57 protein-coding genes and 2 tRNA genes (1 of these 59 only partly in view) are annotated in these 55,683 nt (G+C 65.6%); 31 read left to right on the top strand and 28 right to left on the bottom strand.

Annotation, left to right across the window (positions count from 1 at the left end):
* The 3 genes from QRN25_RS10210 to QRN25_RS10200 all read left to right on the top strand — a co-directional run.
* Window positions 1–222: the final stretch of a lipopolysaccharide biosynthesis protein gene (locus QRN25_RS10210; RefSeq protein WP_285019371.1), read on the top strand. 1,332 nt of this gene lie to the left of the window's left edge; 222 of the gene's 1,554 nt are visible here — the last part of the coding sequence; its start codon lies beyond the left edge, outside the window; it ends in the stop codon at window positions 220–222.
* Window positions 223–253: 31 nt separating this feature from the next.
* A complete protein-coding gene (locus QRN25_RS10205; protein ID WP_285019369.1) occupies window positions 254–976 on the top strand; it encodes an OmpA family protein in 723 nt (240 codons plus the stop codon).
* 140 nt (window positions 977–1,116) lie between these two features.
* Window positions 1,117–1,740, top strand: a complete 624-nt coding sequence (locus tag QRN25_RS10200; protein ID WP_051586858.1) for a helix-hairpin-helix domain-containing protein — start codon at window positions 1,117–1,119, stop codon at window positions 1,738–1,740.
* Between the two features lie 92 nt (window positions 1,741–1,832).
* Here the strand turns inward: QRN25_RS10200 and QRN25_RS10195 are convergent, their stop codons facing one another.
* The 6 genes from QRN25_RS10195 to QRN25_RS10170 all read right to left on the bottom strand — a co-directional run bounded on the left by QRN25_RS10195 (window position 1,833) and on the right by QRN25_RS10170 (window position 7,115).
* Window positions 1,833–2,666, bottom strand: coding sequence for a helix-turn-helix transcriptional regulator (locus tag QRN25_RS10195; protein WP_285019367.1), 834 nt, complete (start codon window positions 2,664–2,666; stop codon window positions 1,833–1,835).
* A gap of 573 nt (window positions 2,667–3,239) precedes the next feature.
* Complete coding sequence (gene rutA / locus QRN25_RS10190; protein ID WP_285019364.1) at window positions 3,240–4,310, bottom strand: pyrimidine utilization protein A; 1,071 nt, start codon at window positions 4,308–4,310, stop codon at window positions 3,240–3,242.
* 3 nt (window positions 4,311–4,313) lie between these two features.
* Entirely contained in the window at window positions 4,314–5,096 is a 783-nt protein-coding gene (gene rutD / locus QRN25_RS10185; protein WP_285019363.1) for a pyrimidine utilization protein D, read from the bottom strand.
* Window positions 5,097–5,327: 231 nt separating this feature from the next.
* A complete protein-coding gene (gene rutC, locus QRN25_RS10180) occupies window positions 5,328–5,711 on the bottom strand; it encodes a pyrimidine utilization protein C (protein WP_008827797.1) in 384 nt (127 codons plus the stop codon).
* Window positions 5,712–5,713: 2 nt separating this feature from the next.
* Window positions 5,714–6,442, bottom strand: a complete 729-nt coding sequence (gene rutB, locus QRN25_RS10175; protein WP_285019359.1) for a pyrimidine utilization protein B — start codon at window positions 6,440–6,442, stop codon at window positions 5,714–5,716.
* 208 nt (window positions 6,443–6,650) lie between these two features.
* Window positions 6,651–7,115, bottom strand: a complete 465-nt coding sequence (locus tag QRN25_RS10170; RefSeq protein ID WP_197524400.1) for a PilZ domain-containing protein — start codon at window positions 7,113–7,115, stop codon at window positions 6,651–6,653.
* Between the two features lie 334 nt (window positions 7,116–7,449).
* Here QRN25_RS10170 and QRN25_RS10165 point away from each other — a divergent pair, with 334 nt between their 5' ends.
* A complete protein-coding gene (locus tag QRN25_RS10165; RefSeq protein ID WP_036526026.1) occupies window positions 7,450–9,543 on the top strand; it encodes a RelA/SpoT family protein in 2,094 nt (697 codons plus the stop codon).
* A gap of 71 nt (window positions 9,544–9,614) precedes the next feature.
* On the opposite strand, the gene QRN25_RS10160 is transcribed toward QRN25_RS10165, so the two are convergent.
* The gene (locus tag QRN25_RS10160) at window positions 9,615–9,941 is read right to left on the bottom strand and encodes a DUF1905 domain-containing protein (protein WP_285019355.1); all 327 of its coding nucleotides are present in this window, start codon (window positions 9,939–9,941) and stop codon (window positions 9,615–9,617) included.
* Window positions 9,938–10,918 (bottom strand): peptidylprolyl isomerase, encoded by a 981-nt coding sequence (locus tag QRN25_RS10155; protein ID WP_271184492.1) that lies wholly within the window; start codon window positions 10,916–10,918, stop codon window positions 9,938–9,940. The genes QRN25_RS10160 and QRN25_RS10155 overlap by 4 nt, the downstream gene beginning before the upstream one ends.
* Before the next feature lie 78 nt (window positions 10,919–10,996).
* Here QRN25_RS10155 and QRN25_RS10150 point away from each other — a divergent pair.
* Window positions 10,997–11,087, top strand: a tRNA-Ser gene (locus QRN25_RS10150).
* 410 nt (window positions 11,088–11,497) lie between these two features.
* Here QRN25_RS10150 and QRN25_RS10145 read toward each other — a convergent pair.
* Window positions 11,498–11,571 (bottom strand) — tRNA-Cys (locus QRN25_RS10145).
* Between the two features lie 180 nt (window positions 11,572–11,751).
* Here QRN25_RS10145 and mobA point away from each other — a divergent pair.
* On the top strand, window positions 11,752–12,282 hold the full coding sequence (mobA, locus tag QRN25_RS10140; RefSeq protein ID WP_285019351.1) for a molybdenum cofactor guanylyltransferase: 531 nt from the start codon (window positions 11,752–11,754) through the stop codon (window positions 12,280–12,282).
* 7 nt (window positions 12,283–12,289) lie between these two features.
* On the opposite strand, the gene QRN25_RS10135 is transcribed toward mobA, so the two are convergent.
* Both QRN25_RS10135 and QRN25_RS10130 read right to left on the bottom strand, forming a co-directional pair.
* Window positions 12,290–12,844, bottom strand: coding sequence for a winged helix-turn-helix domain-containing protein (locus QRN25_RS10135; RefSeq protein WP_271184494.1), 555 nt, complete (start codon window positions 12,842–12,844; stop codon window positions 12,290–12,292).
* A gap of 336 nt (window positions 12,845–13,180) precedes the next feature.
* Window positions 13,181–14,380 carry an LL-diaminopimelate aminotransferase gene (locus QRN25_RS10130; RefSeq protein ID WP_271184495.1) on the bottom strand — a complete coding sequence of 400 codons (1,200 nt, stop codon included), beginning with the start codon at window positions 14,378–14,380 and terminating at the stop codon, window positions 13,181–13,183.
* A gap of 191 nt (window positions 14,381–14,571) precedes the next feature.
* Between QRN25_RS10130 and QRN25_RS10125 the strand changes: the two genes are divergently transcribed.
* From QRN25_RS10125 to lptG, 5 genes are all read left to right on the top strand, one after another.
* The gene (locus QRN25_RS10125) at window positions 14,572–16,431 is read left to right on the top strand and encodes a PHA/PHB synthase family protein (RefSeq protein ID WP_285019348.1); all 1,860 of its coding nucleotides are present in this window, start codon (window positions 14,572–14,574) and stop codon (window positions 16,429–16,431) included.
* Between the two features lie 350 nt (window positions 16,432–16,781).
* Window positions 16,782–17,717 (top strand): phasin family protein, encoded by a 936-nt coding sequence (locus QRN25_RS10120; RefSeq protein WP_285019344.1) that lies wholly within the window; start codon window positions 16,782–16,784, stop codon window positions 17,715–17,717.
* A 181-nt stretch (window positions 17,718–17,898) separates the two neighbouring features.
* Window positions 17,899–18,234: an ATP-dependent Clp protease adapter ClpS gene (clpS, locus tag QRN25_RS10115; protein ID WP_285019520.1), complete on the top strand. Its 336-nt coding sequence runs from the start codon at window positions 17,899–17,901 to the stop codon at window positions 18,232–18,234.
* Window positions 18,235–18,406: 172 nt separating this feature from the next.
* Complete coding sequence (gene lptF, locus QRN25_RS10110) at window positions 18,407–19,633, top strand: LPS export ABC transporter permease LptF (protein WP_271184499.1); 1,227 nt, start codon at window positions 18,407–18,409, stop codon at window positions 19,631–19,633.
* A 3-nt stretch (window positions 19,634–19,636) separates the two neighbouring features.
* On the top strand, window positions 19,637–20,734 hold the full coding sequence (gene lptG / locus QRN25_RS10105; RefSeq protein ID WP_271184500.1) for an LPS export ABC transporter permease LptG: 1,098 nt from the start codon (window positions 19,637–19,639) through the stop codon (window positions 20,732–20,734).
* 16 nt (window positions 20,735–20,750) lie between these two features.
* Here lptG and QRN25_RS10100 read toward each other — a convergent pair whose 3' ends face one another.
* The gene (locus QRN25_RS10100; protein WP_285019341.1) at window positions 20,751–21,845 is read right to left on the bottom strand and encodes a fatty acid desaturase family protein; all 1,095 of its coding nucleotides are present in this window, start codon (window positions 21,843–21,845) and stop codon (window positions 20,751–20,753) included.
* A 146-nt stretch (window positions 21,846–21,991) separates the two neighbouring features.
* On the opposite strand from QRN25_RS10100, the gene QRN25_RS10095 reads away from it, so the two are divergent.
* Window positions 21,992–23,152 carry a GNAT family protein gene (locus QRN25_RS10095; RefSeq protein ID WP_271184502.1) on the top strand — a complete coding sequence of 387 codons (1,161 nt, stop codon included), beginning with the start codon at window positions 21,992–21,994 and terminating at the stop codon, window positions 23,150–23,152.
* Between the two features lie 467 nt (window positions 23,153–23,619).
* Here the strand turns inward: QRN25_RS10095 and QRN25_RS10090 are convergent, their stop codons facing one another.
* The 3 genes from QRN25_RS10090 to lipB form a co-directional block, all read right to left on the bottom strand.
* Window positions 23,620–24,267: a glutathione S-transferase family protein gene (locus QRN25_RS10090; protein ID WP_285019338.1), complete on the bottom strand. Its 648-nt coding sequence runs from the start codon at window positions 24,265–24,267 to the stop codon at window positions 23,620–23,622.
* Window positions 24,268–24,457: 190 nt separating this feature from the next.
* Window positions 24,458–24,784: a hypothetical protein gene (locus tag QRN25_RS10085; protein WP_285019336.1), complete on the bottom strand. Its 327-nt coding sequence runs from the start codon at window positions 24,782–24,784 to the stop codon at window positions 24,458–24,460.
* Window positions 24,781–25,464, bottom strand: a complete 684-nt coding sequence (gene lipB, locus QRN25_RS10080; RefSeq protein ID WP_285019298.1) for a lipoyl(octanoyl) transferase LipB — start codon at window positions 25,462–25,464, stop codon at window positions 24,781–24,783. The genes QRN25_RS10085 and lipB overlap by 4 nt, the downstream gene beginning before the upstream one ends.
* An 83-nt stretch (window positions 25,465–25,547) precedes the next feature.
* On the opposite strand from lipB, the gene QRN25_RS10075 reads away from it, so the two are divergent.
* On the top strand, window positions 25,548–26,360 hold the full coding sequence (locus tag QRN25_RS10075) for a DUF7847 domain-containing protein (protein ID WP_036526378.1): 813 nt from the start codon (window positions 25,548–25,550) through the stop codon (window positions 26,358–26,360).
* Window positions 26,361–26,497: 137 nt separating this feature from the next.
* Here QRN25_RS10075 and QRN25_RS10070 read toward each other — a convergent pair whose 3' ends face one another.
* The 6 genes from QRN25_RS10070 to QRN25_RS10045 all read right to left on the bottom strand — a co-directional run bounded on the left by QRN25_RS10070 (window position 26,498) and on the right by QRN25_RS10045 (window position 31,890).
* Window positions 26,498–27,130: a class I SAM-dependent methyltransferase gene (locus QRN25_RS10070; RefSeq protein WP_008832590.1), complete on the bottom strand. Its 633-nt coding sequence runs from the start codon at window positions 27,128–27,130 to the stop codon at window positions 26,498–26,500.
* Between the two features lie 117 nt (window positions 27,131–27,247).
* The gene (gene arsC / locus QRN25_RS10065; RefSeq protein WP_285019295.1) at window positions 27,248–27,592 is read right to left on the bottom strand and encodes an arsenate reductase (glutaredoxin); all 345 of its coding nucleotides are present in this window, start codon (window positions 27,590–27,592) and stop codon (window positions 27,248–27,250) included.
* Entirely contained in the window at window positions 27,589–28,128 is a 540-nt protein-coding gene (locus tag QRN25_RS10060) for a (2Fe-2S)-binding protein (RefSeq protein ID WP_008832592.1), read from the bottom strand. Before QRN25_RS10060 ends, arsC begins: the two co-directional genes overlap by 4 nt.
* Before the next feature lies 1 nt (window position 28,129).
* Window positions 28,130–28,864 (bottom strand): metallophosphoesterase family protein, encoded by a 735-nt coding sequence (locus QRN25_RS10055; RefSeq protein WP_285019292.1) that lies wholly within the window; start codon window positions 28,862–28,864, stop codon window positions 28,130–28,132.
* A gap of 56 nt (window positions 28,865–28,920) precedes the next feature.
* Window positions 28,921–30,954: a TonB-dependent receptor gene (locus QRN25_RS10050; RefSeq protein ID WP_285019289.1), complete on the bottom strand. Its 2,034-nt coding sequence runs from the start codon at window positions 30,952–30,954 to the stop codon at window positions 28,921–28,923.
* Between the two features lie 243 nt (window positions 30,955–31,197).
* On the bottom strand, window positions 31,198–31,890 hold the full coding sequence (locus QRN25_RS10045; protein ID WP_285019286.1) for a fumarylacetoacetate hydrolase family protein: 693 nt from the start codon (window positions 31,888–31,890) through the stop codon (window positions 31,198–31,200).
* Between the two features lie 151 nt (window positions 31,891–32,041).
* On the opposite strand from QRN25_RS10045, the gene QRN25_RS10040 reads away from it, so the two are divergent.
* Entirely contained in the window at window positions 32,042–32,560 is a 519-nt protein-coding gene (locus QRN25_RS10040) for a YqgE/AlgH family protein (RefSeq protein ID WP_197524460.1), read from the top strand.
* A 94-nt stretch (window positions 32,561–32,654) separates the two neighbouring features.
* Here the strand turns inward: QRN25_RS10040 and QRN25_RS10035 are convergent, their stop codons facing one another.
* The 5 genes from QRN25_RS10035 to QRN25_RS10015 all read right to left on the bottom strand — a co-directional run bounded on the left by QRN25_RS10035 (window position 32,655) and on the right by QRN25_RS10015 (window position 37,007).
* Window positions 32,655–33,212 (bottom strand): nucleotidyltransferase family protein, encoded by a 558-nt coding sequence (locus QRN25_RS10035; RefSeq protein WP_285019284.1) that lies wholly within the window; start codon window positions 33,210–33,212, stop codon window positions 32,655–32,657.
* A complete protein-coding gene (locus QRN25_RS10030) occupies window positions 33,209–34,222 on the bottom strand; it encodes an XdhC family protein (protein WP_271184511.1) in 1,014 nt (337 codons plus the stop codon). Before QRN25_RS10030 ends, QRN25_RS10035 begins: the two co-directional genes overlap by 4 nt.
* Entirely contained in the window at window positions 34,222–34,839 is a 618-nt protein-coding gene (locus QRN25_RS10025) for a TetR/AcrR family transcriptional regulator (RefSeq protein WP_271184512.1), read from the bottom strand. Before QRN25_RS10025 ends, QRN25_RS10030 begins: the two co-directional genes overlap by 1 nt.
* Before the next feature lie 77 nt (window positions 34,840–34,916).
* Window positions 34,917–35,633 carry a murein L,D-transpeptidase catalytic domain-containing protein gene (locus tag QRN25_RS10020; RefSeq protein ID WP_036526369.1) on the bottom strand — a complete coding sequence of 239 codons (717 nt, stop codon included), beginning with the start codon at window positions 35,631–35,633 and terminating at the stop codon, window positions 34,917–34,919.
* A 129-nt stretch (window positions 35,634–35,762) separates the two neighbouring features.
* On the bottom strand, window positions 35,763–37,007 hold the full coding sequence (locus QRN25_RS10015; protein WP_285019279.1) for a polyhydroxyalkanoate depolymerase: 1,245 nt from the start codon (window positions 37,005–37,007) through the stop codon (window positions 35,763–35,765).
* A 256-nt stretch (window positions 37,008–37,263) separates the two neighbouring features.
* Between QRN25_RS10015 and QRN25_RS10010 the strand changes: the two genes are divergently transcribed.
* The 14 genes from QRN25_RS10010 to QRN25_RS09945 all read left to right on the top strand — a co-directional run bounded on the left by QRN25_RS10010 (window position 37,264) and on the right by QRN25_RS09945 (window position 52,425).
* The gene (locus QRN25_RS10010; protein WP_285019277.1) at window positions 37,264–39,063 is read left to right on the top strand and encodes an ABC transporter transmembrane domain-containing protein; all 1,800 of its coding nucleotides are present in this window, start codon (window positions 37,264–37,266) and stop codon (window positions 39,061–39,063) included.
* A 256-nt stretch (window positions 39,064–39,319) separates the two neighbouring features.
* Entirely contained in the window at window positions 39,320–41,470 is a 2,151-nt protein-coding gene (locus tag QRN25_RS10005; RefSeq protein WP_285019275.1) for a M13 family metallopeptidase, read from the top strand.
* A 225-nt stretch (window positions 41,471–41,695) separates the two neighbouring features.
* A complete protein-coding gene (locus QRN25_RS10000; protein WP_008831597.1) occupies window positions 41,696–42,508 on the top strand; it encodes an undecaprenyl-diphosphate phosphatase in 813 nt (270 codons plus the stop codon).
* 4 nt (window positions 42,509–42,512) lie between these two features.
* Entirely contained in the window at window positions 42,513–43,301 is a 789-nt protein-coding gene (gene ppk2 / locus QRN25_RS09995; RefSeq protein ID WP_036526362.1) for a polyphosphate kinase 2, read from the top strand.
* 156 nt (window positions 43,302–43,457) lie between these two features.
* A complete protein-coding gene (gene rpmG, locus QRN25_RS09990) occupies window positions 43,458–43,625 on the top strand; it encodes a 50S ribosomal protein L33 (RefSeq protein WP_008831595.1) in 168 nt (55 codons plus the stop codon).
* Window positions 43,626–43,667: 42 nt separating this feature from the next.
* Window positions 43,668–44,324, top strand: a complete 657-nt coding sequence (locus tag QRN25_RS09985) for a LolA family protein (protein ID WP_051586866.1) — start codon at window positions 43,668–43,670, stop codon at window positions 44,322–44,324.
* 459 nt (window positions 44,325–44,783) lie between these two features.
* Window positions 44,784–45,572, top strand: a complete 789-nt coding sequence (gene xth, locus QRN25_RS09980) for an exodeoxyribonuclease III (RefSeq protein WP_036526359.1) — start codon at window positions 44,784–44,786, stop codon at window positions 45,570–45,572.
* A gap of 26 nt (window positions 45,573–45,598) precedes the next feature.
* Window positions 45,599–46,630 carry a GTP cyclohydrolase II gene (gene ribA / locus QRN25_RS09975; protein WP_285019267.1) on the top strand — a complete coding sequence of 344 codons (1,032 nt, stop codon included), beginning with the start codon at window positions 45,599–45,601 and terminating at the stop codon, window positions 46,628–46,630.
* A gap of 142 nt (window positions 46,631–46,772) precedes the next feature.
* Window positions 46,773–47,585, top strand: a complete 813-nt coding sequence (gene mutM, locus QRN25_RS09970) for a bifunctional DNA-formamidopyrimidine glycosylase/DNA-(apurinic or apyrimidinic site) lyase (RefSeq protein WP_285019265.1) — start codon at window positions 46,773–46,775, stop codon at window positions 47,583–47,585.
* Between the two features lie 202 nt (window positions 47,586–47,787).
* Entirely contained in the window at window positions 47,788–48,048 is a 261-nt protein-coding gene (gene rpsT / locus QRN25_RS09965) for a 30S ribosomal protein S20 (RefSeq protein ID WP_008829123.1), read from the top strand.
* Window positions 48,049–48,640: 592 nt separating this feature from the next.
* Window positions 48,641–50,077 carry a chromosomal replication initiator protein DnaA gene (gene dnaA, locus QRN25_RS09960; RefSeq protein ID WP_008829124.1) on the top strand — a complete coding sequence of 479 codons (1,437 nt, stop codon included), beginning with the start codon at window positions 48,641–48,643 and terminating at the stop codon, window positions 50,075–50,077.
* A gap of 230 nt (window positions 50,078–50,307) precedes the next feature.
* Entirely contained in the window at window positions 50,308–51,159 is an 852-nt protein-coding gene (locus tag QRN25_RS09955; protein WP_285019263.1) for a GGDEF domain-containing protein, read from the top strand.
* A gap of 61 nt (window positions 51,160–51,220) precedes the next feature.
* Window positions 51,221–51,637, top strand: coding sequence for a DUF983 domain-containing protein (locus tag QRN25_RS09950; RefSeq protein WP_285019261.1), 417 nt, complete (start codon window positions 51,221–51,223; stop codon window positions 51,635–51,637).
* A complete protein-coding gene (locus QRN25_RS09945) occupies window positions 51,634–52,425 on the top strand; it encodes a HesA/MoeB/ThiF family protein (protein ID WP_285019259.1) in 792 nt (263 codons plus the stop codon). The genes QRN25_RS09950 and QRN25_RS09945 overlap by 4 nt, the downstream gene beginning before the upstream one ends.
* A 91-nt stretch (window positions 52,426–52,516) precedes the next feature.
* Here the strand turns inward: QRN25_RS09945 and QRN25_RS09940 are convergent, their stop codons facing one another.
* Window positions 52,517–53,218 carry an NAD-dependent deacylase gene (locus QRN25_RS09940; RefSeq protein ID WP_285019257.1) on the bottom strand — a complete coding sequence of 234 codons (702 nt, stop codon included), beginning with the start codon at window positions 53,216–53,218 and terminating at the stop codon, window positions 52,517–52,519.
* A 93-nt stretch (window positions 53,219–53,311) separates the two neighbouring features.
* Here QRN25_RS09940 and dapB point away from each other — a divergent pair, with 93 nt between their 5' ends.
* From dapB to QRN25_RS09925, 3 genes are all read left to right on the top strand, one after another.
* Entirely contained in the window at window positions 53,312–54,040 is a 729-nt protein-coding gene (gene dapB, locus QRN25_RS09935; RefSeq protein ID WP_285019256.1) for a 4-hydroxy-tetrahydrodipicolinate reductase, read from the top strand.
* Window positions 54,037–54,696 (top strand): endonuclease III, encoded by a 660-nt coding sequence (nth, locus tag QRN25_RS09930; protein WP_036526349.1) that lies wholly within the window; start codon window positions 54,037–54,039, stop codon window positions 54,694–54,696. The genes dapB and nth overlap by 4 nt, the downstream gene beginning before the upstream one ends.
* A gap of 81 nt (window positions 54,697–54,777) precedes the next feature.
* On the top strand, window positions 54,778–55,167 hold the full coding sequence (locus tag QRN25_RS09925) for a hypothetical protein (RefSeq protein WP_271184524.1): 390 nt from the start codon (window positions 54,778–54,780) through the stop codon (window positions 55,165–55,167).
* Between the two features lie 90 nt (window positions 55,168–55,257).
* Here the strand turns inward: QRN25_RS09925 and QRN25_RS09920 are convergent.
* The coding region (locus QRN25_RS09920) for a dicarboxylate/amino acid:cation symporter (RefSeq protein WP_285019255.1) at window positions 55,258–55,683 on the bottom strand (426 nt) is incomplete at its 5' end.

Raw genomic sequence — 55,683 nt, 5'->3', positions numbered from 1 at the left:
TGGCGCTGGGCGCTGGTCTGGGCCGCCGCTCCGGCCGTGGTCATCGGTTTCCTCGCGGTCCGCTTCCTGCCCGAATGGGCGGCGCTGGCCTTCGGCATCCCGGCGATCCTCGGTTCCTACTTCCTCGTGATCTGGAAGAAGGCGTTCGGTCCGGAGGATCGCCGCCTGTTCCAGAAGGCGAAGAAGGTCGAAACTCCGCTTGGCGAGCAACTGCCCGGCTGACAGCCCGGCTTCGGTTCTCTAGGTTGCCTCCATGAATCCCCGCCGCGCATCGCTGATCGTCGCCGGAGCCGCGCTGTGCCTGGTCATGTCCTTCGCCGTCACCCGGGCGCGGGGGCTTGCGTTCATCGGCGACCTCGACCGGCAGGCTTCGGCCGCGCGCGATGCTGTGGGCGGGAAGGGCGTGACGCTGAATTTCCGCGACCGCTACGGCTGGCTGACCCGCCATCCGGTGCTCTCCGGCGGCCGGGATCTTTCGCCCGAGACCCGCAAGAGCGTCGCCGCCGCCATCGCCGCGGTGCCGGGGATCGCCGGGGTGAGTTGGGCGCGGGGCGGCGACGAGCGCGCGGTACTGGCCCACTGTCAGGACGACGTCGAGCGCATCCTCGAAACCCGCACCATCCGTTTCGGCGAGGCCAGCACGCGCCTCGAACCGTCGAGCGAGCGGCTGCTGGGCGAAGTGGCGCGCTCGCTGCGGCCTTGCGTGGGCAGCATCATCGCGGTGACCGGGCATACCGACGCCTCGGGCAACCAGAAGGTCAATGTCGCGCTCTCGCAGGCGCGGGCGGAGGCGGTGCGTTCGGCGCTGATCGCGCGCGGCATCCCGGCGACGAACCTGCGTGCGGCAGGCCTCGGCTCGGCGCGGCCGGTGGAAGGGCTGGACCCGCTCGACCCGGCCAATCGGCGCATCGAGTTCTCGGTGCTCTACACCGCGCCGGTCAAGCCGACGCCGATCGATACGCCGGGGCCTGAATGATGGACTTGAGGGACTAGGAAAGGACGCTGCCTTGCCGCTATGGCTGGAAATGGCCGTCTCGGTGCTGCTGTCCTACGGGATCGGTTTCGGCATCGGCGCCGCAATATGGAATCGCAGGAAGGTGAACTGACGTGCTGGAAATGGTTCAGGCGAACTGGCTGGTCTTCATCGTCGCGCTGCTCGTGGGCATCGTGGTGGCCTACTGGGTCTTCATCCACGGCTCGAAGCCGGCGCGGCGCGAGCATCGCCCCGACGTGCTCGACGAGGGCGCGGCGCCCGCGCAGCGCAACCAGGCGCTGATAGACGACGCGCCGCCCGCCTCGCAGTACCACATCGACCCGCCGGCGATGGCCGGGACGATGGCGGGCATCGGCGAAGTCATCGCCGTCGCCGCGCAGGAAGAGGCCGACGAGGCGCGCCACAACGATGCGGCGCACGAGCCCCCCCAGACCATCGCCGCCGAGCCCGATCCGACGCCCGCTCCTCCGGCCCCGCCGGTCGTGGAGACGGCTGAGGGTGAAGTCGCGGCGGACGACCTGCGCAAGATCAAGGGGCTCGGCCCCAAGATGCTGACATTGCTCCATGCGCTGGGCGTAACGAGCTACGCCCAGATCGCGGCATGGAGCGATGCCGACCTCGACGACCTCGACACCAAGCTCGGGGCCTTCGCGGGCCGCCCGCGCCGCGACAGCTGGGTGGAGCAGGCGCGGTTGTTGTCGAGCGGCGATACCGGCGCTTACGAGGCACAGTTCGGGAAGCTGTAAAACCTCGTCATTGCGAGCGCAGCGAAGCAATCCAGGACGGCTCAAGACTGCCCTGGATTGCTTCGCCGTGCTCGCAATGACGGAACGGGGGACTAACGGCTCCCCATCTCGATCACGGCGCGGGCGATCGAGACGAGTTCGGCCTCGCGGTTGACGCCGGCCTTCTGGAAGATCGTGCGCAGCTGGCTCGACACCGTCTGCGCGCTGACGCCGCGCATCCGGGCGATCTCCTGCCGCGAATGACCCTGTGCCAGCAGGGCGACGATCTCACCCTCGGCCCGCGTCAACTCGAGCGCGGCGGAGAGGCGGCCGCCCTGATCGCTGGTGAAGCCGAGCGGCGCCTTGAGCGTGACGATCACGCTGGGCGCGAAGCCGAAATTCCAGTGCTGCCGGGGCAGGGCGCAGATCTCGATCAGCAGCGGGCCGTGCACCGACTGCATCCACAATTCGGACGGCATCGCCTGACGGCTGGCGAGGGCGACGCCGATCCGTATCTGCAGCACGCGGTCGAGGTCCGGCCGCACGGCCCTGAGCCCTCCCGCACGCACCTGCAGGGTGTCGGGTGACAGCAGCCGCTCGGCCGCCTGCGTCACCGAGCGAACCCGCCCCGTCGCATCCAGCAGGACCGCCGCCGTGCGCATTGCGTCGAGCGAGCCGCGCAGCATGTCCGCGCCCTGATGCTCGATGGCGGCCTGCAGGCGGATCGCGGCCATGACATGGGGGGCGGCGTCCTGGAGGGCCTGCCGCTGCACTTCGGTCGTGCGTCCGTCGCTGGCGGAATGGAGCGCGGCGAGCCCGAAGAAGGCGCCGGGGTCATCCGCCAGCACCAGCTGCGCGCCATGTTCGGCATCCCAGCGCTGGACGTGTTGGTTGTAGGCTTCGTTGGGCGCGGCGGCGCGAATTGCATCGTAGTGATGCTCCCACACGACTTCACCCGGTCCGCGGCCCGCAGCGACACGGTAGTTGACGTCGGGCCGATGCCCGCCGATCGCGAGGAAATCCTCGGTATAGCCTTCGGAAATGTCGGTGACCCAGTTGAAGAGCGTGTGGCTTTCACCGATGGCGATAAGCTGCGCGCGCGCCGAACCCGTCGCGCTGGCCAGAGCCTTCAGTGCGCCGTCCCAGCCGGCTTCTTCAAACGGAGCGCGCGAAAAGAGCGCCCCCAGTTCCTCGATTCGTATGGTCCTGCCCCCCGACTGCGACCAGAGGACAATGTGAACTGCGCGTCAACTTTACGCAAGCCCATGTAAAACGGGGCAGACCGAGGAGGGCATACCACGATCATGGTATGTGGCGAATCGCCAATTCGGGCATCTGCGTAGATGCGACCCGAAGGATCGGAATTTCCAATGCGATCCTTTACCAAACTACCCGGGACCTGCTTGCAGGTCCCGGGCTTTCTTTGTGGGGGTGGCCACACTTTGACGTGATTCCCGGGAGCCCGGAAACCCACCTTGCGACATATCGTGTTGCACGGCCGTCAGATGGATTTCCACGCTTCAGCCGGATATGTGCGCGCGGCTCTTCATGAGCGGCTGGATACGGTTGCCGAAGTTCTCCACCCCTTCCACGAAGTCGTCGAAGGTCAGCAGGACGCCGCCGGTTCCGGGCACTTCGGCCATCTCGTCCAGCATCCGCGCCACGGTCTCGTAGCTGCCGACGAGGGTGCCCATGTTGATGTTCACCGCCCCCTCGGGCGCTGCCAGCTGGCGCACATTGGTATCGGTGTTGACGGTGTCCTTGGCGCCCTGGTCTGCCAGCCACGAAATCGCGTCGATGTCGACGCCTTCGTTGTAGAGCTTCCACTTCGCCTGCGCTTCCTCGTCGGTCTCGGCGGCGATCACCATGACGAGGACGAAGACCTGCACGTCGCGCCCGGTTTCGGCGGTGAACTTCGCCAGCCGCTCGTTGTTGAAGGCGAAGGCGGTCGGCGTGTTCACGCCCTTGCCGAGACAGAAGGCATAGTCCGCCCACTTGGCCGAGAAGGCCAGCCCCGCGTCCGACGAGCCCGCGCAGATGATCTTCATGTCACCCTGCGGGGTCGGCCGCACGAGGCAGTCGTCCATCGTGTAATGCTCCCCCTTGAAGTCGGAGCGGCCGGTCTCCCACAACTCGCGCAGGATATGGGCGTATTCGTCGAGCACCTGATAGCGGTTGCGGAAATGCTCCTCGCCCGGCCAAAGGCCCATCTGGGTGTACTCGGGCGGCTGCCAGCCGGTGATCAGGTTGAGGCCGAAGCGGCCGTGGCTGATCGAATCGATGGTGTTGCACATCCGCGCCGCGAAGGCGGGCGGGATGATCAGCGTCGGGCAGGTGGCGAAGATCTTGATCTTCTCGGTCACGGCGGCGAGGCCGGACATGAGGGTGAAGCTCTCCAGCCCGTATTCCCAGAACTCCGACTTGCCGCCGAAGCCGCGCAGCTTGATCATCGAGAGCAGGAAGTCGAGCCCGTGCTTCTCGGCCCGGATCGCGATCTCCTTGTTGAGATCGAAGCTGGGCATGTACTGGGGCGAAGTCGTGCTGATCAGCCAGCCGTTGTTGTTGATGGGCACGAAGACGCCGACTTGCATGGACTAGCTCTCCAGAAACTTGACGACGAGGCGGTTGAAACCCGCGGGATCGGTGACGTTGCAGGCATGGCCGCCCCATCCGAACGTGGCGACGTCGGCCGCGGGGATCGGTCCAGCAAGGTTCAGTGAGGCCGCGCAAGGTACGAGGAAATCGTCGCGCGTGGCGATGACGAGGGTTTCGCCCAGCCTGGCCAGCCGCTCGGCCGAAGGGGCATAGGCGCTGACGGCGGCGATGCGCTTTTCCATCGTCTCCGCACCGGGGAAGCCCGCGATGTGGTGCGCAAGGTCAGCCTCGAGCAGCGCGTCGTTGGCGGCGATCCAGTCGGGCGGGTAGAGGAACAGCGGCTGCGCGCGCAGGAACGGCTCGGTCCCCGCATGACGCAGCAGGGCGAGGCGGGCCTCGAAGCAGCGGCGGGTGTGCGGGGAGAGGGTGCGCCAGCCGTTGATCACCACCAGCTTGTCGATCCGGCCGGAGGCGAGGGCGGTCTCGATCCCGATCATCCCGCCCAGCGCGTGGCCGATGAAGTGCGCCCGCGCGATGCAAAGCGTATCCATCAGCGCGATGACGTCTGCGGCCATGTCCTCGATCGAGGTCGTTTCCGGCAGCGCGCGATCGCTGCGGCCGGTGCCGCGCTGGTCGTAGGTCAGGACGCGGTGGTTCGCGGAAAGTGCGGCAAGGTTCGGCTGCCAGTAGGCGCCGCTGCCGCCGAGCCCGCTCGACAGGATCAGCGTGGGCGCGCCTTCGGGACCGTGGAACTCGTAGTGGAGGCCGGCGGCGGTGCTCATTCGCGATGGAGCTTCGATGCTTCGACAGGCTCAGCACTCAGCCTGAGCGGGGTTGGGGGCGATGCCATTGACCCGAACCGCTCCCTCGTCATTGCGAGCGCAGCGAAGCAATCCAGGGCAGTCTTGCGCCGCTCTGGATTGCTTCGCTACGCTCGCAATGACGATTCAAGGTACAGTCGTCAGGCTGTGGTAGCCTGCGCTGTTCCCGCTCACCCTGAGCCTGTCGAAGGGTCATGCCAGATGCGCCACCGACGCGATCTCGACGAGGCAGTCGGGCTTCACGAGGTCGGTCTTGATGCAGTAGCGCGCAGGCTTGTCGCCGGGAAAGTACTCGGCATAGACGGCGTTGAACGCGGCGTAGTCGGCCATGTCCTTGAGGAAGATGTGGTTCATGGCGACGTCGGCCATGGTGCCGCCCGCGGCCTCCACGGTGATCCGGATCGCCTCCAGCACGTGGCGGGTCTGCGCCGCCGCATCGCCGACATGCAGGACAGTGCCGCCTTCGCCCAGCGCCAGCATGCCCGAGACGTAGAGCACGTTACCCGCTTTCGCCCCGGCCGAATAGGGCGCGATCGGGGTGGGGAACTCGGACGGGTTCACGGCTTCGAAGGGCATCGTCACTCCTTTGGTGGAAGCTGGCTCACGGCAGTGCGGAAATCGGCGACCGTGCTGACCCAGCCGAAGAACTTCTCGACGTTGTAGACGGTGGCCTCCTTGATGAAGTCGGGGCCGAGGTGATGCGTCGCATCCTCCAGCAGCACGCCGAAGTATTCGAGGTGGAAGCCGTCGCGCAGGGTCGATTCGACGCAGACGTTGGTGGCGATGCCGGTGAACACCAGCGTGCGGATGCCGCGCGCGCGCAGGACGGAATCGAGCTGCGAGTTGAAGAAGGCCGAATAGCGCGGCTTGTGGACGCGAAGGTCGCCTTCCTTCGGTGTCAGCGCATCGACCAGTTCGTAGTCCCAGCCGCCGCGCGCGAGGAACTTGCCCGAGAGTTCGGGGCGCCTGCGCATGGTCTTGAGCGCGTTGGACTTGTGGAAGTTGGGCGAGAGCGGCGTGCCTGCCTCGACATAGTCGGCGTCCCAGCCGTTCTGCAGGAACACCACCGTCATCCCGGCCGCGCGGGCGGTGTCGAGCACTTCGGCGATATGGCCGATAGTGGCGGCGGCGGGCCCGACTTCGAAGCCCGCCTCGTCCACGTAGCCGCCTTTGGAGGCATAAGCGTTCTGCATGTCGACGACGATGACGGCGGTTGTCGCCGGATCGAGCCGGATGGCCTCGGGCCGCGCAGGAAGCACTGCGGAGGAGGGGGAACCGGGGGACGGGTCGACGATGATCTCGCTCACCCCGATACTATTGAGCACAGGTCCGGGGTGGTCAAGGTGGCTGTTTGGGATCGTGATTTCGGATCGCTCGCCCTGTTCGATCGAAACAATTTCGTCATTCCCGCGAAGGCGGGAACCCATCTGATGACGGTTCCGGCTGCACGGGCATCAGATGGGTCCCCGCCTGCGCGGGGATGACTGGGGTGAGCGGGCAATGTTCAGGCGGCCCTCACACCGCCGAGGGACGCGGCTCCTGCGGCCTGACGCCCAGCAAGCGCTCCAGCGCCGCTGCGAAACCGGCGTTGCGCTGGCGGTTGGAGGACTGGATGCGATCGAGGTCGAGCCCGCTGCCGCCGGTCAGCAGCACGCCGAACTCGCCCTTGCCGACCCAGCGCACTTGCGCCTGCAGGTCAGCCTGTCCGGGCAGCGAGACGCGCAGCATCTCGCCGGTGCTCGGCTGCAAGGTGCGCGAAGCAATGCACATGCCGCCGGGCGAGACGTTGCGCACGATGACGTCCTCGCCCGTTCGCCCCTCGCCGCCGATGACGGCCTTGATCAGCGTCCGCACACGCGGCGCGCGCTGCTGTTGCGCGCCCTGGCCGGCGGCAGCTTCTGACGAGACGGAAGCACGCCGCGCCAGCGCTTTCAGCCACTCGGGTCGCTCGCTGCTCGCGAAATCATCGATGTCCGCCATGGGATCGGCTACCTCTTCGCATTTGTGTCCCCGGTGCATGGTCCGGCCCGTTGCAAAATCAGGCGCGGTCGAACCGGCGGCGCTGCGGTGGGGGGTGAGAACGATGCGCCAGCCGGTTCGCGTTTATTGTGCAGCCGCACAGTTCCCGGATGGTTAACAAATCCCTTACGTAACTTGCCCTGTGAAAACGATTGAATTGCCCTTTGTGGACGCTTTGGGTGTCGTTATGGTATCTTTAGGTGCCGGTCTGTTCCGGGTTCTCCCGTTGCAAAATCTGCATTTTGGTCGCCGCCCTCTTGTCGCGGTGCAATAAAACCTGACATGACAGGCCAGCATGCTCCGCCAGTACGAACTCGTCGAACGCGTCAAGGAATACGCCCCGGAGGCCGATGAGGCCCTCCTGAACCGTGCCTACGTCTATACCGTGCAGAAGCACGGCACCCAGAAACGCGCCAGTGGCGACCCCTATTTCAGCCATCCGGTCGAAGTGGCGGGGCTGATGACCGAGCTGAAGCTCGATCAGCAGACCATCATCACCGCGTTGCTCCACGACACCGTCGAAGACACCCTCGCCACGATCGAGGAGATCGACAAGCTGTTCGGCCCCGACGTCGCGCGGCTGGTCGACGGCGTCACCAAGCTCTCCAAGATCGAGGTGATGACCGAGAGCGAACGCGCGGCGGAAAACCTGCGCAAGTTCCTGCTGGCGATGAGCGAGGACTTGCGCGTTCTTCTCGTCAAGCTGGCCGATCGCCTGCACAACATGCGCACCCTCCATTACATCAAGAAGGAGGACAAGCGCCGCCGCATCGCCCGCGAGACCATGGATATCTACGCCCCGCTCGCCGAGCGCGTGGGCATGTACGAATACATGCGCGAGATGCAATTGCTCGCCTTCGAGCAGCTGGAGCCGGAAGGTTACGCGACGATCACCGGCCGCCTTGCGCAGATCCGCAGCGAAGAGGGCGGGCAGGTCGACGAACTGGCGCTGTCGATCAAGCAGGTGCTGGCCGAGGCGGGCCTCAACGTCGAGGTTTCCGGCCGCGAGAAGCACCCCTATTCGATCTGGCGCAAGATGGCCGAGCGCCATGTCAACTTCGAGCAGATCACCGACATCATGGCCTTCCGCGTTCTGACGGACAGCGTGGACGACTGTTACCGCGCGCTCGGCGTGCTGCATCAGGCCTGGCAGATGATCCCCGGCCGTTTCAAGGACTACATCTCGACACCCAAGTCGAACGGCTACCAGTCGCTGCACACGGCGCTGATATTCCAGCGTTCCATGCGCATCGAGGTGCAGATCCGCACGCGCGAGATGCACCGCCTCAACGAATTTGGCCTCGCCGCGCACTGGGCCTACAAGCAGGGCGGCGCGCGGCCCGATGGGCAGGTCGGGTGGCTGCGCGACCTGATCGAGATCGTCGACGCCAGCCACGACGCCGAGGAACTGCTCGAGAACACCAAGATGGCGATCTACCAGGATCGCATCTTTGCCTTCACCCCCAAGGGCGCGCTGTTCCAGCTGCCCAAGGGTTCGACGGCGGTGGACTTCGCGTATGCGGTGCACACCAATCTCGGCAACGCAGCGGTCGGCGTGAAGATCAACAACCGGCACGTGCCGATGCGCACGCAGCTGGCGAACGGCGACGTGGTGGAGATCATCAAGAGCACCACCTCGGAGCCGCAGCTCTCGTGGCTGGGCTTCGTCGTTACCGGCAAGGCCCGCGCCGCCATCCGCCGCGCCGTCCGCGCCAAGGAACGTGCCGAAGTCGCCGAGATCGGCGGCAAGCTCTACGACGAGATCGCCGGCCGCCTGCCGCAGCGCCTCGGCAAGAAGGCGCTTGCCCACGCGGTCGAACGCCTCGACTTGCGCGACGAGGAAGACCTGATGTTCGCGATCGGCTCGGGCCGCCTGTCGGACCGTCAGGTCATGGAGGCATTGGTCCCCGGCAGCACCGCCGAACTGCCCGAGGACCCCGAATGGACCCGCACCGAACGCGCGATCTCGATCCGTGGTCTCACGGCGGGGGTCGGCTTCGAGCTGGCGGAATGCTGCCACCCGGTCCCCGGCGACCGCATCGTCGGCCTGCGTCGCCCGGATCACAAGGTGGAAGTCCACGCGATCGACTGCATGACGCTGGCGAGCGGCGTCGATGCCGACTGGCTCGACCTGTCATGGGGCGAGCGGACCACCGGCGCCGTCGGGCGCCTGCAGCTGATCCTCTACAACCGCCCGGGTACGCTCGCCGAAGTCACGCAGATCCTCGCCAGCAACCGCGCCAATGTCACCAACCTGCAGATGACCCAGCGCGACGAGCCCTTCGGCACTTACGAGGTGGACCTCGAGGTTTCCGACCTCGCGCACCTCACCCGCATCGTCGGCGCCCTGCGCGCCAGCGAAGCGGTGGCCGACGCTGAACGCATCTGACCAAATTCCTCCCCGAGCTTGCTCGGGTAGGGGGACCGCCCGCGTAGCGGTTGGTGGAGGGGGCTACTCCCTCAGAACGTCAGCGAAACCTCGACGTCGTCGCCTTCGCCGATCCCCTCGGCCTTGCGCACGGCGGCCTTGACCGGCAGCAGCCAGCCGCCGTCGGACTTGCTCGGGAACACCGATGTCGCGAAGTCGGTCCCGCCGATCCGCGCCTTGACCTTGAGCGAGCCGAACCCGCGCGCGGTGCCTTCCAGCTTGCGCATGATCGCGGTGCCGGACAGCGCCTCGCCCGCCGCGCCGTCGATGGTGAGGAAGTGCCAGGTGCCGTTGTTCGCCCCTCCGGTCCAGCGCCACAGACGGCCGGTGTGCTGCAGGTGCTCGCCGTGTGCGCTCATGGCTTCGCCGCGTCCTGCTTCACGGGCCGGATCGGCACGGGTGCATTGCAGATGTCCACTCCGCCCGCGGGCTGGATGTAGAAGCTGTCCTTCCGGTTCGCGCGCTTGTCGATGTAGGCGGCGAAGCTGGCGCTTTCGGTGGAGAGGTATTCGTAGGCAGGCAGGTCCGCCACGTCGCTGCCCATCCGCACGGAGACGATCGGCGTGCGCTCTTCAGGCGTTTCATAGAAGCCCAGCGCACCCGTCCCGCGCGGTAGCGACGACAGGTGCTCCATCCCCGCGATAATCCGCCCGACGAGCGCGATGTTGCGGTCCAGCTGGCGCGGCGCTTGTCCGATCACGGTGTAGAGTTCGGCGCCGGTGCCGGTATCGGGTGAGAGATTGCGGCCAACGCCGACCATGCCGTAGCAGTGGACGGGCCAGCCTGTGCGGCCATCTGCCGCGATGGGCCAGCCATGATCGAACAGCGTCAGGCCGTTGCGCAGATAGGAATCCGGATTGGTTGGGATCGTCGCAGTTTGTCCGGCCTCTTGCGCGCTGCGCTGCATGAAGCTCGATCGCAACCTTTCGTCGAGCGGCGTTACGTAGCCCTTCTCGGTTGGCTTCGCCAATCCCGCAGGCAAAGCCTTTGCGTTGCCCGGCGTCTCGCCATCGGGATCGCCCCACTGCACGACATAGTTGTCCTGCACTCGCACGACTGCGATCCCGTCGAACCAGTGCGCGGCCACCAGCTTGCGGATGTTCCCGACCCACCCTTGCGAGAACGGCGCGGGCATCAGTTGAATCACCACGCGGCGCGGCTTGCCCTTGGCGCCGGGCGTCAGGTCCATGACCAGCAGGTCGCCGGGGGCGATGCGCTGCCAGTCGGAAGCGGGAGCGGCATCGACGACGTCATTGGGCGTGATCGGCTTGTCCCCGGCCGCCAGCGAAGGCGTGGCGAGGGCGGCAAGTGCGATGACGGAAAAGAAAGTGCGCATGAAGGCTTCATGCCATCACCACACCGCTTGCGAAACCCCGCGCGACTCGCTAGTGGCCGCCTCCTTACCAGTGCATGCGGAGCGGTGGCCGAGTGGTCGAAGGCGCTCGCCTGGAAAGTGAGTATACGCCAAAAGCGTATCGAGGGTTCGAATCCCTCCCGCTCCGCCAAGCCTATCCAGATCAGTCCGGAAATGTCCTCAAGGGGCTGATTTCGTGCGCTCTGTCCGCTACAGGTTGCCTGATAAAGTCCCATTTTTGTTCCTTTCCAGCTGGGGCTGGCATGAGATACCATGTGAGCTGTCACGGGTATGGGGAGAACGGATACGCGGAGCGGTAAGCTTACAGGCAAGGGAGCTCCCATGGTGCTCAAGGCGCTCCAGCGGATTAAGAAGCCTGGCAGGCAGCCGCCATGGACCGGCACTGACAACGCGCGCGCGGTACGTCGCCGCGACTAACAGTGCGCGTCTCGCAAAGGGCGCGATCCACAAGGTTACACAGGGGAAATGTCTAATCTTGATTTGAGGCTGGACGCCAAAATCGCCTAAACGACGAAAAACACACGATTATCCATATGGTAATGGAGGCCCGAGCCGGAATCGAACCGGCGTGCAAGGATTTGCAGTCCTCTGCGTCACCACTCCGCCATCGGGCCATCCGTGTGGAGGAGTGCGCGCCTACCAATCGATTGGAGGTAGTGCAACGGGATTCGCGCAAGTTTCCGCATTTTCTTTGCGTTTGCCGGCGAGAAGGAGTCGAGGCAGGGAGTTTCTCTGCTTGCCGTATGGATTGATGGCGCGCTTTAGTAGCCTTTCGTCACAGGAAAGGGCTCGGTATGATTCTAGGAGCGGTCCTGGCGGGAGGTCTCTCCAGCCGCTTCGGCAGCGACAAGGCGCTGGCGCAGATCGGAGGCCGCACGCTGATTTCGCTGACGGTCGACGCATTGTCGGGCTGGTGCGAGCATGTCGTTGTCACGGGAAGGAAAGTCGCTCCGGCACCCACGCTCCCCGATTGGCCGAGGGCAGGCATGGGGCCGCTCGGCGGTCTGGCGGCCGCCTTGCATTATGCCCACGACGAGGGCTACGAGGTCGTACTGAGTTGCGGTGTCGATGCCGGGCTGTTGCCCGAGGACTTACATCAGGCGTTGGAGCCGGCGCCGTCCTATCTTGCTTCTCAGCCGGTCATTGGTTTGTGGCCGGCCGCCGCCGCTGCGCAACTCGACGCCCTGCTGGAGAGCGACGAGCGCCATTCGATGCGCCGCTTTGCGGAACTTCTCGGCGCGAGACCGGTCAAGATCGCCGTGCCGATACCCAACATCAACACGCCAGCCGACCTCGCTGAAGCTGCCGGTCAATCGTCGCCCTAAAACAAGTCTAAACCTGGCACGCGACGGCTTGGTTCGGATTGGCGTGCGTCGTGCTTGTCGGCAGAAAAGCTGGTTTTAGTTGCTCCTCGCTTTGTGGCATGAGGCAGTACCCACCGGCGGAAGCTGTGGCGATGATGCCGGACATGCCGACAAACCCCAGCTTACGACGCAGCCGGGACATGTGGACGGCGATGCTGTTGGTTTCTGGTACGAAACCCATGCGCCAAACGTCCTGGATAAGATCCTGCTTGCTCACGGGCTCGCCAGGCGTGTCCGCAAGGCGCCAGATCAGCGCGAATTCGCGCGGATTGAGGTTGAGCGATTTTCCTTGACCAAACGCTTCTCGGGCCAAGAGATCCAACTCAAGGTCACCGAGACGGCGATGCCGTGGAAGCCAGTAGGTAAGTTCTGCCAGCCGGGATGCCCTAGCTTCGAATTCCCCAGGTTCGATCGTGTCGGACACGGCTTCGCCGAAACCGACCTGCAGAAGTTCAGCACGTTCTGCGGCGCTGGCGGCACCGATCACCAGGACGAAGCGGCGAACCTCGTTGCGGACCGCCAACAATCTATCCCAATCTGCGCTGTTCAGGTTCCCTGCATGCACTACCCCTATGCAGTCGCACGAAGGCTCTCCACCGAAATCCAGCGCCCAGCCGCAAACTCTGAGATCGAACCCAATAGGAATCCTGTCGGAGCTCAGCCATCGAAAATGATACGGCGACTCCCGCCGTGAAAGAAAAACCGCCATCTGCCCCCCAAATAGCCTACTGTTCCAATCAGATGGGTGGCGAGATGGCGCATTTTTGCCATACGGGACAACACGTATTTTATTACAGTATGGAGCAATCATTAACTTTAAAACCCCGCAGAATTCCTAGGATTCTGCGGGGTTTTTGTGTCACGATGAAGGAGTATTAACGCCCATCGAAGTCAGGTAGCGCTTTACGTTGCGAGCGGCTTGGCGAAGGCGTTGTTCGTTTTCGACCATGGCGATTCTGACGAAGCCTTCGCCATCCTCGCCGTAACCAACGCCGGGGGCGACTGCGACTTCGGCATGAGTCAGAAGCTGTTTGGAGAACTCCAGGCTTCCCATCTCTTTGAGGGCCGGCGGTAGGGGTGCCCAAGCGAACATGGAGGCCTTGGGGGCAGGGATTTCCCACCCGGCTCGGCCGAATGCTTCGACCATCACGTCTCGGCGCTTCTGGTAAAGATCGCGGTTGCGCTGGACGATGTCCTGCGGGCCGTTGAGCGCGGCGCAGGCAGCAGCCTGAATCGGCGTGAAGGCGCCGTAGTCAAGGTAGGACTTCACGCGAGTAAGCGCGGAGATCAGCTTCTGGTTGCCCACCGCGAAGCCGATGCGCCAGCCAGCCATCGAGTAGGTCTTGCTCATTGAGGTGAACTCGACCGCGACGTCCTTGGCTCCCGGTACCTCGAGGATCGAGCGGGTTGGATTGCCGTCGTAATAGAGCTCGGAATAGGCGAGGTCGGACAGAATCCAGACCTTGTTCTCTTTTGCCCAAGCGACGAGGCGCTCGTAGAATGCAAGGTCCACCGTTTCGGCGGTCGGGTTCGACGGGTAGTTGACGATCAGGATCGACGGGCGCGGCACCGTGAAGGCCATCGCGCGGTCGAGCGAGCGCCAGTAGTTCTCGTCAGGCGTCGTCGGCACCGAGCGGATCGTCGCGCCGGCGATGATAAAGCCGAAGGTGTGGATCGGGTAGCTGGGGTTGGGGGCCAGCACCACGTCGCCGGGCGTCGTGATTGCGGTGGCGAGGCTGGCGAGGCCCTCCTTCGAGCCCATCGTGACGACGACCTCGCGCTCGGGGTCCAGTTCCACGTCGAAGCGGTTGGCGTAATAGTTCGCCTGAGCGCGGCGCAGGCCGGGGATACCCTTCGATTGCGAATAACCGTGGGCGTCGGGCTTTTGCGCCACTTCGCACAGCTTATCGAGCACGTGCTGCGGCGGAGGCAGGTCGGGGTTACCCATGCCGAGGTCGATGATGTCCTTACCGGCCTGGCGGGCTGCGTGCCTCATCGCGTTCACTTCGGCGATGACATAGGGCGGCAGTCGCTTGATGCGGTAGAACTCGTCTTCCATGACCTCTGGTATCCAGTAGCGTTGGCGGCAGGATCGCCGCTCGGCCCCTGTAGGGGATTCGCAAGCCTGCGCAAATGGGGACTCGTGAAAGATAATTGCAGGAAATGTCACGCCGAAGCGTGAGAAGGGGGCTCGACAGGAGTCCGCGACGCGGCCAACCTGCATGCGAATCCCAAGGAGAGCGATTGCCGATGGCTACCGACGCCGACCTCATCAGCGACGTCATGAAGTACCAGGTCCAGAGCCTTACGACACTGTTCGGCCAGATAATCCCTGCCGAGGGGACGCCCGAGGCTGAGGCCACGGTGCAATGGGCCGAGGTGGCAGGGCGGCTGCATTCGATCTGGACCGAATTCCAAGTCGAGCAACTGAACAAGGCATCGGCCGAAAAGCCGCCTCACTATGCCGATCCCATGAAGTGGATTGCCACGGCTGAGGGCGTGTTCCGGCAACTTCCGTTCGCCAACCCCGAAGTCCAGCAGAAGTTCTGGAACGAGGGATTGGCGCTGGTGAACGCGGTATTCGGGCAGTACGGCCTCGGCCCACGCGGCGAGCAGGCTCAACCGGAGGCCGAGTTGCCGCGTCGTGACCATCGTTTCTCCGATCCGGAATGGCGCCGCCAACCGTTCTTCGCGGTGCTGCATCAGCTCTATCTGCTGATGAGCGAGCAGGTCACCGGTCTTGCGGAGGCAGTCGAAGGCATGGAGCCTGCGCGAAAGGCGCAGCTGCTTTTCGCGACGCGCACCATAGTGGATGCCCTGAGCCCGGCGAATTTCCCGCTGACCAACCCTGTCGCCTTGGCGAAAGCTACCGAAACCCGTGGTGAGAGCCTCGTGCGCGGTTTCGAGAATTTGCTTGATGACATGCGCAAGGGCCAGCTCACGCATACGCGACCTGGCGCCTTCGTGCTAGGCGAGAACATCGCCGTGACGCCAGGAAAAGTCGTCTTCGAGACGCCGCTTTACCAGCTCATCCAGTATACCCCGACGACCGACAGGGTCCTGAAAACTCCCTTGGTGATCTTCCCGCCATGGATCAACCGTTTCTACATCCTCGACCTCAATGCCCGGAAAAGCTTCGTGCGTTGGGCGGTCGAGCAAGGCGTGACGGTGTTCATGGTTTCGTGGAAGTCGGCCGACGCCTCGATGGCGGACCTTCTTTGGGACGACTACATCGCCGCGCAGATCGAGGCGGTGGACTTCGCCCGCAATCGTCTCGGCGTGCCTTCGGTGCACACGATCGGCTATTGCGTGGCCGGCACGACGCTGGCCGCCACGCTGGCTGTGCTCGCGCGGAAAGGTGAAGCGGACAAAGTCGCCAGCGCCACCTTCTTCACCGCGCAGGTGGATTTCGAGGATGCGGGCGATCTCAAGAACTTCATCGACGACCAGCAGATCGAGACGGTAGGCCGCTTGTCGCCCGAGGGTTATCTCGATGGACGCTATCTTGCCGCGACCTTCAACATTCTGCGTGGCAATGATCTTATCTGGAACTACGTCGAACGCAATTATCTCAAGGGCGAGGATTACCCTGCGTTCGACTTGTTGCACTGGAACGGTGACGTCACCAACCTCCCGGCGCGCTGGCACCGCAATTACTTGCGCGACCTCTATCGCGACAACCGGCTGGCCGTAGCCGATTCGCTGTCCGCCTGCGGAGCGCCGATAGACCTGCACCGCATCGCGACGCCCTGTTATATCCAGGCTGGGCGCGAAGATCACATTGCTCCCGCCACCAGCGTCTGGAAGCTGACCCGCTATCTTGCCGGGGACTGGACGTTCCTGCTCGCCGGCTCCGGCCACATCGCGGGGGTCGTCAATCCGCCGTCCGCCGGCAAGTATCAGTACTGGACGAACGGCGGCTCACCCGAGACTCTGGCGGAATTTGTCGAGGGGGCGGCCGAGCATCCCGGGTCCTGGTGGCCGCATTGGGCCGAATGGCTACGCGATCTCGACCCTGCCGAAATTCCCTCGCGAGGAAAGCGCAAGCCAGGTGTACGCGGTGACAAGGTCATCGAAGACGCGCCAGGACGCTACGTCTCCGCGCGCTGAACAAGGTCCATTTCGGCATCTTAATCGCGTGACCCGAGCCTGCGGGCGTGCTGACACACGCCTGTAATCTACGCCGGACACTTTGCGCAGACCTGAAAAGCAAGGTAAATTTGTGCGATGCAGCATAAATTGTGCATCGCAGCATAGATGTGTTGACTTCGCGCCTGCAAAAACCTATTTTGCAACGCAGCAACGGTTTGTGCGACTCGTTGATCGCACGGATTTCACCGGGGTGACGCCCGGCTCTTAATCGAAGTTTTCAAAAAAGGCTGGATGCTCAGATGGCCGATAGTGAAGACCCGAAGACCAATGTCGCTCCGGTAGCGCCTCCCAAGCCCGTAGAGGCCGAAGTGGCTGCGCCGGTCAAATCCGTTTCAAGCGTACCGGAAACGCCTAAGGTGGGAGAGCCCAAGCTCGTTTCGGCTGCGCTGAAGGTGCCTGAGCCAGTGCGGTCTACCGCACCAGTCTCTGCTAAGCCGGAAACCTCGGCGAAGGTTGATGCTTCCGTCAAGAAGCCGGTCGTAAAGGCGGCGCCAATCAAGGCGCCTGTAGCAAAGGCACCTCTTGCCGAGAAGGCGGAGGTCAAGGCTGTAAGGCCCAAGCCGAAGATCAAAACTGCGCCGGCCGCTACCGCGAAGCTGAAGCCGGTCGTACCAGTTGTTCCGGCCAAGGTCGTCGAGACCAAGCCGGCCACTACGGTTGCCAAGGACGTGAAGGAAACGGTCGCTGCCGTTCCGGTTCCGAAGGCGGCCACAAAAACGGCGGCGCCAAAGACCGCACCGAAGCCCATTTCGGGCAAGCCCGTCTTCGCAGGACTGTTCTCCAATTTCATGCTCGAGGAAACAACTATGGACATGAGCGCTAACTTCACCGGCTTCCAGGATGCCATCACCGAGGCGCAGGCCAAGGCCAAGGCCGCTTTCGAAAAGAGCACCAGCGTGCTCGGCGAAGTCAGCGACTTCGCAAAGGGCAACGTCGAAGCTGCCGTCGAATCTGGCAAGATCTACGCCGAGGGCGTGCAGACCCTTGGTTCGGAATTCGTGTCGGAGAGCCGCGCTGCGTTCGAGAAGATGTCGGGTGACATCAAGGAACTCGCCGCTGCTAAGTCGCCGACCGACTTCTTCAAGCTGCAGAGCGACCTTGTCCGCAAGAACTTCGACACAGCCGTGGCCTACAGCTCGAAGAACAGCGAAGCCATGCTCAAGCTGTTCAGCGACACTTTCGCGCCAATTTCCGGCCGCGTGAGCATCGCCGTCGAAAAGGCGCGCTCGGCCGCTCCGTTCTGATTTCAGGCAGGTTCGACCGGCCGGGTGACGCTGTTATCCGGCCGATTGAGCCTCCTGACCGAGAATATGGGCCGGGGCATCTTGTTATCGGACGCCTCGGTACGATATTCTGGGCACCATGATTCCCCTGATCGCTGATTCTGACCTGTCGCTTTTTCCGCTCGTGCCTTTTCGGGGCACGATGGCGGACGGTGACGATTCCGATCATGGTACTGGCGATGATCATCAGGTCGGCATCGCCACTAAGACCCGTGCCAAGCCGAAGAAGCCTAGCCAGTTCAAGGTGCTGATGCTCAATGACGACTACACCCCGATGGAATTCGTGGTGCTGGTCCTCAAGCGCTTCTTCCACATGGACCTCGAACAGGCCACGCGTGTGATGCTTCATGTTCACCAGAAGGGCGTGGGCGTCTGTGGCATCTTCCCTTACGAGATCGCCGAGACCAAGGTGAACCAGGTGATGGACTTCGCCAGGCAGAACCAGCACCCTCTCCAGTGCACGCTGGAAAAGGCCTGATCACATTCTCTTCCGGACGGGAAACCTTAAGGCTTCGGTGACGTTGATCGGCTGGGCCGGCGCGTTGATGACGTTGCCGGAGCGAGAAGGTTTCCGGCCTGCTACAAATCGCTTTGCCCTTCCGGCGCGAGCGGTTAAGGGCGGGGGAGAACGGTTGAGTGACGACGCCTAAGTGAAGTTCATCAGCGCCCTGGACCGCTACATCTTTCGCCTCGTGCTGATGCCGATGCTGGGCATATTTCTGCTCGCTGCCTCGTTGCTCGTGCTCGACAAGATGCTCCGGCTTTTTGATTTCGTCGCGACGGAAGGCGGGCCGATTGGCGTCGTCTTCAAGATGCTGGCGAACATGATGCCGGAATATGCAAGCCTCGCCATTCCGCTTGGCCTGATGCTCGGCATCCTGCTGGCATTCCGCAAGCTGGCGACGAGCAGCGAACTCGACGTCATGCGTGCCGTGGGCCTTAGCTACACCCGCATGCTTCGCGTCCCTTACATGATCACGATCGTGCTGGTCATCGCCAACTTCGCGATCGTCGGCTACCTTCAGCCTTTGTCGCGCTATTATTACGAAGAGCTCAATTACGAACTCAAGTCGGGTGCGCTGGGCGCCTCGATCAAGGTCGGTGAGTTCACGGCGCTCAAGGATCGCATCGCCCTGCGCATCGATGAGAGCCGGGACGACGGGCGCAAGCTGATCGGCATCTTCGCGCGACTGTCGAACGACAAGGGGCAGGTGCTTTCGATTTCTGCGCGCGAGGGGCGTTTCCTCGCGCTCAAGGATAATCCCGACACGATCATCTTCCGGCTCGAACAGGGCCAGATCATCCAGGATGAACCTGGCCAGCCTTCGCGAGTGCTGACCTTTACCCGTCATGACCTGCCGATCGAACTCCCCGCGATCGAGAAGTTCCGTCAGCGCGGCGGGCAGGAGCGCGAATACTTGCTACCCGAACTGCTTAAGCTGGGTTGGGACAAGGATGCGCCGAGCGAGGAGCGCGTCTCCAGCCAGGCGAACTTCAACTATCGCATGGTCGAAGTCGTGATGATGCTGCTGCTGCCGCTTCTCGGCGTGGCGCTGGCGATCCCGCCCAAGCGCTCGACTTCGGCCCTCGGCCTGTTCGTTTCGATCGTGATGGTGGTGGCCTATCACAAGGTCAACCAGTATGCGAATGACGTGGCCTCGCTTGGCAAGATCAGCCCGATCCTCGGGCTATGGGGGCCGTTCTTCGTCTTCGCCGCAATCATCCTGTGGATGTACTGGCGCGTGGCTTACGTGCCTGGCGGGCAGGCGATCGGCTGGCTCGAGACAGCGTCCGACAAGGTGGTCAAGCGCCTCAAGTCGCTGCTGCGCCGTAACCGGCGCGGGCCTATCCTGCCGATGCCAGCGGATCAGAGCTGACCCATGAACCTCGAATTTTTCCCGTCGCGTACTCTGACGCTCTATCTCTCGCGGCTGTTCCTGACGCGCATCGTTGCCGTGCTGATCATGCTGGTGCTGGTGCTGCAGGTGCTCGACCTGCTGGGTGAGAGCGGTGACATTCTTGCCTATAAAGGCAACGGGCAGGTGCAACTGCTCTACTACGTTTCACTGCGTGTCCCTCAGTTGGTCGCACGGTTTCTGCCTTATTCGGTGCTCCTTGCCACGATCATCACGCTCGCCACGCTGAACCAGAACAGCGAGGTCATCTCTATGAAGGCGGCGGGCCTGTCGGCGCATCAGGTGCTTGCACCGCTGATTCTGACTGCGCTGGTGATTTCCGGGTTCAGTTTTGCCTTCAACGAGCGCGTCGTCACCCGCGCGGCTCGTACGCTGGATGCATGGCAGGCGGTCGATTACGGGCCTGTCCCGAAGGATGCGAGCCCCAAAGCCAACCTTTATCTCGCTGATGGCAGCGACCTGCTGTTGGCGCAGTCGCTCTCGGGCGAGGGTAATGCGATGACCTTGCATGGGGTCACGTACTATCGCCGCGATACCAACGACATGATCGTCGAGATGATGCGTGCCGGGACCGCGACTTACGCAAATCCAGGCTGGAAGCTCGACAAGCCGACCCGATTCCATGTCGCTAACACCACCACAACGAAGCTGGTTACCGCCACCGTCGCGCCGGGGATCACCCCGGCCAAGATTTTCGTGTCAAAGGTCGATGCGGATGCGGAGGATATCTTCACGCTTACCGATTCGATCCAGGCAGTGCGCGAGGCGGGGCGGCGTACCAGCGAGCTCGACGCCGCATGGTGGCACAAGCTGTCGGGGCCTTTGTCCTCGGCGCTGATGCCGCTGCTGGGCGCCGTGGCGGCGTTCGGACTTGCCCGCTCCGGCGCGCTGCTGATCCGCGCGGTTACTGGTATGGCGCTGGGCTTCGCCTACTTCGTGTTCGACAATGCAGCGCTGGCGATGGGCAATTTCGGTGGCTACCCGCCGCTGATTGCGGCTTGGGCGCCTTTCCTGCTCTTCGCGCTCATCGGCGAGACCGTGCTGATCCGCACCGAGGAATAAGGGCGAGAAGCCTTCTTTACCTGACCTTCATCGTGCTGCGCGCGAGCCTTCCGAGCAGCGGGGCAAGGCCGGAATAGTTGGCCTTGCCGTAAGTCGAACCGTCTTCCAGATGAGTGGTCAGGCGGCGGTGCGCCTCTGCCAGCGAGTGGTAGGGCATCGAAGGCAGCAGGTGGTGCAGCGCATGATAGCGCAGGCCCACCGGTGCCCACATCGCCGCGACGAAGCCGGGCGGTGGCACGTTCACCGAATCGAGATACTGCGCGGTGACGGTCATCGCTTCGCCGTCGTTCTCCCACAGGTGTGCGACGAGGGTGCGGACCTGGTTGAGCAGCGCGGTGAACGAGACGATGCACAGCGCGATCAGAAGCGGCCTCCAGCCCCAGACGAAGCTCGCGGCGACGAGGCCGATGGCCCAGGCCGAACAGGCGAGTTCCTGCCAGAACACCATGCGGGCGAAGTCGCCCTCCGGCTTGCGGCGCTTGTACTGCGGGTTGATGGCGAGCGCCGAGACGCGCTCCCACACCAGCGTGCGCAGCGGCGGCACGATTGCGCCCAGCGGCACGAGCACCGCCGAGCGGATCAGCAGAGCGGGCGGCAACAGTATCGCGGTGAGCGCGAAGACCGGCAGACTCCACGGCTTCATCAGCGCCAGCGGCAGGTATTCCGGGTCCTCGACCGTGCCGTAGCGGGTGCGGGCGTGGTGCTGGGTGTGCACGCCCTCGTACATGAAAGAGGGGATCAGCATCGGCACGCCGACCAGCAGGTTCCAGCCGAAGCGGAAGCCCGGGAGGGCATCCTTGTGGATGTGCGTCAGTTCATGGATGAACAGCAGCGCGCGGTAGAGCGCCAGCGATGCGGCCACGCCCAGCAGCACCGCGACCACCGGATTGCCTGCCAGAATCGCGCCTGCAAGCGCGGCATAGCCGAGCGCGGCGCTCCCCAGCATGTCGGGCCAGTAGATGCCGGGGCGGGCCGCCGCGATGTCGCGCGTCAGTTCGACGGCGGCGCGCAGCATCGCCTTGTCGTCGGGCATCTGCGAGTGCCACGTCGATCCCTGCGCGGAATTACGCGCATCGGCGGGGGGCAGGTCGATCGCATTCTGGGCATTCATCGTGCAAGATTTCCAAAGTGTTTCCGGGCATAAGGCCGCCCGGTCCGCGCTCCACCGCAATTCGCCGTGCGGTCCGACTTGACAACCTGCCGCCATCGGCAGCACGTCGCCCTCATATTCCGTTACGCCAGAACAAAGGCAGCATCGTGGCCGAACTAGTCATCACTCCGATCTCCAGCAAGGCCGACATCGCCGCTTTTGTCGATCTCGCTTATCGACTCAATGCGTCAGATCAAAACTGGGTGCCGAATCTGCGCTCGGAGGAAATCTCCAAGTTCACCCCCGGCAAGAACCCGTTCTTCGAGCATGCCCGCTGCCAGCTGTTCCTGGCGAAGCGCGACGGCAGGATCGTCGGGCGCATATCGGCGCACATCGATGAACTGGCGCTGAAACAGCCGGTCAAGCAAGGGATGGGGCCGGGCACCGGTAACTGGGGCGCGATCGAGGCGGAGGACGCCGAGGTCGCTCACGCCCTCATCGCCCGCGCCGAGCAGTGGCTGCGCGAGCAAGGCATGACCCGCGTGCTGGCGCCGATGAACTTGTCGGTATGGGAAGAGCCGGGCATCCAGACGGTAGGCCACGATCATCCGCCGATGGTGATGATGGCGCATCACAATGCGGCTTATCAGGGCTGGATCGAGAGCCAGGGCTACGCAGTCGTCAAGACCGTCAAGACCTACGAACTCGACGTCACGAAGCAGTTTCCGCCACTGATCCAGCGCATCGTCTCGTCGGGCGAGAAGAACGCCAAGATCGTCGTGCGCAAGGCCAGCCTCAAGCATTTTGACCGCGAAGCCGCGATCATCTGCGAAATCCTGAACGATGCCTGGTCGGACAACTGGGGCTTCGTTCCCTTCACCGACAAGGAAATCGAGTACGCGGGCAAGGCGTTCAAGCCGCTGGTGCATCCCGAACTGATCATGATCGCCGAGTACGAGGGCGAGCCGGTGGCGTTCATGATGACGCTGCCGGACCTCAACGGCATCCAGATGAAGGTCAACAAGCGTACCGGCAAGCCGTCCATCCTCGGCCTGCTCAAGCTGCTGCTGTGGCTGAGGAAACCCAAGCCCGCCGACATGCGCGTTCCGCTGATGGGCGTGCGCAAGAAGCTGCAGTCCTCGCGGCTCGCCAGCCAGCTGGCCTTCATGATGATCGAGTACATCCGCCGCGCTGCCGTTGCCAAATTCGGGGCCAAGCGCGGTGAGATCGGCTGGGTGCTCGAGGACAATCAGGGGATGGTCGCCATCGCCGATGCCATCGAGAGCACCGTCAACCGCGAGTACGCGATTTACGACAAGGCGCTCTGAGTGCCGGAGGTTTACACGGTTTACACGGTCCAGGGGGAACTGCCAGGCCGCTGCTTGCGAGGGTGAGTGGCGGATTTCTGCGGATTCGATCGGGATCGGAATTTCGCAAGGTGACACATCGGCCCTGTAAGGTGACACCTTTCCGTTGGAGAGTGTCACTTTGCGCGCTGAAAGTGTCACCTTGCAGGCGTGATGTGTCACCTTGTGCGTGAAAAGTGTAACCTTGCGCGATGGACCGGCTGCACATTGTGCGGGGAGAAGGCCGGGCAGGGGGCGCATCGGGCGAGAATACCGCCGTGCTGACGCTGTAGGAAAACGGTTTCGAGCTTCACCTTGAATCGTCATTGCGAGCGCAGCGAAGCAATCCAGAGCCGCGCAAACCGCCCTGGATTGCTTCGCTGCGCTCGCAATGACGAAGGGAGGGGCGATCCATTGTCTTTACTGCTCAGAGCTGCGGATTCGATCGCTTACCGCCCGGCCTGCTCGAACACCGCCAGCTGCGCCGCGAAAGCGCGCTGGAAGGCGGGGCGGGCCTCGCCGCGTGCGACGTAGGCGCGGATCGCAGGGAAGTTCTCCAGCAGCCCCGAGCTTGCGAGGCGGCGCAGTACCGAGATCGTCATCAGGTCGCCCGCGCTGAAGGCGCCGTCCAGCCATTCCGTATCGCCCAGCCGCGCGGCGAGGTCTCCGAGGCGCGTGTGCACCCGGGCGTCGAGCATGGTCAGGCGCTCCTCGTGCCAGGGCTTGTCGCTCTCGAACAGGGCGGCCATCGAGCGTTCGACGATCGGCGGCTCCAGCGTGGAGAGCGCGGCGAACATCCATGTGACCGCGCGGGTGCGAGCTTCCGGGTGCTCCGGCAGCAGCCCGGTATGGCTCTGCGCGAGGTGCAGCACGATGGCGCCCGATTCGAACAGCACGAGGCCGCCTTCCTCATACGTCGGGATCTGGCCGAAAGGGTTGCGGGCGCGGTGTGCGGCTTCCTTCATCGCCGGGAACGAGACGAGGCGTACGGTGTAAGGCTGTGCCACTTCCTCCAGCGCCCAGCGGACCGGCATGTCCCGCGCAAGACCGCGGCCGTGGTCGGGCGAGGTTTCGAAGACGGTGAGGGTGGGCAGCATCGCGGGTGGCTCCGGTTTGGGAGCGATGATGCGCCTGATGGGGATTGGGGCGCAAGGGGGGCATCCTCCCCGTCGCGAAGCGATGGGGAGGGGGACCGCTCGCGGAGCGAGTGGTGGAGGGGGTCGAAACCCCTCCGTCAGCCCTGCGGGCTGCCACCTCCCCATTGCTTCGCAACAGGGAGGATTTTGCCTAAGGCTGCGTCGGCGTCGCGGAAGGTGCCGGAGGCGGCGGGGCTTCGATCACCGTCGCGGGCTCGTCGCCCTCGACCACATCATCCGCCACTTCCGACGGCACCACCGCAGGCCCTCCCGCGCGCGGAAGGCCGAGCCCGGCGTTCGGGTCGGTAAGCGAGGCCTGCGACTTCACCGTATCGTAAGGCAGCATGTCGTCGCTGACCGAGCGCGGCAGCAGTTCGCCGCCCGCCGCCGCCTTGGGCTGGTCGTCCGCCTTCTTGCTGCAGCCGCCGAGCGCCAGCGCCGTCAGGGCAACGGGCAGGATCAGGTGCACGGACTTCATGCTGCGGTCTCCGGTGCGGAAGGCGGGCAGGGGCTTTCCAGTGAGGCGAGGAAAGCCGGGGCGCGTGCGATCAGCGCGGCGTCGAAGGCGGCGAGGTCCACGTCCTTGCCGAGTCGCTTGAGGCTGGTGACGCCGAATTCCTCGATGCCGCAAGGCACGATGCCGGTGAAATGCGAAAGGTCGGGCGCGACGTTCACCGAGAAGCCGTGCATCGTCACCCACTTGCGGATGCGAACGCCGATCGCGCCGATCTTCGCCTCGCGCCCATCGACGTCGGTGGTCCAGATGCCGATGCGACCTTCGGAGCGGAAGGTCTCGACGCCGAAATCGCGCAAGGTCTCGATCACCCAGCCTTCGAGGCCGTGAACGAAGCCGCGCGCGTCGCGGGCGCGCTTCTTGAGGTCGAGCAGGACATAGCCGATGCGCTGGCCGGGGCCGTGGTAGGTATAGCGCCCGCCGCGTCCGGCCTCGACCACCTCAAAGCGAGGGTCGAGCAGTTCGGCGACGGCGGCGCTGGTGCCGGCGGTGTAGACCGGCGGATGCTCCAGCAGCCAGACCAGTTCGCGCGCCTCTCCGGCGGCGATGGCTGCGTTGCGGGCGGTCATCTCCTCCAGTGCCTCGCGGTAGGGCACCGGATCGGCGGAGATGCGCAGTTCGATATCACCGGGTAGCGAAGTCATGCCGCGTTGCGTGGCGTCATTCCATGCGGTTATCAAGTGCAAACGCGCCAACCGGCGTCTATGGCGAGATCATGGAACCCTTGATGAAGTTCGACAGCAGCCGGGCCTGGAGCCAGGCATCCCAGGCCGTTTCCGCCAACCGCGAGGTCGTGCTGGCGCTGGCCGGGGTGTTCTTTCTCCTGCCGCAGCTGATGTTTTCGATCTTTTTCCCGCCGCCGGAGACGGGCGCGGGGATGAACGAGACGCAGATGATGACCATGCTGCGGACCTATTATCTCTCGGTTGCGCCGGTGCTGATCCCGATGGCGCTGTTCCAGGCGCTGGGCTCGCTTTCGCTCCTGTGCCTGCTCGACAGCGACCGGCGACCGACCGTGGGCGGGGCGATCCGCGACGGGCTGAAGGGCGTGGTGCCTTATCTGCTCGCGCAGATCCTCACCGGCATGGCGCTGGCGCTGATCGCGCTCGTGGTTGCGGGGCTGCTGGGCGTCGTCGGAGGCGTCGTCGGCGGGGTGATCGGGCTGGCCATCGTGCTGCTCTTCGCCATCGTCGTGGGCGTGCGCCTGTCGGTGGCGGCGCCGGTGATCGCGGTGGAGAACGTGTTCAACCCGGTCGCGGCACTGGTGCGCTCGTGGAAGCTGACCAAGGGCAATACCGCGCGGCTGCTGGGCTTCTACGCGCTGCTCGCGGCGGCCATGATCGTGCTGCTGATCTTCGGCAACGTTCTGACGATACCGATCACGCTGCTCGCTCCGGCCGAAGTCGCACGCTTCGTCGCGGCGGCGGTGGAGGCGGTGCTGGCGACGGTGATGGCGGTCTATTTCGTGGCGGTGATCGCGCAGGTTCATCGCCAGCTGGCAGGGCCTTCGGCGGAAGCGCAGGCGGACCTCTTCGGGTAAGCGCCTTATCCTCCCTGTCGCGCAGCGATGGGGAGGTGGCAGCCCGTCAGGGCTGACGGATGGGGCTTCTCCCCTCCACCACCGACTGCGTCGGCGGTCCCCCTCCCCATCGCTGCGCGACAGGGAGGATTTTCAGGTCAGTCCTCGTCCTTCCAGCCCCACCACATGAAGCAGGGCGGCACGTTGATCGGTTCGATCGCGTCGTCGATGCGCTTGAAGTGCGGGGCCATGTAGCTGCGCGCCTTGGGGCGGAACTGGTAGACCAGGAACGCGCCGCCCTTGCGGATCACGCGGTAGGTGGCAGAGGCGATGGCGGGCGCCACGCCCTTGGGCAGGGTGGAGAACGGCAGGCCCGACAGGACGTAATCCGCCTTCTCGTGCCCGTGCGCGCGCACGATCTCCTCGACGTCCGCCGCCGAGCCGTTGACCGCGACGAAGCGGCTGTCGCTGATCGTGCGGCGCAGGTAGTCGATGAACATCGGGTTGGTGTCGATGACGATCAGCATGCCGTCGCGCGGCAGGCGGTCGAGCACCGGCTGGCAGAAAGTGCCGACGCCGGGGCCGTACTCGACGAACAGCTTCGTGTTCGCCCAGTCCACCTTCGACAGCATGCGGTTGATGGTGAAGCGCGAGGACGGGACGATCGAGCCGACCATCACCGGGTTGCGGATGAAACCTTCGAGGAACACGCCCCAAGGCCCCATGCCCTGCTTGATCTTCTGCCTGATCCGGTGGGCCAAAGGCTGTCGGGCAAGCTCGGTGCTGGTCATGCTGAGGAAGGCTCTCGCAATATTGTCATGTCACGGATTTGCCATGCGGTGGCAGATTGTCCCTGCCAATGCAAGGCGATGGCGCGTTGCCGGAACGCGCCGGATGGGGAAACCGGGTCAGAGAATCTGGTGAACCGTTTCCTGTGGGCGACAAAGCCGCACGCCCTTGTCGGTCTCGACCAGCGGGCGCTCGATCAGGATCGGGTCGGCGGCCATCGCGGCGAGGACGGCGGCGTCGTCTGCTTGCGGCAGGCCCCGCTCCTCGGCATCGGTGCCGCGGATGCGCAGGCCCTGCTGCGGAGTGATTCCGGCGTCGCGGTAGAGCTGGGCGAGCTTTTCGGCGCTCGGCGGGGTCTTGAGGTATTCGATCACCGTAACCTCGACGCCCGGCGTTTCCTCGAGGATCGCCAGCGTCTTGCGCGAGGTGCCGCACTTGGGGTTGTGCCAGATGGTGGCTCTCATGGGGTCTGTCCTTTCGTGTCCGGGACCATCGCCGGAATTCTGCCGGAGCCGCCGGGGACCGGCGCGGCGTCGATCTTCTCTTCGCGGCGGGCGACGGCGGCGGCGCGCTGGATGGCGCGCACGAGCCGGGGCTGGACGCCGCAGCGGCACAAGTTCGGGATCGCCGCCTTGACCTCGGCCTCGCTCGGATTGGCGTTGCGCGCGAGGAGGGCGGCGGCGCTCATCACGATGCCGGGCGTGCAGAAGCCGCACTGAACCGCCTGCTCGGCCACCATCGCCTGCTGCACCGGATGCGAGCGGTCGCGCGACAGGCCCTCGACGGTGACGACGAAGCGGCCCTCGCACTCGGCAAGCGTGATGAGGCACGATCGCAGCGCGGCGCCATCGACCATGACGGTGCAGGCATGGCAATCGCCCACACCGCAGCCATACTTGGTGCCGGTGAGGTTGGCCGCATCGCGCAGCGCCCACAGCAGCGGCGTGCGCGGGTCCATCTCGAACTGGACGGGGCGGTCGTTGACGGTGAAGCGGGTCATCTCAGGCGTATCCCGTGGCCAGCGCGCGCGCCCAGTCCTCGCGCCCGCCCTCGGCGGCGCGGCGGGCGGCGGCGGTCCAGTCGTAAGCGACGGCGAGCAGCTCCGCTTCCCAGCCATCCGGCCCGCGCTCGACCACGGCATAGCGCGCTTCGGGCGAACCCGATTCGATGACGTAGGGATGCGGTTGGTCGTCGGCGAAGGCGGGCAGGCCGACCGAACCGGGGTTCACCACCAGCCGCCCGTCATCGAGGCGCACCGCCCGCTGCTTGTGCGAGTGGCCGCAGAGCACCAGCGGGGCGTCGATCCCGCCCAGCCGCTCGGCGATCTCTTTTGGGGTGGCGGCGCGGCAGCCGGTGGGCTCGACCGTTTCCAGCAGGAATTCCAGATCGCCGCGCGGGGAGCCGTGGCAGGCGTAGAGGTCGCTCTCCAGCCACATGTCCACCGGCAGCGAGGCCAGCCATTCGCGGTGGCGCGGCTGCAGCACGGCATCGGTGGCGGCGTCGGAAAGGTTCATCTCGGCGCGCGATTGTTCGAGCAGCTGGCGCTCGTGGTTGCCCCGGATCGTCTCAAGCCCGAGTGCCATCAGCCGATCCGCCGTGCCCACGCTGTCGAGCGGGCCGCTGAGGATGTCGCCGAGGTTGACGACCCGGCGCACCCCGCGCGCGGCGGCATCCGCCAGCACCGTATCGAGCGCGCCGAGGTTGCCGTGAATGTCGGAGATCACCGCGATGGCCATGCCCTCGCGATGCCCCGCCTTGCCGATCAGCGCAACCCCAGTCAGTTCAGGCCCAGTCAGTTCAGGCCCAGCTTGAACCCCGCCCACAAGGTGCGCGGCTGGCCCAGATCCATCGAGCCGCCCGCATTGCGCGTCACGATCGTCTCGTCGGTCAGGTTCTCGGCGCGCAGGACCAGTGAGGCGAAGCGCGTGATCGGCACTTGCGCATAGAGGTCCAGCGTCGTCGCGGCGGGCAGGGTGTCGACCTGAAGGTCGTCCTCGTACTGCGCACCGGTGCGGCGCAGGGTGGCGGCCAGGCGCCAGCCGTCGGCGGGCACCCATGCCACCGTCCCGCTGGCCGCGAGCTTGGGCACCTGCGCCGGGCGCATGCCGTCGAGCGCGATCTGCGCAGCGGTCGCCTTCACCTTGGCATCGGTCCACGACAGCGAGCCGGACAGATCGACCTTGCCCAGCTTGAGGTCGGCGCTTGCCTCGATCCCGCGCGCGTGGATCGAATCGACGTTCTGCCGCTCGCGCACGGTGGAGGACAAAGTGACGTTGGCGATGGCGTCCTTGAGGTAGTTGTCGAAGGCCGTGAGCGACAGGTTCAGCGCCTCGGAGGGGTGGAAGTCCACGCCTGCCTCGTAGCCGCGCAGGCGTTCGGGCTTGAGGCCGGCATTGGCATTGGTGGTGATCGGGAACACCACGAAGGGCCGGTACAATTCGTTCAGCGTCGGCAGGCGCAGCCCGGTATAGGCGGCGGCGCGCAGCGACACGGCGGTGCCGGCGTTCCACACTAGGCCGCCAAGTCCGTTGGCGTTCCAGCCGTCGCGGTCGGCGTAGCGGGTGTCCTGCGTCACCACGCCCGCGGCGTTCACCTGATGGTAGTAGCCGTCGGTGATGGTCCAGCGGTCGAGGCGGCCGCCAGCGGTCAGCACGAACTGGCCGATGGTCCAGTCGTCCTCGATGTAGAAGCCGAGGTCGGACTGCCGCCCGCCCGCCTTGCGGAACGCGGTGGCGAGGCCGGTGACGGCGCTATAGGGCGCTTCCACGAGGTTCCCGCGCGAGAGCTTCACGTCGGTGCCGATGCGCAGCACGTGGTTTTCGCCCACCGGCGGGCGCAGTTCGGCCTTGCCGCCGACCGCCAGCGTCGGGGTCTTGGCCTGATCGAGCGTCTTCTTGTAGCTCGTCGAGCTGATGACGATGTTCGAGAAGTCCTGCGCCTGCACGAAGCCCAGCACGTCGAACTGCCAGTCGCCCCGGCCCACGAAGCGCAGCGAGCCCTGCTGACCCGAGGACGTCGAATCCGCGCCCTTGAAGCGCAGCGTGCGCGCATCGTCATAGACGAGGCCCGATGCCTGAACCTCGATGGTGTCGGTCAGCGGCGCGACGGCGCGCAGCGAGCCCGACAGGCTTTCATACTTCGCGCGCGCGGTGGCGGCGACGCGCTGGTCCTTCGGCGTGGTCCAGAAGCCCTGGCCGCGATCCCACTGCACGCCCGCCACGACGAAGCCTTCGCCAAGGCGCGGCGCCACCGTGAGCGAGCCTTGCGTCTCGCCCCGGTTGTTGACCAGCGCCTCCGCGCTTACCGGGCCGAGTTCGTCAGGGCTCGCGCTTTCCATCTCGATCGTGCCGGAGACCGCGCCCGTGCCGAACGCGCCCATACCGCCGCCGCGCGTCACCCGCACGGAGCCGAGGCGGTCGGGGGTGAGGGCGCTCAGCGGAATATAGCCGAAGAACGGGTTCGCCACCGGCACGCCGTCCAGCAGCACTTGCGCGCGGCTCGATGCATTGCCGCCCAGCGCGCGCAGGGTCACGCCCTGGTTCGAGGGGTTGGACGATCGGCTGTCGGAGCGGCGGAACTGCTGGAATCCGGCGACAGAGGCCAGCACATCCTCGATCCGGCCCGAGGCGCTGGAAACCAGCTTGTCGCGGGCGATCGTCTGGACGTCGTAGGCGGGCGTCGCCGGACCTTCCGAAAGCCCGCGCCCGGTGACGACGATGGGCTCGCGCGGGGCGGCGTCATCGTCCTCGGCCAGCGCGGGATGCGCGAGCGCGACGAGGGGCAGGGCGAGCAGGGCACAGGTGGTACGGCGTCGAATCGTTGTCATGGTTTTCCGGTTTTCAGGCATCGTTCTCCGCCCCGGTGTGTCCAGCAAAGCGCTGCGACTGACAAGGCGGGCAAAGGGTAGGCGACCCAAGGGATAACTCCTCCCCGGGACGGGGAGGGGGACCACCCGCAGGGTGGTGGAGGTGCACAGGCAGGTTCCCCCGCCCGCGAAAGCTCACGCGATCCCGAGGGCGCCCCTCCACCATGCTTCGCATGGTCCCCCTCCCCCGTCGGGGGAGGAATGTCATTCCGCTGCGCCGATTTCGAGCCGCAGCGGGGTGAGGCCCTCGATCGTGCCTTCCAGCACGTCGCCCACCGCCACTGGCCCGACGCCGGCCGGGGTGCCGGTATAGATCAGGTCGCCGGGCGCGAGGTGGTAGAGGCGCGAGAGGTCGGCGATCAGTTCGGGGATCGACCAGATCATGTCCGAGAGCACGCCGTCCTGCCTGACTGCGCCGCCCTGCGTCAGTGCGATGCGCTGGCCTTCAGGCGTGAACGCAGCGGCGGGCGTGATCGGCGCGATAACCGCGCCATTCTCGAAGTCCTTGCCGGTGTCCCAGGGATAACCCTTGGCCTTGGATGCGTTCTGCAGGTCGCGCCGGGTCATGTCGAGGCCGCAGGCATAGCCGTAGACCACCTCCATTGCCGCCTCGGGGGCGATCCGGAACGCGGGGGCGCCGATGGCGACGACCAGTTCCATCTCGTAGTGGCAGTTTTCGGTGCCCGGCGGATAGGGGATCGCCCCGCCGTCGAGGCACAGCGCTGCGGGCGCCTTGTTGAACCAGATCGGCGCCTCGCGGTCGACCGCGTTGCCCAGTTCCAGCGCGTGCGCGGCGTAATTGCGCCCGACGCAGAAGATGCGGCGCACCGGATAGGCGGCCGCTTCGCCGACGACGGGCACGGCGGGGGCGACGGGAAGGTCGAAAAGCAGGGTCACGGGGCTGGGTTCTCCTTTGTGCCGGGGCATAGGCCGCTCCGTCGCATCGGGAAAGCGCTCTCTCGGATACGGGGGTTGTAGTCGGCGCAAGGGGGCATAGAGTGGGCGGGTGACGACGCAGCAGTATCTTGCAGGCCGCATCCTATTGGCAATGCCGGGGATGTTCGACCCGCGCTTCGAGCGCTCGGTCAACGTATTATGCGTGCATGACGAGGACGGCGCGCTCGGCGTCGGCATCGGCCATGTGCGTGAAGGCGTGCGTTTCCACGACGTGCTGGAGGAACTGGGGCTAGACCCCGGCGTCTCGCCCAACCGCGAGATCATGCACGGCGGCCCGGTCGAACCGGGGCGCGGCTTCATTCTGCACTCGACCGACTGGGGCGGCAGCGACACTATCGAGGTCGCGCCGCTTTGCGGGCTGTCCGCCTCGATGGACGTGCTGCGCGCGATCGCGGCGGGGCAGGGGCCGTCGCAGTGGATCATGGCGCTGGGCTACGCCGGATGGGGCGCGGGCCAACTGGAGGGCGAGATGCGGCACCACGGATGGTATGCCGCCGAAGGCCACCGCGAAGTCCTGTTCGAAACGCCGCCGGAGGGGCGCTGGTCCGCGACATGGCGGGCGGAAGGGATCGATCCCGCGCTGCTTTCGAACGAGACGGGGCGGGCTTAAGTTCATCCTCCCTTCGTCATTGCGAGCGTAGCGAAGCAATCCAGGGCAGTCTTGGGCCGCCCTGGATTGCTTCGCTACGCTCGCAATGACGATGTCATGGGAGATTTTCGAGGTCGCCCGGGCGGTCCACGTCGAAGTGGATCGCGGGCGAGGAGACCTCGACTCTCACCACGTCATCGCGGCTGCGCAGCAGGCGTCCCGCGCCCTCGTCGCCGGTGAGCGCGGCGATGGCGGGGAAGGCCGCGGCGGACAGCAGGACCGGATGGCCGGGCTTGCCCCCGTGACAGGGCATCGCGGCATAGGCATCGCCGATCGCGGCGGCGAGTGTCGGTGCGACCTCGGCAGGAATGCGCGGCATGTCGCCGAGGAAAACGAAGGCGGCCTTTGCCTCTCCGGCCGCCGCGATGCCGGCCTTCAGCGTCTCGGACAAGGCATAGCTCTCCAGCCGCAGTGTCTCCACCGCAGGCGTGCCGGGCCATTCGCCCGTATCGAGCCCGGGCCGCGCGACGACGATCACCCGCTCTACCGGTGCGGCGCGGGCGGTGCGGATCGCGTGATGGAGCAGGGGCTCGCCATCGAGCCAGGCGGAGAGCTTGTCGCTGCCGAATCGGGTCGAGCGCCCGGCTGCGAGCACCAGTGCGACCGCGCTCAAGCCCGTTCCCGCGCCGGGTTCAGCGCCTGCATGATTTCGGCGATAATGCCGGTGGCGACTTCCCAGGGCGACTTGCCCAGCCCGGGCACGCCCGGCGAAAGCTGCAGCCGCGCCAGTTCCTCCGCGCTCGCGCCCGCCGCTTCCAGCGCGCCGAGGCGTTGGGCGGCGCGCGATCTGGCGCCGATCATGCCGACATAGCCCGCCCCGCCCCGCAAGGCGGCAAGGCAGCCGCCGAGGTCGTGGTGATCCTCATGCGTGGCGCCAAGGTAGGCGGTCCAGCGATCGACTTTCAGGTGGGCGAGGGCGTCCGCAGGCTCCTCGCGCAAGTAGCGCGAGACGGGGAAGGGCGGCGGCGCATGCGGGCCGCCGGGGCGCAGCAGGATCGTCTCGAACTGCGCCATCGCCCCGAGCTTCGCGGCGGCGAGCGCGCCGGGATCGCCGCCCGAGACGATCAGGCGGCGCGGCGGATCGTACCGGCGGGCGATGCGGAACGGGTCCTCGCGAAAGTCCAGCAACGGGCCGTCCTCCTCGCGCGCCTCTTGCGTTTCGCCGTCGCTCGCCCAGAGGCAGGTGCGGCGCTCGGCGGCGTGGTGCAGCAGCGCGGCGGCGGCGGGCGAATCCGGCGCGATCCGCTCCAGCAGCACATGCAGCGCGCCGCCGCAGCGCAGGCGAAGGTCGATCCAGGGGCTGCCCATGCCGTAATGCAACCGCTTCGGCTTGCCGTCGGCGAGCACTTGCGCGGCGTGGTTGGCGACGTCGCCCTCGATGCAGTCGCCCGAGAAATAGCCGCTCGCGGCGATCTGGCCGTCGGACCCTGCGGCGAACAGCATTTGCGCGCCGGGACCGCGCGGCGCGCTGCCCGCGACCTTGTAGAGTGTCGCCAGCGCCGCCGGACGGCCTGCCGTGAGGGCCGCGCGCAAGGCGGGGCGCACGTCGTCGATCCAGCCGAACTCGGGCCAGTCCGCGTCCTCGATCATGCCGCCAAGAACGGGGGCGTCGGTCAGCGTCATCACGCGCGCGCCGCTTGGCGCTCCATCGTGTCGCCGACCAGTGGGGCGATGACCAGACGGTGCAGGATCGTCGCCACTTCCTCGGGGCTGCGGGTGGAGGCGGGCTTGTCCCCGCCCTGCGCCAACCACCATGCAAGGATGTCGATGGTCGCGCCGGTGCCGTGGATGGTGCCGAGATCCGAAGGCAACCACGAATGGCGCGACTGCGCGCTTTCCGCGAGGCCGAGCGCCTGCCGGATGAACTCCTCGCGCACGATGCCCGCTGCGCCGCCGGTCAGCAGCGCCGACCACAGCATCGCGTGCTCGTGGACATGGCGGCAGACTTCCAGCGTCGATTCGTAGCTGTTGGCGGCGTAGAGGATGGGGATCGTGCGGCCGAGCAGATCCTCGATCTCGTGCGCGGCGACGTCGGCCAGCAGCGCTTCCTTGGTCGGGTAGTGCCGGAAGAAAGTGGCGTACCCGGTTCCGGCGCGCGCGCTGATCTCGCGGATCGTCAGTTGGTCGAACGGCTTGATTTCAAGCAGCGCCAGCAGCGCCGAGGTCAGCGCCTGCCGCGAGCGGACCTGTCGTGCATCGGTGGGAGCCTCGCGCTTGAGGCCGTTCAGGCTGGTGTCCATGATACGATGCGTATCATTGCGACGGAGGCGTGTCTAACCGCAGCAGCCGTGAACCGGCCGCAACGCGGCGTTGAATATCACCCTTCGCCGATGCGATCCGCGAACAGCAGGCGACCGCCGGAAAGGTGCCAGAGCGCTTCGTTGAAATCGTTGTCGCTCATGGCGAAGCAGCCCTCGCTGCGACCGAGCTTGCCCCACTTGTCGATCATCGAGGAGCCGACGTACCAGGCCGGATGCATGACGATCGCGCGCGGCAGCGCCATCGAATTGTCGTTGTCCAGACCCATCAGGCGGATCGAGGTGCCGTACTTGCCCTTGTACCACTCGGCGGTGAGGTAAGCCCCGCGCGAGGTCGCTTCCGAGCCGGGAACGTTGGAAAAGCTCTGCAGCCAGCCGCTGTGCGCCGGGTCGGAACCGCGCCCGTGCGCGACGAGGAACGAGCGCATCGTCCCGTTTTCCAGATTGGCGAAGTGGAGGCGCGGTTTCCACGAAGGCTGCGCAAAATCGACGATGCCGACCACGTCGGCGCGCCACAGATGATTGCGCACGCGCCCGGCCTGCTTCGACGCGACGTCGAGTACGCGGCGCTCGTAAAGCGATAGTCCGGTGGGCGATGCGGGAACCGATGTCAGGCTGCTTGGAAAGGCACCGGCGAGCGGCGCGAGAGCCTCACCGGGCGCGGTCGAATCGGGAAGGACACCTTCGGAGGCGAAAGCCCGCGCGGGCAAAGCCAGACCGATGCCGGCGACAAGCCCGCCCTTCAGTATTTTCCTTCGACTATGTGCGCGATCCATAGTGGCGGTAATACCACAATCGGTCCCGGTGATCCACCATCTCGTCGCGCGATCGGCGCTGTGCGGGAGCATTCCGCCGCAAAAAACGTTTGGCGGGGCCGCGACTTAGGCGCGACCCCACCACAAACATCAGGCTACCACCTTGAGCGGCTTGCGTTGGTGCTGGGCGATCCAGTCCTCCAGCACCGGGGCGATTCGCGTCCGCCACTTGCTGCCGTTGAAGATGCCGTAGTGGCCCACCTCGGCGGCGAGGTAGTACTTCTTGCGCTTCTCGGGCAGGTGGCTGGCAAGGTGCAGCGCGGCGCGGGTCTGGCCGATGCCGGAGATGTCGTCCCTCTCGCCCTCGATCGCCAGCAGCGCCGTGTCGCGGATGCCGGACAGGTCGATCCGCTCGCCGCGATGGACGAACTCGCCCTTGGGCAGCGAGTGGTTCTGGAATACGTGTTCGATCGTCTGCAGGTAGAATTCCGAGGTCATGTCGCAGACCGCGCGATATTCGTCGTAGAAGGCCTTGGTGGCATCGGCGCTGTCACCGTCGCCCGCGACCATGTGCTTGAACATGCCGTAGTGGCTCATCATGTGGCTGCCGAGGTTCATCGCCATGAACCCGGCAAGCTGCAGGAAGCCCGGATAGACGCGGCGGCCGCCGCCCGGATAGGTCGCCGGAACGGTGGCGATGACGTTCTGCTGGAACCACGAAAGCGGCTGCTGCATCGCCACGTCGTTGACGCTGGTGGGCGCCTCGCGCGTGTCGATCGGGCCGCCCATCATGGTGAGAGTGGCGGGACGGCAGGGGTGCTCCTTGGCGCCCATGATCGCAGCGGCGGCGTAGGCCGGAACCGAGGGCTGGCATACCGCGAGGACGTGGGTGCCGGGGCCGATGTATTCGAGGAAAGAAATGACGTAATCGATGTAGTCGTCGAGATCGAAGCGCCCGGCGCTCATCGGCACCAGCTTCGCGTCGGCCCAGTCGGTAATGTAGACTTCGGCGCTTTCCACCATGCGCGCGACGGTGCCGCGCAGCAGGGTGGCATAGTGGCCGCTCATCGGTGCGACGATAAGGAGCTTGGGCGCGTCCTTGCCGAGTCCGGGATGCTCGAATCGCAGCAGGTTGCCGAACGGCTTGTGGAGCACGATCGATTCGGTGACCGGCTGGATCTTGCCGTCGACGGTCACGGTCTCGATGTCGAAGGAGGGTTTTCCGCGGGGGGAAGCGGCGTGCGCGAAGACGTCCAGTGCGGAGGCCATGACTGGGCCGAGACCCGAATAACCGAATGGGAGCGAGGGGTTGGTCAGCAGTTCGGCGCCAACCGACGCCCATGCGGCAGCGCTGCTCATCATGGCGCGCTGCAACTCGTAGGCATTGTAGAGCAAGTCGATTCTCCTGGCCGTTTCGGGGGCGAACGCGGCCTGTGTGCGGGGGTCTTACCTCATGATTAGGGAACTAGAGGTTACCGTTGCAACGCGGCAATTCCGATTTCAGGCAGGTGATCTTCGCAAGAGAGACACGTTTCGCCGCGAATCGGACAGGTTGTCCATCGCTAGAAGGAAGCCTTTTCCTCCGCTTCGCGACGCTGTAAGGCGCGGCGCCATGGATGGGACGCAAGGCAATGCCCCGGGGCAAGAGACCATGATCGAAGAGCCGAAGCGGCCCCGCCGCAGTCTCGGCCCGCTGCGCATGGTCTGGCGCGAGATGCTCAAGTATCCGGGCCGGATGGCCACGGCGGGCGCGGCGCTGATCACGACGGCGACCTCGACGCTGGCGATCCCCTATGGCTTCCGGCAGATCATCGACAAGGGCTTCGCGCAAGGCGCCGACCCGAATGCGATCCGCTCGTGGTTCCTGATGCTGATGGGCGTGGTCGTGGTGCTCGCCGTCGCGACGGCGATCCGGTTCTACTCGGTCTCGTGGCTGGGCGAGCGCGTCGTCGGCGACATTCGCCTGCGCGTGCAGCGCCACCTGCTGACTTTGGCGCCGAGCTTCTTCGAGGAGAACAGCCCCAAGGAAATCTCCTCGCGCATGACCGCCGACACCGCGATCATCGAGCAGATCGTGGGCACCACCGTCTCGGTCGCGCTGCGTAACGCGATCATGGCGCTGGGCGGGGTGATCTATCTCTTCGCGCTGGAGCCGGGGCTGACGGCTTGGCTGGTCATCGCCATTCCGGTGGTGATCCTGCCGATCGCCGCTTTCGGTCGCAAGCTGCGCGCCGTCTCGCGATCCAGCCAGGACCGCGTGGCAGACATCGGCGCGCTGACTGCCGAAGTGCTGGGCGCATTGAAGGTCGTGCAGGCGTTCAACCAGGAAGGCCGCGAGCAGGGCCGCTTCGCCGCCGCTGTGGAGCGCACGTTCGATACCGGCCGTCACCGCATCATGATCCGCGCGATCATAACCGCGGTGATCATGTTCCTGATCTTCGGCTCGATCACCATGATCATGTGGCGCGGCGCGATCGGCGTGGCCGAGGGCTCCATCACCGGCGGCACCATCGCCGCCTTCGTGGTAACGGCGGGCATCGTCGCGGGCGCGTTCGGCTCGCTCACCGAGGTCTACGGCGATCTCGTGCGCGGCGCGGGCGCGGCCAGCCGCCTCGCCGAGCTGCTGAGCGAGCATCCGACGATCGCCCCTCCGGCGCGCGCTCTGGTGCTGCCGAGCCCGGCGCGCGGCAAGCTGGCGTTCGAGCGCGTGACCTTCCGCTACCCCTCGCGGCCCGAACTTCCGGCGCTGCACGACTTCAATCTGACCATCGAGCCGGGCGAGACCGTCGCTATCGTCGGCCCCTCGGGCGCGGGCAAGTCGACGCTGTTCCAGCTGGCCGAGCGGTTCTACGATCCGCAGGGCGGCGCCATCAAGATCGACGGCGTGCCGCTCGCCTCCGCCGACCCGGCCGAGATTCGCGCGCGCATCGCTCTGGTCCCGCAGGAAGGCGTGCTGTTCGCCGCCTCCGCGCGTGACAATCTGCGCTACGGCAATTGGCACGCCGATGACGAGGCGATCTGGCAGGCGGCCCGCGCGGCCAACGCCGAAGGTTTCCTGCGCGCGCTGCCGCAGGGCCTCGACACGTTCCTCGGCGAAGACGGTGCGCGCCTTTCGGGCGGCCAGCGCCAGCGCATCGCCATCGCCCGCGCGCTGCTGCGCGACGCGCCGATCCTGCTGCTCGACGAAGCCACCAGCGCGCTCGACGCCGAGAGCGAGCGGCTGGTGCAGGACGCGGTCGAGACGCTGATGGCGCAGCGCACCACGCTGGTCATCGCTCACCGCCTCGCCACCGTGCGCAAGGCGGACCGCATCGTCGTGATGGACGGCGGCCGTATCGTCGAGCAGGGCACGCACGAGAGCCTCACCGGGCAGGGCGGCCTCTATGCGCGGCTGGCCTCGCTACAGTTCGACGCTGTCGTCTCGGGGCAGCCGATCGCGCCGCTGGGCTGAGGCGCCCCTTTCGTCATTGCGAGCGCAGCGAAGCAATCCAGGGCAGCGTTACACCGCCCTGGATTGCTTCGCTGCGCTCGCAATGACGAAGCGAGATTGGCCTCGCCTTCGCAACCAGCGGCACGGCCTTCAATTTACCTCCATCACTGCTGCTTTTTCACTGGCGTTGCGCGCGCGTGTAACTAAGTTACGCGCCATCGCCGGTCGTCCTGATCCGGCCGAAATATCCTGTCGCCCCCGTCCGAAAGGTCACGACATGCTTCGTTATGCCGGCAAGGCGCTCCTTGCGAGCGCCGCGCTTTCCGTTCTCGCCTTCTCCGCTCCCGTCTTCGCGCAGGACGCTGCGCCCGCAGCCAAGCCCGCGCTCGCGCCCTCGGCCGACTGGGGCAAGTTCGGCGTCCAGACCCAGTGGATCGACACTGGGGCCAAGCCGGGCGACGACTTCGACGCCTACGTCAACGGCGTTTGGAACAAGACGGCGGTGCTTCCCGCCGACCGCACCCGCTGGGGCTCGTTCATCGAACTGAGCGACCTTTCGGAAAACCGCGTCCACGGCATCCTCGACGATCTGCTTGCCGCCAACCCGGCGCCCGGCAGCGACGCGGCGCGTATCGCGGCGGCCTACAAGGCGTTCATGGACGTCGATGCGATCAACAAGGCGGGCTTTGCCCCGGCGCAGCCCTACCTCGCCGCGATCAAGGCGGCGAAGACCCCCACCGACATCGCCACGCTGTTCGGCAAGCCCGGCTATGCCTCGCCGATCGGCCTCTATGTCGGCGCCGACGACAAGCAGAGCGACATCTACGCGCTCAATGCCAATATCTCCGGCATGGGCCTGCCCGACCGCGACTACTACCTGAAGACCGAAGCCCGCTCGGTGGAACTGCGCGACAAGTACAAGGCCTACCTGACGTTCGTGCTCGGCAAGGCGGGCTACGCCGATGCCCCGGCCGCCGCCGCTTCGGTGCTGGCGCTGGAAACGCAGCTCGCCAAGGCCGACTGGGACCGTGCCGCCGCCCGCAACCCGGACCTCACGTACAACAAGGTGCCGCTCGCCGAATTCGAAGCAATGGGCTCGCCCGGCGTCGTCAAGGCGTTCCTGTCGGCCGTGGGCGCGGACAAGGCCAGCTACGTGCTTATCGGCGAGATGCCGCCGACGGCCGAGGAGTTCAAGGCTGCAGGGATCGACCCGGCCAAGGCGGGCGATCAGTTCGGCCCCGGCATGCCCGCCGTCGTCAAGCTGATCGAGACCACCCCGATCGCCACCTGGCAGGCCTACCTCGCCGCGCACTTCCTGCGCGACAACGCCTCGGTCCTGCCCAGCGACATCGATGCCGCCACCTTCGATTTCTACGGCAAGACCCTGAGCGGCCAGCCCGAGCAGCGCCCCCGCTGGAAGCGCGGCATCGCGGCGGTCGAGGGCATGGCGGGAGAACTCGTCGGCAAGCTCTACGCGGCGAAGTATTTCCCGCCCGCGCAGAAAGCGGCGATGGCCGACCTCGTCGCCAACTTGCGCAAGGCGATGGCTGCCAATCTCAAGGACCTCAAGTGGATGAGCCCGGTCACGCGGGTAAAGGCCGAGGAGAAGCTCGACGCCTTCACCCCCAAGATCGGCCAGCCGGACGTGTTCAAGACCTATGAGGGCCTGACCTTCTCGGCCACCGACCCGCTGGGCAACACCATGGCCGCGGGCAAGTGGCAGACCGCCTTCGACATGAACCGCATCGGCGGTCCGGTCGATCGCACTGAATGGGGCATGCTGCCCGAGACGGTGAACGCCTACTACAACCCGGCGATGAACGAGATCGTATTCCCGGCGGCGATCCTGCAGCCGCCGTTCTTCAACCTCTCGGCCGATCCGGCGGTCAATTACGGCGGCATCGGCGCGGTCATCGGCCACGAGATGAGCCACGGCTTCGACGACCAGGGCGCCAAGTACGACGGCACCGGCAACTTGCGCGACTGGTGGACGCCGCAGGATCTCGCTGCGTTCCAGAAGCTGCAGGCGGCGCTGGCGGCGCAGTACGATGCCTTCTGCCCGTTCGACGACGGCAAGGATGGCAAGGCCTGCGTCAACGGCAAGCTGACGATGGGCGAGAACATCGGCGATCTCGGCGGCCTCAGTCTCGCCTACCGCGCCTACAAGCTCTCGCTGAACGGCAAGGAAGCGCCGGTGATCGACGGCGTCACCGGCGACCAGCGCTTCTTCATGGGCTGGGCGCAGGTCTGGCGTTCGAAAGTGCGCGAGGCACAGGCGCGCCAGTTCCTCGTCACCGACCCGCACTCGCCGCCGCAGTACCGGGTCAACGGCATCGTGCGCAACTTCGACGAATGGTACAAGGCGTTCGGCGTGAAGCCGGGCGACAAGCTGTACCTTGCGCCCAAGGACCGCGTGCGGATCTGGTGAGCTAAGCAAGGCCCCAATTCTGCCGCCTGAAAGGGCAGCAGAATTGGGGCTTTCACCCACCCTTCGTCATTGCGAGCGAAGCGAAGCAATCCAGGGCAGCACCACGCCGCCCCTGGATTGCTTCGCTTCGCTCGCAATGACGAACAGGGTCTTCCACCTCACATTTCTGCAATGCAGCACGTCCCCGGTTGACTTGCCCGCCCGGTGCGGCATGACCTCCAGCTTATGGACCTGACCCTAACCGCGATCCTCCTCGGCATTGTCGAGGGCCTCACCGAGTTCCTGCCCGTCTCCTCGACTGGCCATCTCATCCTTGCCACCCGCCTGTTCGGCTATGATTCGAGCCAGTGGGCGACCTTCAACATCGTCATCCAGCTGGGTGCGATCCTGGCCGTGATCGTGCAGTTCTGGCGCACCTTCTGGGCCGTGGGCATGGGGCTGCTCAAGCTCAACCCCACCTCGATCCGCTTCGTGCGCAACGTGCTGCTGGCCTTCATCCCTTCGGCGGTGCTGGGCCTGCTGTTCAACAATTATATCGAGGGCCTGTTGGGTGAGCCCGCGGTGGTCGCCTGGGCGCTCATCATCGGTGGCATCGCGATCCTCGGCATCGAGAAGGTCGCCAAGCCCGGCCCGCTTACCGGCGTTTCGGAACTGCCCGCAGTCAAGTGCATCGGCGTCGGTTTCGCGCAGTGCCTCGCCATGGTGCCGGGCGTCAGCCGCTCGGGCGCGACGATCATGGGCGCGCTGTCGATGGGCATCGAGCGCCGCACAGCCGCCGAGTTCAGCTTCTTCCTCGCCGTGCCCACCATGGTCGGCGCCACGACTCTGGAACTTCTCAAGCACCACAAGGAACTGATGGCGGGCGCGGGGCCAGTGGGCTGGAACGAGATCGCGGTCGGCTTCGTCGTCTCGTTCATCGTCGCGCTGGTGGTGATCAAGGCGTTCATGGCCTTCGTCAGCAAATCCGGCTTCGCACCCTTCGCGTGGTATCGTATCGTCGCTGGCGCACTGGCGCTGTTCCTGCTGTCGAGGATCTGAAGACATGAGCAAAGAGGAGAAACTCGGCCGCAAGGATTACGAGAAGCTCCTCGAGCCGATGGAGGAGGAACTCGTCGGCATGGCGCGCTGGGCGCAGAAGAAGGGCGCGCGCATCGTCATCCTGTTCGAAGGGCGCGATACGGCGGGCAAGGGCGGCGCGATCAAGGCCGTCTCCGGCCAACTCAACCCCCGCCAGTGTCGCACCGTGGCGCTGGCCGCGCCGAGCGAGCGCGAGCAGGGCCAGTGGTACTTCCAGCGCTACGTCGACCATCTGCCGGCGAAGGGCGAGATCGTCCTGTTCGACCGCTCGTGGTACAACCGCGCCGGGGTCGAGAAGGTGATGGGCTATGCCACCGGGGACGAGGTCGATGCGTTCCTGCGCCACGCGCCCACCTTCGAGAAGATGCTGATCGACGACGGTATCCTGCTGTTCAAATACTGGCTCTCCTGCGATCAGGACAAGCAGGAGGAGCGCCTCCACGAACGGCTGGACGACCCGCTCAAGCGCTGGAAGCTGTCGCCGGTCGATATCGCCGCGCGCGACAAGTACGGCGAATATACCAAGGCGCGCGAGGCGATGCTCAAGGCCACGCATACCGATCATGCGCCGTGGACGCTGGTGGACTTCAACGACCAGCGGCTCGGCCGTCTGACCCTGATTCGCGATCTGCTGGCGCGGCTGCCCGATACGAAAGTGGAAGCGCCCGAACTCGACCTGCCGCCACTCGATGCCGAACCGAAGCGCGAGAAATTCGGCGTCCTGGAGCCGATAAAGCCGTTTCCGCTCTCCTGAGCATCACGCGAATCGGTGCCGCGCCCTTGACTTTGCGAGGCCAATCCAGCAAGGGGCGCAACCTTGAAGGGCGGCGCCTCGGTGTCGCCCCTTTATAGTTTTTCGTAACGCCGGCCTGCCAGGGCGGCTGCAACTTAGAAAGTACAGGATACCGCCATGGCGAAGCCCGCAACCGTCAAGATCCGTCTTGTCTCGACCGCCGACACCGGCTTTTTCTACGTGACCAAGAAGAATCCGCGGAACACGACCGAGAAGTTCAGCTTCAAGAAGTACGATCCCGTCGTGCGCAAGCACGTCGAGTTCAAGGAAGCCAAGATCAAGTAAGGTTCACGGTCGGTTCAAGGCTGTGGACCCAACGGGAAAGCCATGAACCACGTGACAAAAACCTTTCGATCCTGTGTGAGCGCGGCCGCTTTGGCCGCGCTTTCCGTGTCCGCCGCTCTCGTCCCCGCGCAGGCTGTCGCAGCCGCGCCCGATGACGCGAAACAAGTCGAGCAGGCCGTCGCGGCCTTGCGCGGCATCGGCACGTTGAAGGCGGACTTCGTCCAGACCGACCGCTCGGGGCAGACCGTCAGCGGCGTGCTGACGATGAAGAGCCCCGGCAAGATCCGCTTCCAGTATCAGCCGAGCGCCAAGATGCTGATCGTCGGCGACGGCAGGGCGCTGAACTTCATCGACTATGAAGTGCGCCAGGTGCAGCGCTGGCCGATCAAGAACAGCCCGCTCGGCGCGCTGCTCGATCCCAGCCGCGACGTCGCGAAGTTCGGCAAGCTGATCCAGACCGGCAATCCGGGCGTCGTCAGCATCGAGGTGCGCGATCGCTCGCACCCCGAGTACGGGGTGATCACCCTGATCTTCACGCGCAAGGCGTCGGCCCCGGGCGGGCTGGAACTGACCTACTGGGTCTCGCTCGATTCGCAGAACAAGCGCACCACCATCAGCCTGTCCAACCAGCGCTATGGCGTCCCGGTGACCGACAACGACTTCCGCTGGAACGACCCACGCCCGCGCAATCGTCGTTAAGTGACCAACCCCTGATCGTCGATGACGGAAGGCGTTTTATCGCCGAATGTGCGGCTCTAGCGACAAACGGCGACAGTTTTCTTAACTTCGTTCACTTGGCAGTCAGGAGCGGCGCCCCATATAGGTCTTGTCAGAACGGTTGTGAGGCGGGTTTCCCCCCTGTTGCCCGCGCCTCCTGAGTGACCGCTCTGATACTAGCGTGACGAACGCTTACAGGAACCCTCGAGCCTCTGCCCCCGGCTCGAGGGTTTTCTGTTTTCTTGGGTCAGGATTGGCCCATGCCGGGCTGCGAACGGCACCGTTCTCGCTCCGGCCTGAGCCAATCCTGACCCAAGAAAAGCACACGCATCCTCCCCGGAACGGGGAGGGGGACCATCCGCAGGATGGTGGAGGGGCACCCTCGGTTTACGCGAGGTCGGGGACTGGCAATTCCCGCAGGCGATGCCTAAAGCCACGCGCATGAAGATCGCCACCTGGAACATCAACTCCGTCCGCCTGCGCATCGACCAGGTCGAACGTTTCCTCACCGAGCAGGCCCCCGACGTGCTGTGCCTGCAGGAGATCAAGGTGGCGGAGCCCCTGTTCCCCCACGAGATGTTCGAGCGCCTCGGCTACACCCACCGCGCCATCCACGGCCAGAAGGGCTATCACGGCGTCGCGACTGTCTCGAAAGTGCCGTTCCGCGACTTCTCGAAGCACGACTGGCAGGACAACGGCGAGGCCCGGCACATCGGCGTCGAACTGCTCGGCCCCGGGCAGGGCATGGTGCTGGAGAACGTCTATATCCCGGCAGGAGGCGACGTCGCCGACCGCGAGGTGAACCCCAAGTTCGGCCAGAAGCTCGACTTCCTCGAACGCATGACCCGCTGGGCCGACAAGATCGACCGCCCGACCCTGATCGTCGGCGACTTCAACATCGCCCCGCTCGAATCGGACGTCTACGATCACAAGGCGCTGCTCAAGGTCGTCAGCCACACGCCCATCGAGGTCGAGACGCTGAAGCGCCTGCAGGACGCGGCGGGCTTCGATGATCTCGGCCGCCGCTTCATCCCGGCGCCGGAACGCAACTATTCCTGGTGGTCCTACCGCAGCTACTGGCGCCAGAAGGACCAGGGCCGCCGCCTCGATCACATGTGGGCCTCGCCCGACCTCGCCCCGCAGGCGCGCGGGCACCACTTCGTCGAGGAAACGCGCCGCTGGGACCAGCCGAGTGACCACATCCCGCTCGTCACCGAGTTCGAACTCTGAGCGAGGAGGCCGCCTCGACGCGCCGCGTGGCGCTGGCGCTCGACGCGCTGCGGCATGGCTGGCCGGTGCGGGTGGCCAGCGCGGTGCTGCTTCCCGCCGAGACGGCCTTCGCGCCCGGCGTCACCGCCCCGCGCATGCTGATTTCGGCCGCCCGCGCGGCGACGCTGAAGCTCGCCAACCAGCGCGAGGCCGCCGTGCCCGAAGCGCCGGTCCTGATTCGCGCCGCCGAGCCCTTCGACCTCGACACCGCGCGCGCGGTGGCCGATCCTGCGCTCGACCTCGCCTACCCGATGAAAGGTCCCTTCGCGGCCGAGCATATCGAGGATGGCGATGCGGCGCGCACCGCGATGGAACTGGCGCGGCTTGCCGGTATCCTGCCCGCCTTCCTCGTCGCGCCGAATCAGGATGGCGAGGCGCAGGACGTTTCCAGTGCCGACCTCGCCGCGTGGAAAGACACCGCGCACCTCGCGATAGCCTCGCGCGCCAAGCTGCCCGTCGAGGCGGCGGAGAATGCCGAGATCGTCGCCTTCCGCGCGCTCGACGACTTGCGTGAGCACGTCGCGCTCGTCATCGGCACGCAGGACGGCGACCGGCCGCCGCTGGTGCGCCTCCATTCCGAATGCCTGACCGGCGACATTCTTGGCAGCCTCAAGTGCGACTGCGGGCCGCAGCTGAACGCAGCGCTGCGGGCAATGTCGGCGGAGGCCGGAGAGGGGGGCTGGGGCGTGCTGCTGTACTTGCGGCAGGAGGGGCGCGGCATCGGCCTCGTCAACAAGCTGCGTGCCTATGCGCTGCAGGATGCGGGCTACGACACGGTGGACGCCAACAACCGCCTCGGCCTGCCGACGGAGGCGCGCGACTTCCCGGTGGCGGCGCGGATGCTGCACCTGCTGGGGGTGCGGGCGATCCGACTGATGACCAACAACCCGGCCAAGGTCGCGGCGCTGAAAGGCGTCGGCGTCGAGGTAGTGGAGCGGGTGCCGCACCAGTTGCCGCCCAACCCGCACAACGCGCGCTATCTCGAAACCAAGCGCGATCGGACGGGGCATATTCTCTGAGCGCCTGCTCCCACTTTCGTCATTGCGAGCGCAGCGAAGCAATCCAGGGTGGCATTATACTGCCCCGGATTGCTTCGCTGCGCTCGCAATGACGACGGGGGTGGGATTGGCGAGTTGAACGCCACACCCTATCTACCCTCCGATGCCTGAACTTCCTGAAGTCGAAACCACCGTGCGTGGCCTCGAGCGCTTCCTCGACGGTGAGCGGATCGCCCGCGTCACGCTGAACCGCGCGGACTTGCGCCGCCCGTTCCCGCCCGATCTGGTGCAGGTGCTCACTGGCGCGCGGGTCACTGGCATGGGACGCCGGGCAAAGTACGGGCTGATCCATACCGACCGCGAACAGACCATGGTGTTCCACCTCGGCATGTCCGGTCGCTGGCGGATCGAGCCGGAGACGCCCGACAAGCACGACCACCTCGTGCTGGAGACGGGCTCCGGTCACGTATTGGCGCTCAACGATGCGCGGCGCTTCGGTTCGGTCGATCTGGCTCCGACCGCGACGCTCGACGCCTGGGGCGCGTTCGCTTCGCTCGGGCCGGAGCCGCTGGGCGACGGCCTGACTCCGGCGCATCTGCGCGCGGCCTTCGCGGGGCGAATCGCGCCGATCAAGCAGATGCTGCTCGACCAGACCATCGTGGCGGGGCTCGGCAACATCTACGTGTGCGAGGCGCTGTTCCGTGCCGGGGTACGGCCGGACAAGGAGGCGGGGCGCGTCAGCCTGCCCGCGCTGGCCCGGCTGGTGCCCGCGATCAAGCAGGTGCTGGGCGAATCGATCGCGGCGGGGGGCTCGACCATCAAGGACTACGCGCAGCCGAACGGCGAACTCGGCTACTTTGCGGCATCGTGGCAGGTCTATGGGCGTGAGGGCGATCCTTGCGGTTGCGGTGCACCGGTCCTGCGCTTCGTGCAGGGCGGGCGGAGCACCTTCTGGTGCCGGCGCTGCCAGCGGTAGCGCCTGAGCCCGCGCGGCGTCTGAGCGTGGCCGCTTGCGGCCACGAACGCCAGAAATAGGCGGTTTCGCGCCGCCGCCTCGGCTTGACGGAACCCCGCCCGAACTGTAAGGGGCGCGCTTTCCGGCGAGTCCGTTCGCCGAATAGATTCGTTAGGCAATTGGGGCCGCTCACCGTGTTGGCCGCCCAGACAGAGGAATATCGATGGCCAATACGCCGCAAGCTCGCAAGCGCATCCGTCGCAACGATCGCCGTGCAGAGATCAACACCAACCGCGTGAGCCGCATCCGCACCTTCCTGAAGAAGGTCGAAGGCGCTCTGGCCGGTGGCGACAAGGACGCGGCTGTTGCCGCCCTCAAGGAAGCGCAGCCCGAGCTGGCTCGCGGCGTTGCACGCGGCGTGCTCCACAAGAACACCGCAGCACGCAAGATGTCGCGTCTGACGAAGCGCGTCGCCGCTCTCTGATTCGAGCCACCCTCTCCGATTCGAGAGGGTGATTCGCCGACTAGGATAGGTTGCTAGCTACCTGTCTCAGGACGAAACAAGAACGGAGCCGGGGTCGCCTGACCTCGGCTCCGTTCTCGTTTTTGCGGCATCGCAGCATGGGGCAAAGCAAAGCCCCGGAAACACTGCGATTCGGAGTGCTGCAATGCGCAACGCGCTGATTTTTAAGCGTATTACAGTTTGGCTACGGATTTTGGGCACTCCCACGTGAGTCAACCTTCATAATTTTTTTTATTTGGGGATCGCCGTCTTGCCTGCGCTGCAAACCGGTTCCTAAAAGGGTCCCCGGCCGTTGCGGAACGGGCCGGGGATACAGCGATTCACAGTGGAACAACCGCCGCGGACAAGCGTTCGCGGTGAGGGGAAGTTTTTACTTTGGATGCGCTGGTCGCTCTGTTTCGCGTCACCGGCGGGATCACGCCAACACACGCGAACAAGGGGGTTCGAAACGATGTCGAATACATCAGCAGGACACCCCTCGGTGAATCCCCCAGTGACCGCGATGGTCGAAGGTACGAACTTGAATAGGAAGTCGAAGGCGGTGCGAGTGGCGATGGAAGAGGATCAGGAAGCCGTAAACCTGGCGGCGGACTGGGCGGACATCAGCCAGGGCCTGCGCAAGGATCTTGGGCATCAGGCACACAGCCAGTGGATCAAGCCGATCCAGCCGGGCAACTGGTGCAAGGAAACCGGTACGCTCGATCTGTATCTGCCGACGGAGTTCTCGGCGAACTGGGTCAACGACCGCTTTGCCGATCGCCTGTCGCTGGCATGGAAGATCGCGCGGCCCGACGTGCGTCACGTGCGCATCCTCGTGCATCCCGGCCGTCGCCAGTTGCCCGAACTGCGTCTGGGTGGCGGCGGTGGCCGTCCCGCCAGCGCCCCGGCCAACGATTCGGCCGCCGGCGTCGCGGACCCGCTGTCGGTTGCGCTTGCAGGCGAATCGTTCGCCTCGCTCGGCCAGGGCCCGGCGGGCATCGATGCCTCGCAGACCTTCACCAGCTTCGTCACCGGCACGTCCAACGTGCTGGCCTGCAACGCCGCGCAGCGTATGGCCGCCACCGAACAGCCGCAGTTCTCGCCGCTCTACCTCAAGGCCGCCACGGGTCAGGGCAAGACGCACCTTCTGCACGCGATCGGTCACGCCTATCTTGCAGCGCACCCCCATGCGCGAATCTTCTACTGCTCGGCCGAGCGTTTCATGGTCGAGTTCGTGCAGGCGCTGCGGCAGAACCAGATGATCGAATTCAAGTCGCGCCTGCGCGGCTTCGACCTGCTGCTGGTCGACGACATCCAGTTCATCATCGGCAAGGCATCGGCGCAGGAAGAACTGCTCTACACGATCGATGCGCTGCTGCAGGAAGGCAAGCGCCTGGTCTTCGCCGCGGACCGTGCGCCCCAGGCGCTCGACGGCGTCGAGCCCCGCCTGCTCTCGCGCCTGTCGATGGGCCTCGTTGCCGATATCCAGCCCGCCGACATCGAACTGCGCCGCTCGATCCTCGAGAATCGCCTCGGCCGTTTCGCCTCGGTCGAAGTGCCTGCCGACGTCATCGAGTTCCTGGCGCGCACCATCAACCGCAACGTTCGTGAACTGGTCGGCGGCCTCAACAAGCTGATCGCTTATGCGCAGCTGACCGGGCAGGCCGTTTCGCTCCAGCTCGCCGAAGAGCAGCTGACGGACATTCTCTCGGCCAATCGCCGCCGGATCACCATCGACGAGATCCAGCGCACGGTCTGCCAGTTCTACCGCATCGACCGCACCGAGATGAGCAGCAAGCGCCGCGCGCGCGCCGTCGTGCGCCCGCGTCAGGTGGCGATGTACCTCGCCAAGGTGCTGACGCCGCGTTCCTATCCGGAGATCGGCCGCAAGTTCGGTGGCCGCGATCACTCGACGGTGATCCATGCGGTGCGCCTGATCGAGGAATTGCGCACGCGCGATGCCGACATGGACGGCGACGTACGCTCGCTGCTGCGCCAGCTCGAAAGCTGAGGCTTGTCCCGGCGCCATGCCGGGATATGAACGCCTTTTGCACGGACTTGTCCGCGCATTTGTCCACAGGGGCCGAGGACGTGTTCCTCGGCCTTTTCGTTTGGGCGCCGTCAAAGGTTAACCGCCCGTTTCATCACGTAATTTAACGTTTGCATAAGATTCGGCTCCGTAAGCGGGAGGCGGCGCAATCGCGTTTCATTCTCAGCTTCAGCAGAAGAGGCATTCCCCCCATGCGCTTCTACCAGGCCACGACTTTCCTGTTCCCCCGCAGTTATGAGCGGCGGATTCTTTTCGTATGCTTCGGCGCCGTTCACGTGCCTCTGATCGCCTGCATCGTGCTGCAGGCGACGACCGGGCACTGGCAACTCGATACCCTGCTCACGCTCCTCCTCGCCACGTTGGTGGGCACGGGCCTGGGGCTTGCGGCGATTCATGCGCTGCTCGCCCCGATCGCGCAGGCGACGACGATGCTCCAGTCGATCCAGATGGGCGAGCGGATCGCGGCCATCCCGCAAGGCGCCGACGACCTCGTCGGCCGCCTGCTGCGCGGCGTGACGACTGCTGCGCATGAAAACGCGGCGCGCATCGAGCGCCTTGTCGATGCGGCCGAGCGTGATCCGCTGACCGGCATCCGCAACCGCCGCGGGTTCCTTGATTCGGCCAAGCAGGTACTGCGCGGGCGCTCCAATGCAGTGCTGGCGCTGATCGACATCGATCATTTTAAGCGCATCAACGACGAGTGCGGCCACGATGTCGGCGACCTCGTGCTCAAGGCGCTGGCCCGCCGCATCGAGGACCACGTGCGCCGCAGCGATGTCGCCGCGCGCTGGGGCGGCGAGGAATTCGCCGTGCTCCTGCCCGACACCACGCTCGACGAGGCCCGCCTCGTCATGGAGAGGCTGCGGGCGACGGTTGCGCTCGATACCAATCTGGGCGTCGAGGACCGCGCCGTCACCTTCTCTTGCGGGCTGGCGTCGGTGCGGGACTTCGCGCTGCTGGAAGATGCCACGAAGCATGCGGACGCGGCGCTCTATGCGGCCAAGCACGGCGGGCGCAACCGCGTCCACGTGCTCAGGCCCTGACCCTTTTGCCGCCAGCGCAATCTGCTTCACCGTCCTGCCCGTATGATGTAGGCGCTTGGACATGATTCCCGCCACGTTCTCGCAGGCCCTGCTTCGCGGCCTTCGCAGCCGTTGCCCGCGTTGCGGCGAGGGCAGTCTGTTTTACAAGTGGCTCAAGCCGCGCGAGCGTTGCCCGGTCTGCACCATGGACCTGACGCCCCAGCGTGCGGACGACTTTCCGGCATACATCTCCATGATCGTCACCGGCCACCTGATGGCGCCGCTGATCATAGCGCTTTCGGTGGACTACGACCTGGGGCCGATGGCGATGTTCACGATCCTGGTGCCGCTGGCCATCGCGATGATGATCGGCATGCTCCAGCCCGCCAAGGGTGGCGTCATCGCGGTGCAGTGGTGGTTCGGCATGCACGGGTTCGTGAAGGAGCGGCTTGTGGAAGCGGCCGTGCCTGAAGCGCCCGGAGACGAACAGGCGAAATGACGCTCACCGCCGATCGTCTCGGCCGCTTCGCGCGGCATATTGTCCTGCCCGAAGTCGGCGGGGCCGGACAGGTCGCGCTGAGCGAGGCGCATGTGGTGCTGGTCGGCTGCGGCGGGATTGGCAGTCCTGTCCTGCAGTATCTCGCCGCAGCCGGCATAGGCCGTCTCACGCTGGTCGATGATGACGTGGTCGACGTCAGCAACTTGCAGCGCCAGACGATTTATACGCCATCGGATATCGGCAGGCCCAAGGCGGAAGCGGCGGCCGAATGGGTGCGGCGTTTTGATCTTGGCCTGAAGGTCGATCCCGTCGTTGCGCGGCTGGGGGATGACAACACGCGTGACGTCCTTTCCGGCGCGGACCTCGTACTGGACGGCTGTGACAACTTCGCGACTCGGCTCCTCGTGTCAGATACGTGCGTAAAACTGGGCATTCCGCTCACGACGGCGGCGATCGGGCGGTTCCAGGGGCAGGTCGCGAACTTCGCCGGTCACTTGGCGGGGCACGCCTGCTACCGCTGCTTCGTGGGCGATGCCTTCGACGCGGTGGACTGTGATACCTGCGCCGCCGACGGCGTGCTCGGGGCGATGGTCGGCATGGTCGGCACGTTCGCGTCGATGCACGCGATGCGGGTGCTGCTGGCGGGACACACGGCGCTTGGGGAGCCGCAGTTCGGGACCTTGCATCTGATCGACGGACTTGCACCGTCGATGCGGCCGCTCAGGATCGCCAAGGATCCGGCGTGCCGGGGCTGTAATGCGCATGGGGCTTCGACAAGCTGTGCTTGACCCTTCGACAAGCTCAGGGTGAGCGGAGGTAGTGCAAGTTTCCCAATTCCGCTCAGGCTGAGCCTGTCGAAGCCCCGTGCGGCAGGGCGCCTTACCGTGACAGAACCTCCTCCACCCACGCAGGCACCAGTGCGCTTGCCGGTCCATGCCGCGCCTCGTCGAACCATCCGGTGCCTTGCGAGGGTTCGAGATTGAGTTCCAGCGTCTCGACGCCCAGTTCCCGCGCATTGCGCACGAAGCCCGCCGCCGGATAGACCGCGCCGGACGTCCCGATCGAGACGAACAGGTCCGCCTGCTCCAGCGCCGCGAAGATCTCGTCCATGCGATAGGGCATTTCCCCGAACCACACGATGTCGGGACGCAGCGCCGCTTCTCCGCATTCGGGGCAGGCGGGGCGGTCGATCAGTGGGCCGGTCCGGCGCGGGCGTTCGTCGCAGGCCATGCACCAGGCGTTCAGGTGCTCGCCGTGCATATGGAGTACGCGTTTCGCTCCGGCGCGTTCGTGCAGGTCGTCCACGTTTTGAGTGACGATCAGCAGGTCGCCTTCCCATTCCGCGTCCAGCTTTGCCAGCGCGCGGTGGGCAGCGTTGGGCTGCTTGGTCTGGATCGCTTCGCGGCGCATGTCGTAGAAGCGCAGGACGAGGTCGGGGTCGCGCGCGAAGGCCTCGGGCGTGGCGACGTCCTCGACGCGGTGCTGCTCCCAGAGACCGCCGCCGTCGCGGAAGGTGTCGATGCCGCTCTCGGCCGAAACGCCCGCGCCGGTGAGAATGACGATGTTGCGGATGCTGCTCATGGCTCACCTTAGCGTGCGCGCGGCGCTTGTCGAACCGGCGCGTTTGCGCCATGCGGCCGTGACAGGACTTTACGCCCGGACGGAGACAGCAGCGTGGCACGAATCGGAATCATCGGCAGCCAGGGGCGCATGGGCCAGGCGATCGCGGCCGCCATTGCCGATGCGGGCGAGGATCTGGCGGGCGGCGTCGACAAGGACGGTGACACCTCGGCCGTTGCAGCCAACGCCGACATCCTGATCGATTTCTCCAGCCCCTCGGCGCTCGAAGGCAACCTCGATGCCGCCATCGCCGCCAGGCTGCCGATCGTCATCGGCACCACCGGGCTGGAGGAGCGCCACCACTGGCTGATCGATTCGGCGGCCGAGCACATTCCCGTCCTGCAGACCGGCAACACCTCGCTCGGCGTCACGCTGCTCGCGTATCTGGTGCGCGAGGCGGCGACGCGGCTGGGAGAGGACTGGGACATCGAGATCGTCGAGACGCATCACCGCATGAAGGTGGACGCTCCCTCCGGCACCGCGCTGCTTCTGGGTGAGGCAGCCGCCGACGGACGCGGCGTCGGGCTGGCGAACAGCGCGGTACGTGGCCGCGACGGCATCACCGGCAAGCGCGAGGCGGGCACCATCGGCTTCGCGGCCTTGCGCGGCGGCACCGTCGCGGGCGATCACACCGTTCATTTCCTCGCCGACAACGAGCGTCTTTCGCTCTCGCACCTCGCCGAGAACCGGGGCATCTTCGCGCGTGGAGCGGTGAAGGCGGCGCAGTGGCTGCTGGCGCAGGGGCCGGGCCGCTACACGATGCCGCAGGTGCTGGGCCTTTGAAGAAGGCGGACGTCTTCGAGTTCTTCCGGCGTCTGGCGGAGGCCAATCCCGCGCCCGAGACCGAGCTGGAATTCGGCAACACCTACCAGTTGCTGGTGGCGGTTACGCTCTCGGCGCAGGCGACCGACGTGGGCGTCAACAAGGCGACGCGGGCGCTGTTCGAGTATGTGAAGACGCCGCAGCAGATGGTGGACCTCGGCGAAGAGGGCCTCAAGCAGCACATCAAGACGATCGGCCTGTTCAACACCAAGGCGAAGAACGTCATCGCCCTCTCGCAGATTCTGGTGGACCGGCACGGCGGCGAGGTTCCGGCGGATCGCGACGCCATGGTCGAGTTGCCCGGCGTCGGGCGCAAGACTGCCAACGTGGTGATGAACTGCGCCTTCGGGGCCGAGACCTTCGCGGTCGATACCCATATCTTCCGCGTCGGCAACCGCACGGGGCTCGCCAAGGGCAAGACGCCGCTGGCGGTGGAGAAGCAGCTCGAGAAGAAGGTGCCGCAGCCGTTCCGGGTCGGCGCGCATCACTGGCTGATCCTTCACGGCCGCTACATCTGCAAGGCGCGCACGCCCGAGTGCTGGCGATGCCCTGAGGTGGACTTGTGCGCCTTCAAGGACAAGGTGCTCGACCGGGGTGCGAGGAAGGCTGCGGCCTGAGGCCTACGTCCTCTTGACGAAGGCGGCATTCGGGGAGCCAATGGGGCTTGCCGGACGTTCGCCCAGCGAGAGGATGAGCCGATGAGAACTCCCGTTGCCCTGCTGCTTGCCACCGTTGCCCTCGCCGCCTGTTCGCAGGAAGGTCCGGGTGAGACGCCGCCGCCCGAGCCTGCCGCCGAGACGACCGGGGCCGCCGTCGATTGCCTGTCGGTGACGCGTTTCAATACCACCCGCATTCGCGACGATCACACGATCGACTTCATCGGCGGTGCGGGCGGGCAAGTCTGGCGGGTGACGCTGCCCAACCGGTGCAGCGGGCTAAAGTCGGCGGGCACGTTTACGTATGAGACGTCGCTCTCGCAGCTGTGCCGACAGGACATCATCTATCCGCTGCAACAGATCGGCAACCAGTGGCAGCGCATGGGCGGCTGCGGCATGGGACCGTTCGTGCCGGTGAAGCTGGCCCGCTGATTCGTCATTGCGAGCGTAGCGAAGCAATCCAGGGCAGCATGAAACCGCCTTGGATTGCTTCGCTACGCTCGCAATGACGAAGGGTGGTTATTACCCCTCGTACTGCTCGGGATCGATGTTGAGCCCGCGCCGCCCGTCGGCGACGGTGTGCGAGGGTGAGTGCAGCACTTCCGCATCGGGGTCCATCAGCGGCTGCAGCATGCCTTCCGAGCGGGTGATCACCGCCGTCGCCACTGCGTTGCCCACCACGTTGGTGGCCGAGCGGCCCATGTCGAGGAAAGTGTCCACGCCCAGCAGCAGCGCGATGCCTTCGACCGGCAGGCCGAACTGCGTCAACGTCGCGGCGATCACCACGAGGCTGGCGCGCGGCACGCCGGCGATGCCCTTGGAACTGACCATCAGCGTCAGCAGCATCAGGATCTGCGTCATGATCGGCACATGGATGCCGTAAGCCTGGGCGATGAACATCGACGCGAAGGTCATGTAGATCATCGAGCCGTCGAGGTTGAAGCTGTA

It is taken from the genome of Novosphingobium sp. fls2-241-R2A-195 (assembly GCF_030209485.1).
Classification (GTDB): domain Bacteria; phylum Pseudomonadota; class Alphaproteobacteria; order Sphingomonadales; family Sphingomonadaceae; genus Novosphingobium; species Novosphingobium resinovorum.
Note: the sequence above shows the minus strand (reverse complement) of the source record. Positions and strands in the feature narration are given on the sequence as shown.

Coding starts and splice junctions, on each gene's coding strand:
- QRN25_RS10205 (WP_285019369.1), top strand. CDS start 254: ATGAATCCCCGCCGCGCATCGCTGATCGTCGCCGGAGCCGCGCTGTGC.
- QRN25_RS10200 (WP_051586858.1), top strand. CDS start 1,117: ATGGTTCAGGCGAACTGGCTGGTCTTCATCGTCGCGCTGCTCGTGGGC.
- rutA (WP_285019364.1), bottom strand. CDS start 4,310: ATGCAAGTCGGCGTCTTCGTGCCCATCAACAACAACGGCTGGCTGATC.
- rutD (WP_285019363.1), bottom strand. CDS start 5,096: ATGAGCACCGCCGCCGGCCTCCACTACGAGTTCCACGGTCCCGAAGGC.
- rutC (WP_008827797.1), bottom strand. CDS start 5,711: ATGCCCTTCGAAGCCGTGAACCCGTCCGAGTTCCCCACCCCGATCGCG.
- QRN25_RS10170 (WP_197524400.1), bottom strand. CDS start 7,115: ATGGCGGACATCGATGATTTCGCGAGCAGCGAGCGACCCGAGTGGCTG.
- QRN25_RS10165 (WP_036526026.1), top strand. CDS start 7,450: ATGCTCCGCCAGTACGAACTCGTCGAACGCGTCAAGGAATACGCCCCG.
- QRN25_RS10160 (WP_285019355.1), bottom strand. CDS start 9,941: ATGAGCGCACACGGCGAGCACCTGCAGCACACCGGCCGTCTGTGGCGC.
- QRN25_RS10155 (WP_271184492.1), bottom strand. CDS start 10,918: ATGCGCACTTTCTTTTCCGTCATCGCACTTGCCGCCCTCGCCACGCCT.
- mobA (WP_285019351.1), top strand. CDS start 11,752: ATGATTCTAGGAGCGGTCCTGGCGGGAGGTCTCTCCAGCCGCTTCGGC.
- QRN25_RS10130 (WP_271184495.1), bottom strand. CDS start 14,380: ATGGAAGACGAGTTCTACCGCATCAAGCGACTGCCGCCCTATGTCATC.
- QRN25_RS10125 (WP_285019348.1), top strand. CDS start 14,572: ATGGCTACCGACGCCGACCTCATCAGCGACGTCATGAAGTACCAGGTC.
- clpS (WP_285019520.1), top strand. CDS start 17,899: ATGGCGGACGGTGACGATTCCGATCATGGTACTGGCGATGATCATCAG.
- lptG (WP_271184500.1), top strand. CDS start 19,637: ATGAACCTCGAATTTTTCCCGTCGCGTACTCTGACGCTCTATCTCTCG.
- QRN25_RS10100 (WP_285019341.1), bottom strand. CDS start 21,845: ATGAATGCCCAGAATGCGATCGACCTGCCCCCCGCCGATGCGCGTAAT.
- QRN25_RS10090 (WP_285019338.1), bottom strand. CDS start 24,267: ATGCTGCCCACCCTCACCGTCTTCGAAACCTCGCCCGACCACGGCCGC.
- QRN25_RS10085 (WP_285019336.1), bottom strand. CDS start 24,784: ATGAAGTCCGTGCACCTGATCCTGCCCGTTGCCCTGACGGCGCTGGCG.
- lipB (WP_285019298.1), bottom strand. CDS start 25,464: ATGACTTCGCTACCCGGTGATATCGAACTGCGCATCTCCGCCGATCCG.
- QRN25_RS10075 (WP_036526378.1), top strand. CDS start 25,548: ATGAAGTTCGACAGCAGCCGGGCCTGGAGCCAGGCATCCCAGGCCGTT.
- QRN25_RS10070 (WP_008832590.1), bottom strand. CDS start 27,130: ATGACCAGCACCGAGCTTGCCCGACAGCCTTTGGCCCACCGGATCAGG.
- arsC (WP_285019295.1), bottom strand. CDS start 27,592: ATGAGAGCCACCATCTGGCACAACCCCAAGTGCGGCACCTCGCGCAAG.
- QRN25_RS10060 (WP_008832592.1), bottom strand. CDS start 28,128: ATGACCCGCTTCACCGTCAACGACCGCCCCGTCCAGTTCGAGATGGAC.
- QRN25_RS10055 (WP_285019292.1), bottom strand. CDS start 28,864: ATGGCCATCGCGGTGATCTCCGACATTCACGGCAACCTCGGCGCGCTC.
- QRN25_RS10050 (WP_285019289.1), bottom strand. CDS start 30,954: ATGACAACGATTCGACGCCGTACCACCTGTGCCCTGCTCGCCCTGCCC.
- QRN25_RS10040 (WP_197524460.1), top strand. CDS start 32,042: ATGCCGGGGATGTTCGACCCGCGCTTCGAGCGCTCGGTCAACGTATTA.
- QRN25_RS10030 (WP_271184511.1), bottom strand. CDS start 34,222: ATGACGCTGACCGACGCCCCCGTTCTTGGCGGCATGATCGAGGACGCG.
- QRN25_RS10025 (WP_271184512.1), bottom strand. CDS start 34,839: ATGGACACCAGCCTGAACGGCCTCAAGCGCGAGGCTCCCACCGATGCA.
- QRN25_RS10020 (WP_036526369.1), bottom strand. CDS start 35,633: ATGGATCGCGCACATAGTCGAAGGAAAATACTGAAGGGCGGGCTTGTC.
- QRN25_RS10010 (WP_285019277.1), top strand. CDS start 37,264: ATGATCGAAGAGCCGAAGCGGCCCCGCCGCAGTCTCGGCCCGCTGCGC.
- QRN25_RS10005 (WP_285019275.1), top strand. CDS start 39,320: ATGCTTCGTTATGCCGGCAAGGCGCTCCTTGCGAGCGCCGCGCTTTCC.
- QRN25_RS10000 (WP_008831597.1), top strand. CDS start 41,696: ATGGACCTGACCCTAACCGCGATCCTCCTCGGCATTGTCGAGGGCCTC.
- ppk2 (WP_036526362.1), top strand. CDS start 42,513: ATGAGCAAAGAGGAGAAACTCGGCCGCAAGGATTACGAGAAGCTCCTC.
- rpmG (WP_008831595.1), top strand. CDS start 43,458: ATGGCGAAGCCCGCAACCGTCAAGATCCGTCTTGTCTCGACCGCCGAC.
- QRN25_RS09985 (WP_051586866.1), top strand. CDS start 43,668: ATGAACCACGTGACAAAAACCTTTCGATCCTGTGTGAGCGCGGCCGCT.
- xth (WP_036526359.1), top strand. CDS start 44,784: ATGAAGATCGCCACCTGGAACATCAACTCCGTCCGCCTGCGCATCGAC.
- mutM (WP_285019265.1), top strand. CDS start 46,773: ATGCCTGAACTTCCTGAAGTCGAAACCACCGTGCGTGGCCTCGAGCGC.
- rpsT (WP_008829123.1), top strand. CDS start 47,788: ATGGCCAATACGCCGCAAGCTCGCAAGCGCATCCGTCGCAACGATCGC.
- dnaA (WP_008829124.1), top strand. CDS start 48,641: ATGGAAGAGGATCAGGAAGCCGTAAACCTGGCGGCGGACTGGGCGGAC.
- QRN25_RS09955 (WP_285019263.1), top strand. CDS start 50,308: ATGCGCTTCTACCAGGCCACGACTTTCCTGTTCCCCCGCAGTTATGAG.
- QRN25_RS09950 (WP_285019261.1), top strand. CDS start 51,221: ATGATTCCCGCCACGTTCTCGCAGGCCCTGCTTCGCGGCCTTCGCAGC.
- QRN25_RS09945 (WP_285019259.1), top strand. CDS start 51,634: ATGACGCTCACCGCCGATCGTCTCGGCCGCTTCGCGCGGCATATTGTC.
- QRN25_RS09940 (WP_285019257.1), bottom strand. CDS start 53,218: ATGAGCAGCATCCGCAACATCGTCATTCTCACCGGCGCGGGCGTTTCG.
- QRN25_RS09925 (WP_271184524.1), top strand. CDS start 54,778: ATGAGAACTCCCGTTGCCCTGCTGCTTGCCACCGTTGCCCTCGCCGCC.